Genomic DNA, 55554 nt, shown 5'->3' with positions numbered 1-55554 from the left:
TGGTCAGTTTACGCACGGCGTGCAAGAGTTCGAAAAGCGTTTCGGAACCATCGACGTTGCGGAAATGCGCAAGCAGTTCGGCCGATACAGAGGCTGCGGCCTGCGACAGATGCGATCGGGCGGCGCGGCGCCACATCAGCGTCGCCTCAATGAAGACATCAACGACATCGCCCAAAAGACCGACGGACTGGAACAGCGCCTTCAGCGCGTGCGGCCGTCCGGTCGCCAGAATGGCGCGCACCTTGCGGTCATCGAGACCTGAGAGATTGACCATCGCCGCCGTGAAAAACTCCAGCCTGCCCGAACAGACGGCATGGATGAGAAGCGCCGGTGTCAGTTCCAGCCTTTGCCGCAGATGCTCCACCAGCGCCGGCAACTCAGGCGACGAAACATTGGCGGCGATGAGGATGGTGGCGGAATCTTCCGCTTCGCGGAAAATACTGTCGGCGCGGTTGCGCGCGATCAGGGCATGAACAAGCGCCGAACCTGCCAGGGCCTCGCTGACGCGCGCCATCAGAAGATGGCGGGTATCGGCGGGCAGCACCTCTCGGCACAGCAGCAGGTCGCGAATGTCGGCGTTGCAGCCATGCCGCTCGGCAATGCGGCGCAGCGAAAACGGTGTGATGAAGGCTTCGTCGTTCTCTAGAAGGATCAACGTTTCCGGCAGATCACCGACTTCGGCAAGTGCTGCGCAGACACCGCGCGGCAGGCCCCGCCTAGCCGCGATGAAGGCGCGCGTCAGGCTTTCGCCGCGCCCGGCAAGATCGACCAGATCGGCCTCGCCGAGAACCGGCGAGCGGGCAATCACGGTGCAGGCAATCTCCGGCTGGTCTTCGGCAAGCGAAACGAGAATGGCGCGCGGCGCATCGGGGTCATCCGCCAGCGCCTCGGCAAGTGCCAACCGCACGCGCGGAGAAGGGTCGTCAAGAAGATAGGTCATCGCCATATAGGCGGCGTCACGGTTCTCCCGCGCCATGTCTGAATGCAGATAGGCACGGCCAAGCGCATTGGCGGCCTTCGCCCGCTCGGTCGATCCAGCCTTTTCAGACCAGCGAAGAAATGCCTGTACGATCACCTGAGCCTCGAAACACATTCGCAACAATGGACGACGGCATCATTGCCGCCGCCATGTATAAAACTCTAGGCGCAAATAGTTTACGTTTGGTTCACCATAAAATTTAACAGTTGCCGGCGAAGAAGTTCTACGGCGCAGTAGACGGACGCTTCAACTGAAACACGTCGCTGCCGCCGTCGCAGTAGTCCATGTAACCCATACGGGCCACCGGACGTGCCAGTCCCATATCGATGCGACCATCACGAATGATCGCATCGTTGATGTGAATAGCCATGACCTGCCCTATCACCATCCAGGAATCCGCCGGCGTGCCGTCGATGTCCTTCAGCTGGATGATCTCGGTCACGCGGCATTCCAGAACGGCCAGCGCCTCCCCCACGAAAGGCGCATCCACCACCCGCCCGTCAACGGCAGTCAGACCGGCAAGCCGGAACTCGTCGACATCATAGTTCACCGGCGCAGAAGACGCGTTCATCCGGTCGACGAGGTGGCGGCTGACGAGGTTGGCGGTGAAGACACCGGTCTCCTCGACATTGCGAAGGCTGTCCTTGCGCCCGCTGGAGGAAAACATCACCAGCTTCGGCCGGTCCGAAATCGCGTTGAAAAACGAATAGGGCGACAGGTTGAAAGAGCCGTCCCGGCCTTTAGAGCCAATCCAGCCGATCGGCCGGGGCGCGACGATAGCCTTAAACGGATCATGCGGCAGGCCGTGCTGGTTGGTGTCGGTGGTGTAGAACATCAGACGTCCCCAACCCAGGTTACCACATCCGCAAGCTCCGGCCGTGGCCGCTCCACAAGCGGGAATGTCGTTGAGCCGATATGAATATATCCGGCGACCTTCTCGTCTGCGGCAATCCCCAGTTCCGACAGGAAGGCCGGGTCGAAGGCAAGCCATTCCGTCAGCCAGTTCGCCGCAAAACCATTGGCGTTGGCGGCGAAGATGAGATTGAGGCACACCGCACCGGCGGACATGATTTGTTCCCATTCCGGAATCTTGAAATGCGGCTTGGCGGTGCTGATGACGGCGATGACGACGGGAGCGCGCGTGAAGCGGGTGCGCTCCGCGTCCTGCTGCTGCAGGTCCAGTTCCGGGTTCTTCTCAAGCGCGATCCGGAGCGCTTCTTCCCCCAGACGCACGCGGTCTTCGCCGCGATAAACGATGAAGCGCCACGGCGCCAGTTTGCCATGGTCAGGCACGCGCACGGCAAGGCGCAGGATTTCCTCGATTTCCGCTTTCGATGGACCCGGCTCAGCAAGTTGCAGGGCGGGGGTGGAGCGGCGAACCTTGAGATAGTCGAGGAGCTTGATGTCACTTGTCATGATCAAAATTCTTCCATTGTGCTGTCATCGCGAAATTATGGGCCTTGAAATAGCCACGGCATTGGTTTTGAAGTGATGCGGGAAAATCAAGAAGTCAATCGGTATCGAAAATGTCGGCAATCAAAATCGCGGCACGTCTGGCCATTGCGTTCGCCGCGATCGGCGTTTTATCACAGGCAGCCTTTTCGCAAGACGCTTTCAAGGACTTCAAGCAGCTTGGCGGCACGCCTAAAATGCCGAAACTCAATGCTTTCACCGCTCCTACCGCCCCGAATGCCCCCGCAAGCACCGCCCGCGATATCGACATGGAAGCGAAACTGACGAGTGAAGGCGAAGCGGTGAAGGAAGGCCTTTCCTGGCGCGTCTTCAGCCCCATTCCGGGCGCTGACGGCAAGTTGCCGATGCTGGCAAGCTCCGAGGGTGGTTCGGCGCAGTTCCATCTGGTACCCGGCGAATACTTCGTCAACGTTGCCTTCGGGCGCGCAGGTGTTACCAAGAAACTCAATGTTCCGAGCTCCGGTAATGTCCAGAAACAGGTGCTGATTCTCGACGCTGGCGGTTTCGTTCTGAATGCGATCGCGGGTTCCGACAAACAGATCTCCGCTAACCAGCTCAAATTTTCCGTCTATTCCTCCGACGCCCGACCGGATGGCGAGCGCGGCCTTGTCATGGCCGACATCAAGCCCAACACCGTCGTTCGCCTCAATGCCGGCACCTATCACGTCGTTTCCGAATACGGCAACGTCAATGCGGTGGTGCGCGCCGATATTCAGGTGGAGGCAGGCAAGCTGACCGAAGCGACCCTGCAGCATCAGGCGGCACAGATCACGCTCAAGCTCGTCTCCGAACAGGGCGGCGAAGCCATTGCCGATACGGCCTGGTCGGTGCTGAACGGCGGCGGCGACGTTGTGAACGAAAGCGTCAGCGCGTTTTCGACCATGGTTCTGGCGGAAGGCGAATATACCGCCATGGCCCGCAACAAGGACAAGGTCTACCAGCGCAACTTCAAGGTCACGTCCGGCCGGGACGCCGATGTGGAAGTGCTGATGAAGGATCAGGCGCCGGAAGACATGACCGGCGATTTCGAATAGGCCTCACTACCCTCAGCCAGTAACGAAAACGGCCCCCGAAGGGGCCGTTGTTTTTTGTCACGCAACCTGCTTCTTCGCCGCAAGCTTGCGCTTCACATCCGGCGGCGTCGCCTCTTCCACGAGGCTTGTAATCGCGTCTTCGAGAGACATCGGCGTCTGGTTCTGGGAACCGAGACGGCGGATGTTGACAGTGCGCTCTTCCGCTTCCTTGCGTCCGCAGACGATGATGACCGGCACCTTGGTCACCGAGTGCTCGCGGACCTTGTAGTTGATCTTCTCGTTGCGGAAGTCGGTTTCGACAGCCATGCCCGCCTCGCGCAGTGCTTCGGCAACCTCGCGGCCATAATCGTCCGCATCCGAGGTGATCGTCGCGACCACGACCTGAAGCGGCGCGAACCACAATGGCATGTGACCGGCAAAGTTCTCGATCAGGATACCAAGGAAGCGCTCCATCGAGCCGCAGATGGCGCGATGGATCATCACCGGCTGCGTCTTTTCGGAGTTCTGGTCGATATAGAAGGCGCCGAAACGTTCCGGCAGGTTGAAGTCCACCTGCGTCGTGCCGCACTGCCATTCACGACCGATGGCATCCTTCAGCGTATATTCGAACTTTGGCCCGTAGAAAGCGCCCTCGCCCGGCAGAATGCCGGTCTTGATGCGTCCGCCGGACTGTTCCTCGATGGTCTTCAGAACCTCCATCATGACGCTTTCGGCACGGTCCCAGAGATCGTCGGAACCGACACGCTTTTCCGGACGGGTCGAAAGCTTGACGACGATCTCGCTGAAACCGAAATCCTCATAGACCGAGAGGATCAGGTCGTTGATGCGCAGGCATTCCGCCGCCATCTGCTCTTCCGTGCAGAAGACATGCGCATCGTCCTGCGTGAAGCCGCGAACGCGCATCAGGCCATGCAGTGCACCTGAAGCCTCGTAGCGATGGACATTGCCAAATTCAGCAAGGCGAACGGGCATTTCGCGGTAAGACTTCAAGCCATGCTTGAAGATCTGCACGTGGCCGGGGCAGTTCATCGGCTTCAAGGCAAAGACGCGCTGGTCCGCATCCTCGTCATCGGGATGGGTAAAGGCATGGGCGGATTTCACCGCGAACATGTTTTCCTGATACCAGCCCCAGTGACCGGAGGTTTCCCACAACGACTTGTCCAGCACCTGCGGCGCGTTGACTTCCTGATAGGTATTGGCAAGTCGACGGCGCATATAGGCCGTCAGCGTCTGGAACATGCGCCAGCCCTTGCCGTGCCAGAAGACCACGCCCGGACCTTCTTCCTGGAAATGGAAAAGGTCCATTTCCCGGCCAAGACGGCGGTGGTCACGCTTTTCGGCTTCGGCCAGAATGTGCAGGTAATTGTCCAGCTCTTCCTGGGTCGCCCAGGCGGTGCCGTAGATGCGCGACAGCATCGCATTGTTGCTGTCACCACGCCAATAGGCGCCGGCTACCTTCATCAGCTTGAAGGCCGTACCGACCTGACCCGTGGACGCCATATGCGGCCCGCGGCAAAGATCGAACCAGTCGCCCTGATAATATATCTTCAGGTCCTGACCTTCGGGAATGGCATCGACCAGCTCGACCTTGTAGTTTTCGCCCTTTGCGGCAAACACTTCCTTGGCCTTCTCGCGCGACCAGACTTCGCGGGTAAACGGCTTGTTACGCTGGATGATCTCCTTCATCCGTTTTTCGATCTTCGGCAGATCTTCGGGCGTGAAAGGTTCGTTCTTGGCGAAGTCGTAATAGAAGCCATTCTCGATGACAGGGCCGATCGTCACCTGCGTGCCGGGCCACAACTCCTGCACGGCCTCGGCCATGACGTGGGCGGCATCGTGGCGGATGAGTTCCAGCGCGCGGCTGTCTTCACGCGTGACGATTTCTATCTTGCCATCGGTGATTGCCTCGGACAAATCGCGCACGGCGCCATCAAGCGCAATGGCGACAGCCTTCTTCGCAAGCGATTTGGAGATGGATTCGGCGACCTCGCGGCCGGTCGTGCCGGCGGGATAGCTACGTACGGAACCATCGGGAAATGTAAGGGAAACGGTTTGTGACATCGTCGAATGCTCCTGATCCAGTCCCGCCAACGAATGCGGGTGGTGTTGGAATAAAAATAACGCCCTCTTTCGCAGATGGGCAGGCAGGCTGATAAAGAATTTTCCGGTTCCAGTCAAAGGTGAACGGCGGCTCAGCGAAGCATTTCGGCAATTCCATTGACGGTGTTGGCGTTGCGGGTCGTGCCGATGCCGAGCTTCTTCGTGGTCAGCGCAGAGAGAAGCCGGCTTTCGCTTGGCTTGCCGCAAAAGTCGATCCACAGGTCACCGCCGACAATGGCGATCTTTTCCTTCTTGCAATACTTCTCCAAGAGTCCAAGATAATCCCCGGCAAGCGGCTTGCGCATCAACCTTACGCAGACATCCGGTGGATTGCCATCCGGAAACGGGTTTGTGGCAGTCAGGGCAAGCCAATCAGGCGCTGAGCGAACGAGAATATCGACGTGTTTGCCGAACCGTTTTTCAAAGGCGCGCTCCAACGCCTCCTCGATTTCGCAGACAGGCGCCTCCGGTGCACGGAAGACCAGATTTCCGGTCGCGACCAGCGTCCTGCATTCCTCAAAGCCCAGCTCCTGCGCCATTTCACGCAGATCGGCCATGATGAGCCGCTTGCCCGCCCCGAGCACGATGCTGTGCAGAAGAGCGACATAGGTCATCGATGCAGCATCCAGTAGCGCCAGGGCGTCCACCAGTGCTTGTCAGCGGCCAGCGTTTCCGGCACGGGGTCCAGCTCGCTGGTGCCGCCCGGACCGCAACGCGCGACGCGAAACAGCGTCATCCACCCGCCCGGCCAAAGTCCGTGGCGGGCGATCGCCTCATAGCCATATTCGGAACAGGTAGGAATGTGGCGGCAGGAATTGCCGACGAAACCCGACAAAGTCAGCTGATAGAGCCGGATGAAGCCAACACCGAAAAGACGGCCTGGGGTCTTCGCAAAGACTCCCCCCCAGTTGCGGGATCGCCCGACCTTCTCCCCCGTCTTCTGATGTCCGCAGTCCGGTTCACCGCACATCGCCTAACCCGCAGCGTTCAGAACCGGCCGGGCTTCGATCTGGTCGAGAGCATCGACCACTGCTTCGAAGGTCAGCATGGTCGAGGCGTGGCGTGCCTTGAAATCCCGGACGGGTGAAAGCACCCGCATATCCTCGAAACGGCCTGTTGGCCCCTCGCCGCCCTGTTTCAGCATGGCAAGCATGTCTTCCCGCGCCTGCCGGATCTCACCGCTGGAGGCGCCGACGACATGATGTGCCATGATCGAGGCGGATGCCTGGCCGAGCGCGCACGCGCGAACCTCATGTGAAAAAGCGGTGACGATGCCGCCTTCCACCTTCAGATAGACCTTGAGTTTGGAGCCGCACAGCCGCGAGTGTTTTTCAGCGCTGGCATCTGCATCATCAAGCACGCCGGTCAGCGGGATATTTCCGGCAAATTCCAGAATTCGGTTGTTGTAGATATCGTCCATCATCAGGTATCCGGCGTTCAAGAATGCCCAAAAACGGGACAGGATATATTTTTCAAACACAGCGTTTGTCGCAGTGGAGCTTTCCTGCCCTTCATTCCCATTATATGCTAACGAGCTTTCTGGACATCAAGCCGATATGAAATTAACGGCTCCGATACCGAAATATCAGCATCGGCCTTGCCAAAATGCTGTAAAACAACCAGATAGCAGCAACGGTGGACGAAGTCCCCGCTACGAAAAACAAAGTTCAGGTGCGGCCTTGACCCGCATCGGGAGAGACGGAATGGATGCGATCGTGAAGAATTTCCCCGGCGCTGGCGCAAAACCCGATGTGGCAGAGGCTCGCCCAAGCCAGACGGAAGCGGAAGAAGCAGTGCGCGTTCTTCTGCGCTGGGCAGGAGAAAATCCCGCCCGCGAAGGACTCCTGGACACGCCGAAGCGCGTTGCCAAGGCCTATCGCGAACTTTTCGCCGGTTACGAGCTGAACGTCCAGGACGTTCTCGGCACGACCTTCGAGGAAGTTGGCGGTTATGACGATGTGGTGCTGGTGCGCGACATCCCCTTCTTCTCCCATTGCGAACACCACATGGTTCCGATCGTCGGCAAGGCGCATGTCGCCTATCTTCCGGCTGGGCGCGTGCTCGGCCTGTCGAAGATCGCCCGCGTCGTCGAAATCTTTGGCCGCCGCCTGCAGACGCAGGAAAACATGACCGCGCAGATCGCAAGATCCATCGAGGAGACTCTGAAGCCGCGCGGCGTGGCCGTCATGATCGACGCCGAACACATGTGCATGTCCATGCGCGGCGTAAACAAGCAGGGGTCCACGACCCTCACCACCAGCTTCACCGGCACCTTCAAGAACGACCCGGCCGAGCAGGTGCGCTTCATGACCATGGTGCGGAACCGCTAACGGTTCCGCTTTTTCCCCGGGGTAGCAATGTCCATTTCGTTTCCGTCCGCGCCTGCGGACAAGGAAGTGCTTGAAAATTCAGGTCTCTTCTCACCGAAATTCGATGCCCACGGCCTTGTCACCGCCGTGGTCACCGATGCGCGTGATGGTGAATTGCTGATGGTCGCCCATATGAATGCGCAAGCCCTGTCGCTGACGCTGGAAACGGGCATCGCCCACTATTACAGCCGCTCGCGCGACAAGATCTGGAAAAAGGGCGAAACCTCCGGCAACCTGCAGACGGTGAAGGAATTCCGCACCGATTGCGATCAGGACGCCGTATGGCTGAAGGTCTCCGTCGCCGGTCATGACGCAACCTGCCATACCGGCCGCCGCTCCTGCTTCTACCGCACGGTCGAGTTGGCCGATGGCAATGCCGTCACCAGAATCACCGACGATACCCGTCATTTCGACCCGGCGACTACCTATTCTGGCACGTGAACGGCCACCTTCCATCCGCCGCACCAATTTGCTACCAATAATTCAGGATTCGGGGAGGAACAGACCGGGTCCTGGGAGCAGGCAGGGAGTGTACGGTCATGTTGGGCTGGGGAAGCAATCGTCACAATGCTCTTGCGGCTGGCAACACCGAAACAATCGTCAACGAGGTCGTTGATACGCGCCGGATTGCGCTTGCGCTCGGCGGTGGTGCTGCGCGCGGCTGGGCCCATATCGGCGTCCTGCGGGCACTAGACGAAGCCGGTGTAAAAATCGGCATGATTGCCGGAACCTCGATAGGCGCGCTGGTCGGCGGTTGTTATCTCGCCGGAAAGCTCGACGAGCTGGAGGAATTTGCCCGTTCGCTGACAATGCGGCGCATTGCCGGCCTGCTCGATCTGACGATTGGCGGCGGCGGTCTCTTCGGCGGCATGCGGCTGACCAAGCGCATGCAGGAGCATCTCGAAGGCTTGCGCGTCGAAAACCTCGAGCACCCTTTCATCGCCGTCGCCACGGAATTGCGCACCGGCCACGAGGTCTGGATTCACCAGGGCGACCTCGTCACCGCACTGCGCTCATCCTATGCGTTGCCCGGCATTTTCGAGCCCGTGCAATGCAACGGCCGCACCCTGATCGACGGCGCTCTCGTCAACCCCGTGCCGGTTTCGGTCTGCAGGGCCTATGAGCAGGCGCTCGTCGTCGCCGTCAATCTCAATTACGATCTGTTCGGCCGCTCTGCCGTGGTCAAACATTCCTCTTCGCCCCCTAATGGCGCAGCACCTTCACTGGAAGGTCCGCCGCGCCCCGGCCTGCCGGGCGTCATGGTGCAGGCCTTCAATATCATTCAGGACCGGATTTCGCGCTCGCGTCTGGCGGGCGACCCGCCCGACCTCATGCTGCATCCCCGTATCAACGATATCGGCCTGTCGGAATTCCATCGCGCCAGCGAAGCCATCGACAGGGGATACGAGGAAACACGCGCCCGCGTTCCCGAGCTAGAGCGCATGCAGCAGGCGTTCCGACGCTAACGTACACTACAAATATTCGTGCTGAGCATTCCAGCTTGCGGTAGCCGCAGCCTCCTAGGCCGTCATTCCTGCGCGTGTCACAGGAATGACGTAGTCGTTTCGAAATGACTATTGCGGACGCGCCGGAAACGAAACCTCATCCGGCGATATAGGCCTTGATATGTTCGGCTTCCGCCTCGATCTCGCCGATCCGCGCCTTTACCACGTCACCGATGGAGATGATGCCGGCAAGACGACCGTCGTCCTCAACCGGAATATGGCGGAACCGCCCTCCGGTCATGATTTCCATCAATTCGTCGGTGGTGGAATTGTGATGACAGCGGATGACGTTCTTCGTCATGGCCACCGAAACGGATTGCAGAAGGGAGGCCGCGCCCTCGCCTGCCACGACCTTCACCAGATCGCGTTCCGTGAAAATACCGAGAACGACGCCGTCGGCATCGGTCACGACGAGTGCACCGATCTTGTGCGCATTCAGCGTTGCTGCCGCCTCGCCGATGCTTACGCTCGGTCCCACAGTCACGACATTCCGGCCCTTGCGGTCGAGAAGATCTTTTACGAATGTTGCCATGCCTTCCTCCTCCTGTCAGCAATCTGCAACGCGGCGAAGTCTCTCCGCGGTTGCAAATCATGGAACATGGTGCGCTGAGGCCTATGCGAATGCAATCCCGGATGGGACCTGCACAAGCAAATTTGCGCCACGGCCGACAAGGAGCGTGATCGCCCTAAAGCGGCTGTTCCAGACTTCCACTGGAAAGGTTCCCGCGGATCGGGCGATCAAACAGGCCGAAGAACAGGAAGCCGAGCAGAAAGCCGAAGACATGCGCATCCCAGGCGACTTCACCGCCGACATCGCCAAACAGCGGCACGCCGACCGCGATCAGGACATTGCCGAAAAGCCACATCAGCGTGAAGATCAGCACGGTCCTGTTCGAAAGCGCCGCGACAATGCTCTGCCTCGGCATCAGATGGCCGAAAGAGGCGCTGTAGCCGCCGCGTGACGGGAAAGCGAAACGGCATGCGGCTCCCATCAGGGCCGAAACGACACCGGATGCTCCGATCAGAACCGTCACATCGCCCCAGTTCAGCGCCGCGTGGCCAAAAGCTGAAACGGCGGCGGATATGCACCATAACAGTACGAAGCGAAGCGTTCCGATCCGGCGCAGAACCGGCGCACCAAAGGCCATCAACCACAATCCGTTAAAAAGAATATGCTCGATGCCGCCGTGCAAAAAAGAATATGTCACTGGCGTCCAGAGCCATTCCAGCCCCTGCTGGGATAATGGCACCGCGTAACGCAGCGGAATGAAGCCGAAGGTGAAGATGAACCAGCCGTTGCCATCCTCCGAAAGAAGATAGGCCGGAACCACAAAAGCCAAGAGCAGCGCCGCCAATATGCCGACCAGAAGCGGCGGCAGGTTGAAGACGGGATTATGTGCGTCCTCTTTCAGTTCCTGACTTTCCGAAACCGGCGGCTGTTCGCCGTCGCCGTTGGACATGATTCCATCCCTGTTTTTGTGGAAATTTGCGTCTCCCGAGCAATATAGGAAGCCCGGGCGAAAAAAAAGCCGTCCTGCCGTTCGAGCCACGACGCAAAAACCGCAATCGGTTCAAGCGCCTGTACCCAAAGGGCAGTCCGGCCTGCACGCCCGCCGTAGAATTACGGGCGAAAGCATCAATTGTGCTGACTGGGAGCATGTCCCCGACATGGCCGCAGCGATGCCACGAGCTTGGTCGTCGCGCAATCTCAACCATTTGTTAACCTTAACAAAATCGGTTGGCATGAAATTCGCTACACCACAAGTAACAGACGTTCGGATGGACATGATGTCTCAAAAACGAACATGGAGAACGATGCTATGAAGAGCATGGCCGGACTGGAGATATATGCCTATTGGGACACGCTGCGCGGCAATAAACCTGCGCCCCGCCGAGAAGACTTCGATCCCGCAAAGCTGAAACATCATCTCGGCGACATCTTCATCCTGACGGACAAGGGAGAAAGGACGCCATTCTTCCGCCTTGCAGGCACGCACCTGTGCGACCTGTTCGGCAGGGAATTGCGCGACAGCCCGTTCTCGGATCTGTGGCCGGCGGCAGGTGCCACCTTCCCCTGCCGTGTCGCACGCGGCATCCTGCAACATCAATTGCCCGTGGTGTTCGATATCGAAGCGGAGGACGACCATGGCGCGGCGCCGCTTGCTTTCGAAATGCTGCTCTTGCCACTAAGTTCGGATAATGACACAGCCCCGAGATTGCTCGGAGCGCTGCTGCCGGAACGGCCCCGTCACGAATTCGCAGCACCGATCAGTTGCCTCGTCATGAAAAGCAGCCGCCTGCTACGCATGGATATCGCGCCGACAACGTATTCTACGAATGCGCGAACCGCTGTGATGCCGCATGCGGTAACCCGCTGACTGCCGCATCCCACCCCGCATGGTGAGGGTGGATCGCGTATGATCGCGCCGGAATTTCGTACGAAATACGTCAAAGCTGTAACGATTTTGACGATTGCAAAAATTGTAAGGGTTAAACAATACAGTCTGTTAACCCGGGCGGCGTAGAGATTTGTCATCATCACTGGTTACAATTGCGCTGCCATGTTCTCATCACGTTCGGTCAACACTGCCCAAACCCTGCGTCCGGTTGAAGAGGTTCACTTCGACGATCCCGTCCGTGTGTCCTTCACCGGCCGCCTCATGTTGCCCGATCACCAGGAATATGATTGCACCGCAACCGAGATGACCGCCGAAAGAGCGCTGTTCGCCTGCTCGGGCATTGCGCGCAACGGTGATCGCGTCATCTCCTATCTCCAGCATATCGGTCGCATCGAAGGAACGGTTACGGCGCTTACCGCGTCAGGCTTCGTCATTGCCATCAATGCGCCCGAACGCAAGCGGGAAAAGCTGGCCGCCCAGCTCGCATGGATCGCCAAACGCCAGCTGCTCGGCCTGCCGGAAGACCGCCGCCACGACCGCCTGACACCACGCAACACCCGGGCACATCTGATGCTGGAAGACGGCGTGCTTCTCGCCTGCCGGCTGATCGACCTTTCCTTGTCGGGCGCAGCCATCGAGATCGAAAACCGGCCTCCACTCGGCACCAGGGTCCAGCTTGGCAAGAACATGAGCGGCAAGATCGTACGCCACTTCATGGAAGGCGTTGCGGTCGAATTCGACCGGGTCCAGTCGTCCGACGCCCTGATCGAATTTCTCTAGATCATCTTTCAATAATACCGTGGAGCGGTATGTCTGTGCGGCAAGTGCGGCATTAGCCAGATCTTGTCACGGCTATCGCTTTCCGGCGCTCCAGCCGTGAGCCGGAATACAGCCAGCCCAGGTCTGTTGGCCGAAAAAGCTTTACCCGTCACGCAGGCGCACATCGATCCGATTCCGGCTCAAGGCCGGAATGATGGGAGCAGACTGCTTTCGTCTACAAAAATGCCGCTCGTGCATTTGCGCTGACAGTTTAAAATACTGCTTTCCCGCATTGTGGATTCCGTTGAAGCTGACTTCCGTGCTATCCGGTCAGAGTGCCCGGCGCGCTCCATTTAGCGTTAGTTCTCGCGCAAAACCGCACTGTAAAATCCCGCTCCAGGCATTTTTTCCAAGAAAAAAACAGTTTTCTTGAAGTTTTTTTCGCTGCCTTTTTGCCCTGTCCCGACTTGAAACACCAATCCCAAAACGGGAAATCCGCGTCTTCGATACGCTCCGCGGCCTGTCTACCCAGCATCGCAAAAATATCTCTGTGCCGAAAATCGCTTTCAATACAGCGGCCTAAATGGCTACCAAAAACCTAAGGTCGAGATGCGTAAAATTGCAATAAAATTTGCTTCAAAAACGCGTAAAAACTAACTCGAATACAGTTCAAAACAAGCGCTAATTTGCTGAAATATAAGCTCAAATTGACACGCGCATCTTTCCGCGGGGTCAAAATATACATGCGAGTGTCTCCTCAACACGGGGAGACAAGCAATGAACAAAAACAACCGTTTCGGTTTCTTTCTGATCGCATTCATCGTCAGCGCCATCGCCCATCAGGCCAGCGCTTCGCCATCCGCCGCCATGCGCGTGATCGGCAAGGCCAACCCGCCGATCGGCCACTACGAGTTCTGCCAGACCTATCAGAGCGAATGCCAGCCGACATCGCTGGACAACGGCCCGATGAAACTGACCGAAGAGCGCTGGAAGACGATGCTCGACGTCAACTATACCGCCAACACCACGATCACGCCGATGACCGACATGGAAATCTACGGCGTCGAAGAGCGCTGGGCCTACCCCACCACGGTCGGCGATTGCGAAGATTTCGTGCTTCTGAAGCGCAAGATGCTGATGAACAAGGGCTTCTCCGCCAACAACCTGCTGATCACGGTTGTTCTGCAGCCGAATGGCGAAGGCCATGCAGTTCTGACCGTTCGCACCGATCGCGGTGATTTCGTCCTCGACAACATGCGCAACAAGGTCATGAACTGGTCGGAGACCGAATATACCTACCTGAAGCGTCAGGACACCGCCAATCCTGGACGCTGGGTGAAAATACAGGATGGCCGCGCCACCACTGCGGTTGGCGGCATCAACTGAAGCCACCCAAACCCAAGCAAATACCGTCTCCCCAAATGAAAAAGCCGGCTCCGCGAAGGAAGCCGGCTTTTTCATTTCAATCACATTCATTGACGATCAGAGCAGACCTAGTTCGGCTAGTTCCCGCTTGAGGTCGGAGGGCATCTCCTCGCCGCCGAAATCACCGCCGCCGAGATCGCGTGGGGCCTCGTTGTCCTTGAGGTAGCGCCAGCCCTGAAACGGCCGCTTCGGCGCAGGCGACGTCTCGATCACCTCGGGGCCGAGAATGAGATCGCAGCGGGTAATGCCGTCGTCGCCCTTGAAGGAACGTATGTCGAGAAGTTTCTGCCGTGCCTGCACCTGGCCTTTGATGACCCAATAGAGCGAACCGCCTTCCAGCAATTCGTCAAGCCGTTTCGGGATCATCCGCGTGGTGTGGACGCTGTGCGGCTCAAGGCCAGCGGCGATCGCGGTCAGCGAGCGATGCGCGACCCAGTCTCTCAAATCCTGGAGTGAATCCGCGCCGACGCAAAGTTTTATAAGATGTAGAGGCATATGCTTATCAATGCCTTTTTGCGTCGGGCGTCAAGCATGTGGACCATGCCTGACGCCCTGCCCGCTCAGCATTCCACAACGTTGACGGCAAGACCGCCGGTGGAAGTTTCCTTGTACTTGTCGCTCATGTCGTTGCCGGTCTGGCGCATGGTTTCGATACAGGCATCGAGCGGTACGAAATGCTGGCCGTCACCCTTCAACGCCAGGGAAGCCGCCGTTACCGCCTTCACCGCACCCAGCGCATTGCGCTCGATGCAGGGCACCTGCACCAGACCGGCGATCGGGTCGCAGGTCATACCGAGGTGATGCTCGAGCGCGATTTCCGCGGCATTCTCCACCTGTTCGGGCGAACCGCCCATGACGGCGGCAAGGCCTGCGGCCGCCATGGCGGCAGCGGACCCAACCTCGCCCTGACAGCCGACCTCGGCACCTGAAATAGATGCATTATGCTTGATGATGCCGCCGATCGCGGCCGCCGTCAGCAGGAAATCGCGAACATCGTCAACGGTCGCATCCTCGTGGAAATGCCGGAAATACCGGACTGTCGCCGGAACGACGCCCGCAGCGCCGTTGGTCGGCGCTGTCACCACGCGCCCGCCCGCAGCATTTTCCTCGTTCACGGCCATGGCATAGACGCTCAACCAGTCATTCGCCATGACAGGATTGAGCCGGTTGCTGCGCCATTCCTCATTCAGCTTCTCGTAGATGGAGCGGGCACGGCGGCGCACCTTCAGGCCACCCGGCATGATGCCGTCCACCTTCAGCCCGCGCTCGATGCAGCCGTTCATCGCCTCCCAGATCTGGTCGAGGCGCTCGTTCAGCTCGTCGCGGGAGATCACCGTTTCTTCGTTTGCGCGCTTCATCTGGGCGATGGTGCGGCCGGAGCGGCCCGCCATCTCAAGCATTTCCCGCGCCGTGGCGAACGGATAAGGCACACGCGGACCATTATCGATGGTCTTGCCGCGCTGCTTGATCGCCTCCAGTTCCGTATCGGTCACGACGAAACCGCCGCCGACGGAATAATAGATGCGCTTGAGAAGCAGCCTGCCCTGATTGTCGAAGGCGGAAAATGTCATGCCGTTGGCATGGCCGGGCAGCGGGTTCTTCTTGTCGAAGACCAGATCCTCGGCTGGGTTGAACTCATAGGAGGGGTGGCCGGGTGGCGACACGGTACCGGCCTTTTCAACCTTTTCGATGATCGGGTCCATGGCGTCGGGGTCGACGAGATCCGGCCGCTCGCCCGTCAGGCCGAGGATGACCGCACGGCCGGTGCCGTGGCCAATGCCGGTAAAGGCAAGCGAACCGTGCAGGCTGACCTTCAGGCGCGACACGGAAGCACCCGCCGGACGCGGCCATTCATCACCGAGGATAAGCGCAAGAAAGCGGTTCGCCGCCGTCATCGGCCCCATCGTATGCGAGCTGGAAGGACCGATACCGATCTTGAAGACGTCGAAGACCGAAAGAAACATGAGGCTTACCTTGAATAAGAATGGATTCCACCGCCATCATATCCAAAGCCGCGACGGATCGCCACAAAAGAGCGGCACCGGCTTTTGCAGCTGCGACATACAGGCCGCAGAAACGAAAACAGCACGGTTTCCAGAGGAAACCGCGCCGTTTCAAAACCCGTCATTCATGAGAAGTGCTTATGGGCTGCCAAAAATGTACGTCAATGCGAGAAATGCGGCAAAGCCTGCAAGCGCGCGCAAGGTGACGGCCCAACAGGATTTCTGAGCGGTTTCTTCCATGATTACTCCAGCTATTCACTCTCCGGGCGATCTTCAAGACCGGGCCCGTTGGGGGAAGCATTTATTAAAATCCGGCGCAGAACGCAAATGCAAAAAGCGGCTAAATGAAGGCGTTTTTGACGGGCTGCCATTCGTCAGTTGCATAGGTGTGTGAAAAAACAAGGCTTTAGATCGGGGCTTTCGGGTTACCCCTTTTTGCCGTTCGCCTCAATTTGAACCAAAGTGTAACTGGTTTATGAAGGTTTCGCACAAACGCCTGTTGAAGCCAGCGGCAATCGGCATTCCAGAGTTGAATTTCAGTGTCCGGACTGTTGTGCCTTGAAAGCCTTTCGGCTGTGCCTTATCGACAGAAAACGGCAACGGGATTCGTCATTACATGCAGCAGGCATCATCTTTTCCGGACCGCGAGACGGTCGCATCGAAACTTGCCTCGCTTGCAAGCGAGGACAAGGCGTGGGTGCTGCTTTTGATGGAAAACGTGTTGCAGGATGAAAACCTGCTGGCCGGCCTCAATCTCTATCTCGATCAACAGGCCAACGCCCGCTTCCTCAACAGTCTGAAACTTGAGACATCAGGCGAATGGCTGGGCTGTAACGCCCCTGCCCGCCTGCAGATACGCATCACGGAAGCGGCCAAGGCCAGCCAGCATCCTGCCTATCTGGCCTTCCGCAAGGGACTGACGGCATCGGCAGGGCTCGAAAAGGCCTACCCCAAGGCGCCGATCTGACTTAGTCAGGCACTCTGTCGACGACAGCGATAATTGGCCCCATGGGAAACAGGGAATCGCGCCTTTTCATCGCGGGAATGTCGACACTCGAAATCGTCCCGTCGAGATACAGCGCGTTTGGCGCATCCAGCACATCCTTGAACAACGTCGCGAAGTCGTAAAAACGCACGGTGTTTTCCGAAATCGCGAAATGCACCATGCCGTCGCGCGACACGCCGACGCCGTTGCGGCGTTTCAGGCTGTCGCTATCGGGCAGAAATCGCGGATGCAGCTTTCCATCGATCACCAGCATCGGGCCGGACTGGGTGGCAAAATCCGGCTTCAAGCCGGCAGAGACATAGCCCTGCGTTTCCAGAACGCCCGCCATTGCACCCGTTAGATAAAACACGCCATTCGGCAGAAGATGGAAATTGCCCCACCCGCCGCCGGTAATAATCGGCGAACGTTCGACGCCATTTTCGACAAAAAGGCCAACGGGAGAATAGTCGGAATGATACATGCCGCCATTCATGGCGAAAACGCTGAACATGTGCTGCCGCCACAGGGCGGAGGAGAGATCGGAGAAGGAGCGATATCCCTCACCCGAAACATGATCGCGGTCGTAAATCCGAATCATGCTTTTCGCCGGATCGAAACTGCAGACGATGTAGCGTCCGCCCGCATGCTCCATGGTTTTGCAGAAATCCGCCTGTCCGCCCGCCTCAGCCGAAAACGGCAAAAGCAATGGCAGCAGCAAGCCGATCAGTCTTTTCGTCACCAGTCTTTTCATCAACGCCCGCTCATGCCCTCTCGCCCCATCTTAATACGGCGCGATTCTTACTTCATGAACTGTGACGGTGAAATCAGGTCAAAGAAAAGGCGTCCCCTTCATTCAGGGCGACGCCAGACCTTGGAGGGGAGAGACTTAGCGACGCGCGGCGCGGTCTACGCTACGACCTGCGTCCTGCGTGGCGTCCACTGCATTTGCCGTATCCCGGCCAACGCCGCGAATGGTATTACCGCAGGAACTCAAGGTCACGACTGTCAACAAAGCCACGAAAACTGTCGAAAGAATACGTGTGATCATTTGAAATAACTCCCCTATGACTTGCCGTCCAAAGGCAAGCGCCGATGTGATATGCGTCACAATAACGTGAGCATTGGAAATCGGTTCCACCGGCGTTTGAAAAAATCCCGTCGGTGAAAATTAACATGGTTTTGAACTTCGCGAGGGAAACTCGGGCGCAGGGATCATGATCGGGAAAATCGTGTGGGTGACATGACTGAGATAAACAATCGGCTACTGGTGATGACGGCAGGGGGGCTGAACCCCAATGTCATGATCAATGCGCTGGCCGCCCGGTTTCCGGATATCCATGTCATTGTGGAGCAGGCGGAAAGCAAATCGGCCATTCTGAAAAGACGGGCGCGGCGGCTCGGCTGGGTGACAGCCGCAGGCCAGATAGCGACGATGATCGCCTCCCGGCTCGGCAAACGCTTCACTGTTCGGCGCACCAATGAGATCATTGCCGAACATGGCCTCTCTGCCGATCTCGGCCAGGCAGTTCCTGTTACACATGTTGCCTCCCTGAACGACGAAGAGTGCCACAAGGCCATCAACACCTTGCAACCGGCGGCGATCTTCACCATTTCCTGCCGCCTTCTGACACCGGCAACCCTTCAAGCTCTGCGCTGCCCGGTCATCAATTTCCACGCCGGCATCAATCCCGCCTATCGCGGCCAGATGGGCGGTTATTGGGCGCTGGTGGAAAAGGACCGGGGTAATTTCGGCGCGACCGTGCATCTGGTCGACAAGGGCGTGGATACCGGCGCAACCCTTTACGAAAAGCGGCTGAAGCCCTCGCCTTCCGATACCATTGCCACCTACCCCCTGCTTCTGACCGCCGCCTCGGTCGATATTGCGGTCAGCGCTATCGAGGACGCCCTTTCCGGCAGCCTTGCGCCGCAACCGCCCTTGCCTGGCAAATCGGTGCTGCGGTTTCCGCCGACGATCTGGACATGGCTGTGGAACGGCCTCACCAAACGTGTCTGGTGAGGCCAACCACCCATTGCCGCCAGCCAAACAGATGAAATCAAGCTTCGTCGCAGATGCAGGGCTGTCTTGCCGCAACAGGCAAAGACGTGGGCAAAAAAGCGGTGCATGATAAGGAAAAGGACCAAATTCAAATTGCACGATATCTCGACCTCTCCCGCCATTGCCGCCTCCATTGAAGCCTCACCCGCACAGGTGCTCGGCCCGGCAAGTCTTGCCGGTCTCTTTCCACAGGGCGTGCGTGTTTATCTGACAGACACCGGACAGGCCTCGCAGGACAGGCTGGTCGACGCTGCAAAACACCTTCGCGATCTCGGCTACACACCAGTGCCGCATCTCGCGGCACGGCGCATATCGTCTGGCGTGGAATTCGAGGAGCAGGTGAAGCGGCTGGCAGGCGAAGCGGGTGTGTCGGATGTGCTGGTAGTCGGCGGTGGCGTCGCCACGCCGGCTGGTCCCTTCACATCCAGCATGGATATGCTGTCGACCGGCATCTTCGATCGCTGCGGGATCAATCAGATTGCAATCGCCGGCCATCCCGAAGGCAGCCCCGATTTCAGCGAAGAGACGGCGACGGCCGCCTTGAAGTTGAAGTATGATTTTGCCGAAAGAAGCGATGCGGCAATGCGCATCGTCACCCAGTTCGGCTTCGACCCCGCGCGCTTCATCGCCTGGGCGGAAGGACTTGCCGCCTCCGGCATCGACTTGCCGGTGCATATCGGCGTCTCCGGTCCGGCCAGGATCACGACGCTGCTGAAATATGCAGCACTCTGCGGCGTCGGCAATTCCATCGCCTATCTGAAAAAGAACGCGCTCTCCCTGACGACGCTGGCCAAGGGCCATTCACCGGAAAGCGTGGTCGGCCCTATCGAACGGCACTGGCAGGCAAATCCGGCAGGGCCGATCCGGCAAATCCACGTTTTCCCATTTGGTGGGCTACAGAATTCGGCAGACTGGCTGGCCGGTCGTGGAAGCTGGCAAACCGGCGATGCAGACTTTTCCACAAAACGGGGCACGGTAGCGATCTAGGCCCACCTTTGCCTATGGCGCGACGGACGCTCGCCGTCGCGCATTCCCGTTGATAAAGATCTACCTCAGGCCGCCTTGGCGACCTCGACAAAGGCGTTGCGGATGCTTTCCGCGACCGCAAGGATGGGGCGCGAGGGTCTTTCGCCCGTGATCAGGCGAATATCGAAATAACCAAGTTCCGGCAGGCCTTCCTTGTCGCTCAGAATGACCATGTCGTTCTGCACATAGGAGCGCGGCAGGGGCGCGATGGCGAGATCGGCGGCAATTGCTGCGCGCTGCGCCATGGTATGGCCGCTGAGATAGGCCACGCGGAAATTGCGACCCCGCTTTTCAAGCGAGTTGATCGCTTCCGAACGCCAGATGCAGCCCTCTTCCCAGATCGATATAGGCAGCGGATCGCGCAGATAGGCCGTACCGCATTTTGCCCCGGCCCAGACGAGACGTTCGCGCATCAGCACCTCGCCCGTATCCCGCAGCGGATGCGACGCACAGTTGACCAGTGCCAGATCCAGCCGCCGTTCATCCATGCGCTTGTAGAGATTGGAACTGGAATCGATCGTGACATCGATCATGATGCCGGGGAAAACCTCGGCAAAACGCTTGAGGATACCCGGGAGCAAACCGCGCTCGCCAATATCTTCCGGCGCACCGAGCCTGACGACGCCAGACAGTTCAGGCATGACGAAACGCGACACGGCCTCGTTAGACAGCGCGATCATGCGGCGCGCATAGGTAAGAAGCGTTTCGCCATGCGCCGTCAAAGTCACCGAGCGGGCATCGCGCAGGAACAACGTCGTCTTCAGCTGTTCCTCCAGCTTCTTTATCTGCATGGAAACGGCGGACGGCGTTCTGAACACCACCTCTGCAGCGGTGGAGAAGTTCCCGGTCTCGGCAATCGCGACGAAGGTTCTCAGAATGTCGTTATCAAGCAGCGGCAGCGGTTGGCGGAAAGTTACGGTCATGGCACGAACCTTCAAATATTTTGATTTATAGATGGATATCATTTCGTTTGATTGAATGTCAACACAGGCGCACCATCCGGGGCATCGAATGACAGGGCAACTAACGCCTTGTCGGAATGAAGCGCTAGCCCATCACGGATAAACAGAAAGTCCGGCAGGCGGCGAGCGCGAGTCATTCCTAAAACTGATGAATGACATAAAATTCATTCTCTTGTTTGATGAGATATGTAAGCGCATACCGAAGTCGTAAACAGGATCGTGGTTCACGAAAGGATCAAGACATGGCCATGATACATTATCACCCCGCAGCGACCCGTTCGTCGCAACGCCCCTCGACCGGTAGCTGGCTCCAGCGCCTGTCCGGCCAGATTTCCGCTCTTCATACGTCATGGAAGCGCGCAAGAATGCTCCGCGCGCTGGAAGGTTTGCCGCCTGAAACATTGAAGGACATTGGATGGCCGACAACCGACAGCAACCGCATCAGGGTCATCCGCAAATGATGCGCAACCCCATGGCTCGCAACCGTCTCAGGACTTGCGAGCCATCCCCGTCAATCCCGAGACGCCCCGGTAGAGGCGTAAAATGACCTGCCTGTTTTACATGCGACACGACGCCCTTTAAAAAGGCTTGTCGCAAATTTTGCATATTTCAAAAGCTATTTTTTGACAGCCCGGATTTCACGGCGTATTTTTCGTTAAAGATGTCGGAAACAGGACATCCAGAAGACCGATTCCAAGGGAGGAATTGCGTATTCGCAACGGAGCACGGGCAAATGAGCAGGAACTCCCAGAAGAAACGCTCAATCGTCTTTTTTCTCATTCCGCAATTTACCATGCTGCCGTTCGCCGCAGCGGTTGAAACGCTTCGCATCGCCAATCGCATGCTGGGGTATCAGGCTTACGAATGGCGCCTCGCCTCGCTCGACGGCCAGAAGGTCATGTCATCAAGCGGCATCTGTCTTGAGGTCGACACCTGTCTTGCCGATGAGCGACGATATGTCAGCGGCGAAAACCGCGTTGAAATGGCGATCATCTGTTCGGGCATCGATGTCGACCAGCACATCAACAAATCCGTCAATGCCTGGCTGCGTGAAGCCTATAATCGCGGCATCGCCATCGGCAGCCTCTGTACCGCCGCGCATATCCTCGCGCAGGCCGGTCTCTTGAACGGCAAACGCTGTGCGATCCACTGGGAGAATCTGCCTGGTTTTTCCGAAGCCTTCCCGCAGGTGGAAGTCTATGCCGATCTCTTCGAGGTCGACAGCAACATTTATACCTGCGCCGGCGGCACCGCATCGCTCGATATGATGCTGAGCCTGATCGGTCAGGATTTCGGCGAAAATCTTGTCAACCGCGTCTGCGAGCAGCAATTGACGGACCGGGTGCGCAGCCCCAACGACCGCCAGCGCCTGCCGCTGCGTGCGCGCCTCGGCGTTCAGAATAGCAAGGTCCTGTCGATCATCGAATTGATGGAAGGCAATCTGTCCGAGCCGCTGTCGCTGCTCGACATCGCCGATGCGGCCGATCTGTCGCGCCGACAGGTGGAGCGTCTCTTCCGGCAGGAAATGGGCCGCTCACCCGCCCGCTACTATCTTGAAATTCGCCTGGACCGCGCCCGCCACCTGCTGGTGCAATCGGCCATGCCGGTGGTCGAGGTTGCCGTTGCCTGCGGTTTCGTCTCCGCTTCGCATTTCTCCAAGTGTTATCGCGAAATCTACAATCGCACGCCGCAACAGGAACGGGCGGAACGCAAGTTGCTGATCAGCGCTTCGCGGATGGCAACCGCGAGCCAGGGCAAAGCCGCGCACTGACGCGGCTTTAAACTTCGAGCGCGAAAAAGCCCTCACCTCAGGGATGAAAACCTCCCCTCCGTCATGCCGGACTAGATCCGGCATCCAGCCACGACGCGTCTGCGCAGCGAAAGGTATCTCCTGCGATCAAGTCCGGTGACGGAGTGGACACCAGCTCAAGGTCACGCAAACGGCCGCACCGCGTGGGCGAGATCTTCTGCCGTCATACCTGCACCAGCCCTGCTGCCCGCCACGCCATGTAGCCAGACACCGGCAGCGGCGGCCTCAAAGGCAGGCGTTCCCTGCGCAAGCAATGCGCCAATGATGCCAGCCAGCACATCGCCTGACCCCGCCGTCGCAAGGCTCGACGGCGCATTGGTATTGACCAGCGCGCGGCCGTCCGGCGCGGCGATGACCGTATCCGCCCCCTTGTAGACCAGCACTGCGCCGCTGCGCGCCGATGCGGTCTGCGCCTTCTCGATCTTGCTCAGTGACGTGTCAGCGGCGAGATCGGGAAAGAGCCGAGCAAACTCGCCCTCATGCGGCGTCAATACGAATTTCCCCGCGCCTGAAATCATCCGGTCGAACAGGGTTTCCGGGCTGTCCTTGAAAGCGGTGATCGCGTCGGCATCCAGCACCACCACCTTGTCCCCGAGCAGGGACACGAATTGCCGCGCCTTTTCGAGATCGCCGAAACCGGGACCGAGGACGAAAGCGCCGTGGCGTTTGTCGTCCAGCCAGTGGCGCAGATCGTCCGCATCATCCAGACCGGAGCTCATCACCGCCGTCAATGTCACCGAAAGCACGTCGAGCGCCTGCTTCGGCGCGGCAATGGTGACGATGCCCGCCCCCGCCTTCAGCGCTGCAATTGCCGTCATGCGGCTTGCTCCCGTCGCATGTGGCGGTCCGGAAAAGACGGTCAGATGCCCACGGCGGAATTTATGCGTTTCCATTTCGGAGCGGGGCAAGGCGTCGCGCCAGACAAGTGGATCGTTTTCCGCAACCGATCCCGCATGAGCGGCGAGAATACGGGAGGGGATACCGATATCGAACACCTCAAGCGTCCCGCACAGTTCCCGCCCCGGCATCAACAGATGGCCGGGTTTTCGCGCCATGAAGGTTACGGTCCGCACCGCCTTGAACGATGCGCCCAGAGGCACGCCCCTCCTGCCGCAAAGACCAGACGGCAGATCGACGGCGAGAACCGGCACGGCTGCCTGCGTCACCGCATCGATCACGCGCCGAAGCTCCGACGGAATCTCGCGGGACAATCCGGCACCGAACACCGCGTCAATCACCACGTCTCCAGCCATGGGTACATAGTCGCCAAGCGGCAGGGCTGTGACGCCGCTAACCTCGAAAGCCGTGCGGGCATCGCCTTTCATGGCCGTGACTTGGCCAAGATGATGAACCGCAACTGTCGCCCCGCTTTGCACAAGCGAGCGTGCCGCAACGTAACCATCACCGCCATTATTGCCGCCTCCGCAGAGCACGACGAAACGCAGCGCGTCCGGATAGTGGCGAAGGGCCGAAGCAGCGACCGCCTGCCCTGCCCGCTCCATAAGATCGTATAGGGGAATGCCGGATTGGCCTGAGGCCGCATCGATGCGGGCCATCACAGCAGGGTCGATAAGAGAGAGATTCAATAGGGATTTCATGGAGCGATCATCCCTTCAAAACGCCGGAAAGGCAATCGATACAAAAATAAGCAAATGGCTGCGGCGAAATAATAATCAAATGCATAAAATATAAACAAATCAACAAAACGCCGTCAGTGCATTCCAAAATATTCAACATAACTAAAATAAGGAAAACCGACAGAATTGATGACGGATTTTTCGCGTTTTGGCGAGAAATTGGCTGGAAAACCACAAAAAGCGAATGCATTTTGTGTCAGAAAGCCGGGCAAGCGAAGTTTTTTCTTCAAGCCCGCTTCCGATCTGGCACAATACGTGCATTCTTGTGGCAGAGCGGGAATAACCTGCTTTAACGGGAGAAGCGGAGAGATATTTTCTCATGAAAAAGATCGAAGCGATCATTAAGCCTTTCAAGCTCGATGAAGTGAAGGAAGCCCTTCAGGAAGTCGGACTTCAGGGAATCACGGTCACGGAAGCAAAAGGCTTTGGTCGTCAGAAGGGCCACACGGAACTCTACCGCGGAGCAGAGTACGTTGTGGACTTTTTGCCGAAAGTGAAAGTCGAAGTCGTACTGGCGGACGAAAATGCGGAAGCCGTCATTGAGGCTATCCGCAATGCGGCACAGACCGGACGTATCGGCGACGGAAAGATTTTCGTTTCCAACGTCGAGGAAGTCATCCGAATCCGTACCGGTGAAACAGGCGTGGACGCCATATAATCGGAACCAGGTCCTGAGCCGGGGAGGCTCAGGTTTTTCACCTCGTCACCACCACACTCAAGGAAAACGTTTAAATGACGACCGCAAACGATATCTTGAAGCAGATCAAGGATAACGACATCAAGTTCGTGGACCTGCGCTTTACCGACCCCAAGGGCAAGCTGCAGCATGTCACCATGGATGTTGTCTGCGTAGACGAAGACATGTTCGCCGATGGCGTCATGTTCGACGGCTCCTCGATCGCCGGCTGGAAGGCCATCAACGAATCCGACATGGTGCTGATGCCCGATCCGGCAACTGCCCATACCGATCCGTTCTTCGCCCAGTCGACCCTCGTCATCCTTTGCGACATTCTCGACCCGGTTTCCGGCGAAGCCTATAACCGCGACCCGCGCGGCACCGCCAAGAAGGCCGAAGCCTACCTCAAGGCCTCCGGTATCGGCGACACCATCTTCGTTGGCCCCGAGCCAGAATTCTTCGTCTTTGACGACGTGAAGTACAAGGCAGACCCTTACAACACCGGCTTCAAGCTGGATTCATCGGAACTGCCGTCCAACGACGACACGGATTACGAAACCGGCAACCTTGGCCACCGTCCGCGCGTCAAGGGCGGTTACTTCCCGGTTCCGCCGATCGACAGCCTGCAGGACATGCGTTCCGAAATGCTGACGGTTCTCGCTGAAATGGGCGTCGTCGTCGAAAAGCACCACCACGAAGTCGCCTCCGCGCAGCACGAGCTGGGCGTGAAGTTCGACACCATGGTATCCAGCGCCGACAAGATGCAGATCTACAAGTACGTCGTGCACCAGGTCGCCAATGCCTATGGCAAAACGGCAACCTTCATGCCGAAGCCGATCTTCGGCGACAACGGCTCGGGCATGCACGTGCACCAGTCGATCTGGAAGGGCGGCAAGCCGACCTTTGCTGGCGACGAATATGCCGGCCTGTCTGAAAACTGCCTGTACTACATCGGCGGCATCATCAAGCATGCCAAGGCCATCAACGCCTTTACCAACCCCACCACCAACTCCTACAAGCGTCTGGTACCGGGTTATGAAGCTCCGGTTCTGCTGGCCTATTCCGCCCGCAACCGCTCCGCATCGTGCCGCATTCCCTTTGGCTCCAACCCGAAGGCAAAGCGCGTCGAAGTCCGCTTCCCGGACCCGACCCAGAACCCCTATCTCGGTTTTGCGGCCATGCTGATGGCCGGCCTCGACGGCATCAAGAACAAGATCCATCCCGGCAAGCCGATGGACAAGGACCTTTACGACCTTCCTGCCAAGGAACTGAAAAAGATCCCGACCGTCTGCGGCTCGCTGCGCGAAGCGCTGGAAAGCCTCGACAAGGATCGCAAGTTCCTGACCGCCGGCGGCGTGTTCGACGACGACCAGATCGACTCGTTCATCGAGCTGAAGATGCAGGAAGTCATGCGCTTCGAAATGACCCCGCATCCGGTCGAATTCGACATGTACTACTCTGCCTGACCGGCATTTGGGACGCCTTTAGAGGCGTCCCTTCCCGCTCGGCGGTTTTCCCCTGGAAAGCCGCCGTTTTCTTTTGATGCCCAGCCATGTCGCGAACAATGTCGATCAAGCCAGCCTCTCAGCAAACGCGCCTCACTGACTGGCTCATCTTTCTGGCGGTACCGTTCTTTTTCTCCAGCAACATCATTTTCGGCCGCGGCGTCATCGGAGAGGTCTCGCCCTTCATTGCCGCCTTCATTCGCTGGATCGGATCGAGCCTCATCATCGCTCCGTTCATGATCGCCGACTGGCGGAACTGCCTCGCCTTCGTGCGCCAGAAAACGCTGCTCTGGCTCGTTCTTGGCATTCTCGGCATGGGCGTCTGCGGCGGCGTGGTCTATTGGGGCCTCACAATGACGACGGCTGCCAACGGTACGTTGCTCTACACGACTTCGTCGCTATTCATCATCCTGTTCCAGCGCATCTTTCAGGGCCGCCCGATCCGCAGGCTCGAAGTGGCGGGCATGATCATCGCTTTTGCGGGCGTGGCGGCAATCGTGCTCAAGGGCGATATGTCCGCTCTCTGGCAGATGAAATTCAACATTGGCGATTTTGCCATTCTGACGGCAGCGATTGCCTTTGCGGTCTATTCGCTACTATTGCGCGATCCCGCGGCGCGGCAGATGGCCTCGTTCAGCCTTTTCGGCCTCATCGCCTTCTCCGGCGCGCTGGTCCTGCTCCCGCCGGCAGCGGTCGAACTGGCGCATGGTGGCTTGCTGCCGGCCACGGCCATCGCCTGGGCCAAGATCGGCGGCATCATCCTGTTCGCCTCACTGCTTGCCTTTTATTGCTTCACCCATACGGTCCGCGTTTTCGGCCCCGCCACGGCAGGCATCACGCTTTACATGATGCCACCCGTCTCGATTGTCATGGCCACGCTTTTTCTTGGTGAAACGTTTGAAACATATCACGCCATCGGCATCGTGCTGGTTACCGGCGGCGTCGTCATCGCCACCGCACCGATCGGCCGCAGGGTCGCTTAAGAGCATCACGGGAAAAAGGGCCGGATACCGCTAGCCCTTGATATTTCCCATTCCGCACCCAACTATTAGTGGGAAAGGAAGTTCATACCATGAAACAAAGAGACGCAAAATTTACGCTTGGCGAGATCGTCCGCCACAAGGTGTTTCCGTTCCGCGGTGTGGTGATTGACGTGGATCCGGAATATGCCAATACGGAAGAGTGGTGGAACGCCATCCCCGCCGATATTCGCCCGGAGCGCGACCAGCCCTTCTACCATCTTCTGGCGGAAAACGATGAGACGGAATATGTCGCTTACGTTTCCGAACAGAACCTCGTCCACGATGAAAACGAGGCGCCGCTCCGCAACCGCAATATCGAGCGGATGTTCGACAAGGCGCCCAACGGCGAGTGGCGGCCGAAGATGTCGCTGGCGCATTAGCGCACGCCCGATTTGACAACAATCATAAGGGCGCTGTGCGCTTTTAATGAAAATACGTCGGATCAAAACCGCGCATAAAAAAACCGGCCTGAAAACAGGCCGGCTTTTTCGTGTTCTCGTAAAGAGATCAGGGCTTCGGCGCGCCCTTTGCGGCGTCCTGAGCAGCTTCCAGCTTCTTGCGAGCCTCTTCGGCCTTTTTCTGCATGCCTTCCTGAAGGCTGCGCTGGCTTTCTGCGAGCTGCGACTGGGTGATAGCCGCGCCGTCATAAGCGCCGGTAAAGCCGGTAAGCGCGATCTTGATGGGGTTCGGCGCGCGGCGGAAGTTGATCGAGGTGAAGACGATCTCGTTGCCCTTCTTCAGCGACGCGATCATGGCGTCCGTCAGCGGAACTTCGGCCGTGCACTTGTCGGGAAGGCAAACAGCGTAATCGAGCTTCTGACCCTTGCCACCGTCGATCTGCATCATCACACCCGGGGGAATGAGGCGCGCGGTCGGAACGGAAACCTGGAGCAGCTTGCGGTTGACCTTGCCCTCGACAGTGATGAGGCCGACGGCAGTGATCATCTGGCCGTTCTGGGCAAGAACCACGTTCTGCACGACGCAGACATCGTTGTCTTCCTGCTTGGAGCAGGTCTTGAACCAGCCAAGCGGCGGAGCGCCAGCGCCCTGATTGGCGGGAGCATCCTGTGCCTGCGAGATGGCCGGAGCGGAAACCGCGCCCAGGGAAAGAACGAGAGCGGACAGAGCTGTCCGGGTGAATGTGTTTGCCTTTTGCATCATAAGAGTTCCGTCTCCTGAATGTCTGCCAGAACAGAACCGCGGGTCCTGCTCGCCGATGGCGGTATCCTTCTGCCCGTTCAACTGTCGTTTAAATGAGGCAAATGCGTGACCCGTCTCTTCCGGCCACCCTGTTACATGCCGTTCGCGGCGATATCCAGCACTTCTTTAACTTTTTCTTGAGGCAACCCAAGATTTCCCACCCTCGCATGGGTCCAGCCATGGGCTTGTGCTACATATTCGCCAGAATCATAACAAAAAACCAATCATGACGATAACCGACGACGACGACAAAACGGACCGACAGTTGAGACAGGATAGTGACATGCGCAAGCTTGCGGCCCTCATCCCCGCATTGTTTCTTTGGGGAACGGCCCTGCTTTCTCCGGAAATTGCCTTGGCGCAGCCGCTTCACGGCATTTCCATGCACGGCACGCCGGAACTTCCCGCCGACTTCCGGCACTTCCCTTATGTCAATCCGGACGTGAAAAAAGGTGGTCGCATATCCTACGGTGTCGTCGGCACCTTTGACAGCCTCAACCCCTTTGTTCTCAAGGGAATGCGCACAACGGCGCGCGGCGTCTGGGACCCTGAATTCGGCAATCTCCTTTACGAGCCGCTGATGCAGCGCTCGAGCGACGAGCCTTTCAGCCTTTACGGCCTGCTTGCGGAAACCGTGGAGTGGGACGAGGAACGCACCTTCACCCAGTTCAACATCAATCCCAAGGCCAAGTGGTCGGATGGCGAGCCGGTGACGCCTGACGATGTTATCTTCACATTCAATCTCCTGAAGGAAAAAGGCCGTCCGCCGTTCAACAGCCGTCTAGACGGCGTGGCGAAGCTGGAAAAGATCGGCGAACACGGCGTCCGCTTCACCTTCAACGACAAGGCGAACCGCGAAACGCCGCTCATTCTCGCCTCTTCCACCCCCATTTTGCCGAAACACGCGATCGATCCGGAAAAATTCGAACAGGCGGGCCTCGGCGCTGTCGTCGGCTCGGGTCCATACCGAATCAAGACATTGCGACCGGGTGAACGAATCATCTGGGAGCGAAACCCGGACTATTGGGGCAAGGATATCCCGAGCAAGGTCGGCTTCGAGAATTACGACGAGATCAGCATCACCTATTTCCTTCAGGTCACCACCATGTTCGAGGCCTTCAAGAAAGGCGATATCGACATCTATCCCGAAGGCGACGCCATCAACGGCACCTCCGATACGTCCCATTGGGGCCAGGCCTACAACTTCCCCGCCGTTCATCGCGGCGATATCGTCAAGGATGTGTTCCAGCCGCGCCTGCCATCGGGCATGTTCGGCCTTGTCTTTAATACCCGCCGCGCGGTCTTTGCAGACGAAAAGGTGCGCGAGGGCCTGTCCTATGCGCTCGATTTCGAGTGGATGAACAAGAACATTCTCGGCGGCGCCTTCAAGCGTACGCAAAGCTACTGGCAGAACTCAGCGCTCGGCGCCTATGGCAATGCCGCAGATGAGCGCGAACTTGCGCTGCTTGGCGATGCGGCCAAGAGCATGCCGCCGGAACTTCTGGCGGGAACCTACGCCATGCCCACCACCGACGGGACCGGCGCGGACCGCAAGGTCCTGAAGCTCGCCGTCGATAAGCTGAAAGAGGCCGGATACAGCATCAAGAACGGCAGGATGTCCGATGCCAATGGCCGCCAGCTCGCATTCGAAATCATGACGCAGAACCCGGCGCAGGAACGCATAGCGCTTGCCTATCAACGTTCGCTGAATCTGATCGGCGTCGCCATGGGCATCCGCTCCGTTGACGATGGCCAATATCAGGCACGCTCCAACAGCTTCGATTACGACATGATCATCCGGTCCCTGCCCTCATCGCTCTCGCCCGGCGCCGAGCAGCTCAACCGCTGGAGTTCATTGTCGCGGGATGCGCAGGGCAGCTTCAACTATGCGGGTGCGGCCAGCCCCGACATCGACCGCATGATCGAGGCCCTGTTGCAGGCCCGATCCACGGAGGATTTTCAGGCGGCAGTGCGTGGTTATGATCGTCTTCTCGTCGCAGGCCACTATGTCATTCCGCTCTACTACATCGGCGCGCAATGGATAGCCCGCTGGAAATATATCGACCGCCCGGATATGACCCCGATATCAGGCAATCAGAAACAGACTTGGTGGGATGCGCGGGCGCAATAACCCGCCCCTGCCCGGTCCAAGACAACGGAAGATAAAGCCATGGAACGCATCGTTATCGACGTCGTATCGGATATGGTCTGCCCCTGGTGCTATCTGGGCAAGGCAAGGCTCGATCTTGCCATTGCCGAGGTGCAGGACGAAATCAGCGTCGACGTGAACTGGCGACCTTACCGGCTCAACCCGGATTACCCGCCTGAAGGCGTTGACCAGAAGGCCGCGCTTGAGGAAAAGCTCGGCAAGGAGCGTCTCGAGCAGTCCCATGCCTCGCTGGTGGAACTCGGAAAACAGGTCGGCATCCACTACGATTTCGATGCAATCAAGATTGGCCCGAACACGCTCGACGCACATCGCCTGTCGCTCTGGGCCCATGCTGAAGGCCGTGACGTTCAGGAGAGGATCGTCACCGCTTTGTTCAAGGCGAATTTCGAGGAAGGCCGCAATATCGGCGATCACGCCGTGCTGACCGATATCGCCGAAAAGGCGGGCATGGACGCCAAGGTGGTAACACGGCTTCTGGCGTCGGATGCGGACAAGGACACGGTGATTGCCGAAATTGACGCGGCGCAGCAAATGGGTGTTTCCGGCGTACCGTTCTTTATCGTTGACCAGAAGTACGCCATCAGCGGTGCACAAACGCCTGATGTATTGATTGCTGCACTGCGGGATATTGCAAAAATCAAGGCGGACGAGCATAAGTCGATGAACTGACGGTCGAACACCGGCAGCTTGCCGTAATCGATAAACTGTTGGTGTTTTCCCGTGTCCGACCAGACCCTGAAAGGCATTCTGCTTGCCTTTGCCGCCTTCGCTGCCTACGCTTGGAGCGACGCGAGCGTTAAACTCATAGAAGGCCAGATTTCGCCGATCGAATCGGCCTTCTTCGGCGCCCTGTTCGGCCTCATCGCCCTGCCCTTCATCCGCAAGCGCAATGATCGCTGGGTGGATGTGGTGAAGACGACCAACCGGCCTTTATGGATCATCCGATTTTTTGCCGCCGGTACCGGTGCCGTCGGCAGCGTCACCGCTTTCACCCATCTTTCCATGGCCGAAGCCTTTGCGCTGATCTTCCTGCTTCCCTCGTTCGTCACCATCATGTCGGTGGTGTTTTTGAAGGAACAGGTGGGCATCCGCCGCTGGTCTGCGGTCATCATCGGTTTCCTCGGGGTGCTGGTCATCCTGCGGCCGGGTTTCCGTGAACTCGGCATCGGCCATATCGGCGCCATCATCGGCGGCTTCAGCGGCGCGCTCAGCATCGTCATCTTCCGCGCCATGGGTCCGTCGGAAAAGAACGTCTCGCTGTATGGGGCCGGCGTCCTGGGCTGTCTTACCATCAGCGGCATCGCCATGGTGCCGACCTTCATCATGCCGGGCGGCGAACAATGGTTGCTGCTGGCGGGATATGGACTGTTAGGGGCACTTGGCAACGTGCTTGTCATGTATGCTGCCCAATATGCACCCGCCGCCATGATCGGCCCAACGCAATATAGCCAGATGCTCTGGGCCATCCTGTTCGGTTACCTGATTTTCGGCGACCGTATTGATGGCTGGATGTTAATGGGCATCGCCCTGATCGTCGGCTCCGGCTTGCTGACGCTGATCCGCGAGAAGCAGCGAAAAGTGCCGCTTCCCGCCTCCATCGCCGCAACCGACCAGAATGTGGCCGTCGGGATCACGCCGGAAGACGAGCGCTAAAGTCGAAAATGCATGAGAACCAGCGACGCATGTTTGCGTCGCTGGCATGGCATTCGATCAATCACAAACCCTGACCCGATACATGTCGCCCCAGGCGTTCTGTCGCCAGGCCACGTGGCAGCGAGGATAAACCGGCTGGTAAACAACAGGCGGTCCATAAGCTGGCGCGGCGTAGACGGGTGGACCATAGGCCGGTGCATAATAAGCGGGGCCATAAGCGTAACCGGGATGCCTTGCCCCGGCGATGAGCGCTCCGCCAATGATCGTTCCTGCTATCCCGGCGGCAAGGCCGCGGCCGAAATTATTGCGCGCTTCCGCCTGACTGGTGGTGGCAATTGTGGTGCCCGCAATTGTCAAAGCAACCAGACCAGCGGTGGCAAACCTGTTGATGTTGGTCCACATCGTCCTGCTCCTTCAAGACCCGGCGGCTTTACGATCCGCCGCACCGGGTATGAAGGAAAGATTACGCCCGCGAAGACTACCGATATATGTCCGTCTCGTTACATCGCGGTAATTTTCGCTGAAGGCAGTGAGTGGAGTTTTCGAGGAATTGGCTAATGGAAATGAGCCGAAGATGGGTGTGGTTTACCCCCCTCTGCCCTGCCGGGCATCTCCCCGACAGGTGGGAAATCGATATGCGGCAAGGTTTTGCTATATCAACGTTAGAGAATGAAGTGGTGACAGCGCGTCTTGCCGATCTCCCTCATTGTGGGGGAGATGCCCGGCAGGGCAGAGGGGGGTAAGCCACACCCACCGACACCCCCAAAGGCTTTAAATCTACGACCGAGCCAGCTCCGCCAATTGCGTCATGACCATCGCCGCACCCGCCAGCCTCTTTTCCGGCGTCGGCAGATCGCGGTTCAGGAACAGGCTGTGGTCCGGGCGGATTTTCGCCATCGAGCCCTGCTTGCCAATGTAACCGACAAGCGCTGCCGGATTGGGGAATTCCTTGTTGCGGAACTGCACAACCACGCCTTTCGGCCCGGCATCCACCTTCTCGACATTGGCCGTGCGGCAGAGCGACTTGATGTAGACGATCTTGAGCAGATGCTGCACTTCCTTCGGCAGCGGGCCGAAACGGTCGATCATTTCTGCGCCGAAACCGTCGATCTCGCCTATATCCGCAAGCTCGCCGAGACGGCGGTAGAGACCCATGCGCAGATGCAGATCGGGGACATAATCTTCCGGAATCATGACCGAGGTGCCGACCGAGATTTGCGGCGACCAGCCGCTGTCGCGCACCTCTTCGTCACCCTTCACTTCGGCCACGGCCTCTTCCAGCATCTGCTGGTAAAGCTCGAAACCGACTTCCTTGATGTGGCCGGACTGTTCTTCGCCAAGCAGATTGCCCGCGCCGCGAATATCGAGATCGTGGCTGGCAAGCTGGAAACCGGCGCCGAGTGTGTCGAGCGATTGCAGCACTTTCAGCCGCCGCTCCGCCATCGTCGTCAACACCTTGTTGACCGGCAGGGTGAACAGCGCGAAGGCGCGGACCTTGGAACGACCAACACGGCCACGCAGCTGGTAAAGCTGGGCGAGACCGAACATATCGGCACGATGCACGATCAGCGTATTGGCGGTCGGCACGTCGAGGCCGGATTCGACGATGGTGGTCGAAAGCAGCACATCGTATTTGCCGTCATAGAAGGCGTTCATGATGTCTTCGAGTTCACCCGCCGCCATCTGGCCATGCGCCACCGCCACTTTCAGTTCCGGCACATCCGACTGCAGGAATGCATGGATATCAGCGAGATCGGCAAGGCGGGGGCAGACATAGAAGCTCTGGCCACCGCGATAATGCTCGCGCATCAGCGTTTCACGGATTACCAGCGGATCGAAGGGCGAAATGAAGGTGCGAACCGCCATGCGGTCCACCGGCGGCGTGGTGATGAGCGACAGCTCGCGCACGCCGGTCATGGCCAGCTGCAAGGTGCGCGGAATGGGTGTTGCCGACAGCGTCAGCACATGCACATCGCTTTTCAGCTCCTTCAGCCGCTCCTTGTGCTTCACACCGAAATGCTGCTCCTCATCGATGATCAGCAGGCCGAGATTGGCGAAGCTGATGCCCGCACCGAGCAGCGCATGGGTGCCGACGACAATGTCGGTCTTTCCATCAGCCACTTCCTTCTTGGTGAGCGCAAGCTCCTTCGAACCCACAAGGCGCGAGGCCTGCTGCACCCGGATCGGCAGACCGCGAAACCGTTCGGAAAAGGTACGGAAATGCTGTCGCGCCAGAAGCGTGGTCGGCACCACCACCGCCACCTGAACGCCATTCATGGCGGCAAGGAAAGCGGCGCGCAAGGCCACTTCGGTCTTGCCGAAACCGACATCGCCGCAGATCAGGCGATCCATCGGCCGCCCGGCACCGAGATCGTCGCGAACAGCGTCGATGGCGTTCAGCTGGTCCTCGGTCTCGTCATAGGGGAAACGGGCGGCAAACTCGTCGTAAAGCCCGTCCGGTGCGATAAGCGCCGGCGCGTGGCGCACCAGACGCGCGGCTGCAATGCGGATAAGCTCGTCGGCCATATCGAGCAGGCGCTTCTTGAGCTTGGCCTTGCGCATCTGCCATGCGCCGCCACCGAGCTTGTCGAGCGTGGCTTCCGCGGCATCAGAACCATAACGCGAGAGAAGATCGATGTTTTCGACCGGTAGGAAGAGCTTGGCGTCGTCGGCATAATGCAGTTCCAGACAGGCGCGCGGCGCGCCCGCTGCCTCGATGGTCTGGAGACCGACGAAGCGACCGATGCCGTGTTCGGCGTGAACCACGAGCGAGCCTTCGTCCAGCCCCGCCACTTCCGCGATGAAATCCGCGCCGCGCTTGCGGCGCTTGGAACGGCGCACCATGCGGTCGCCAAGAATATCCTGCTCGCCGATGATAGCAAGCGTTCCGGTCTCAAACCCGGCTTCGAGGCTCAGCACCGCCGAAGCCGCCTCACCCTTGCCGAGTTTCTCCACCTCTTTCAGCGATGTCACCGGCTTGATCTTTTCAAGCCCATGTTCGTTCAAGACCTGCAACAGCCGGTCGAGCGAACCTTCCGACCAGCCGGTGATCAACACCTTCCAGCCCTTGGCCCGGCGCTCGGCAATGTGCTTTACCGCCAGATCGAAAACATTGACCCGCTCTTCGCTGTCGCCTTCCGTCGGTGGACGTGCCCAGCGCGGACCAACATGGGCATCAAGCGTCGCGACCGGGCGACCTTCGCTATCGTGTTCGTTGAAGGGCGTCAGCCGCACCGCATTGACGCTTGCAAGCGCCGCCTCGAAGCTCTTGCCGTCGAGATAGATTTGCCCAGGCGATACCGGCTTGTAAGGCGCGCCCTGCGTCGAGCCCTTGGTCTCGCCGGAAGCCCGCCGCGCCTCGTAATAATCGAGGACCAGCTTGGAGCGTTCCTTCGCCGCCTCTCGCGCCGTATGGTCGGTGACGATACGGAAACCGCTGAGATAATCGAAGGCGGTTTCCAGCTCCTCGTAAAACAGCGGCAGCCAGTGCTCCATACCGGCATAACGGCGACCTTCGGAGACAGCCTGATAAAGCGCATCGTCGCGCGTCGCCGCACCGAATAGCGACAGGTAATTCTTTCGGAACCGGCCGATCGTATCCGGCGTCAGCGTCACTTCGCTCATCGGATTGAGATCAAGCGAGCGCGCCTGTGCGATGGTGCGCTGGCTGGCCGGATCGAAGGTGCGGATGCTTTCCAGCGTATCGCCGAAGAAATCGAGCCGCACCGGCTCTTCGGTGCCCGGCACGAAGACATCGAGAATGCCGCCGCGCACGGCGAATTCACCCACTTCACGCACCGTCGCCACCCGGTCGAAACCGTTGCGCTCCAGCCGCGCGGCGATGTCCTCCATGCGGATCTGGTTGCCGGGCTTGGCCGAAAAGCCCAGGCTCTCGATAACGTCGCGCGGCGCCATCTTCTGCAGCATGGCGTTGACGGTGACGAGAACGATGGCCGGATGCGGTTTCTTGGCGTGATTGATGAGGCCGGCAAGTGCCGCGAGCCGGCGCGCCGAGGTGTCCGCACTCGGTGACACGCGGTCATAAGGCAGACAATCCCAGGCCGGCAGCGTCAACACCGGAATATCCGGCGCGACAAAACCAAGAATCTGTTCGAGATCGGCGACCCGCTGGCCGTCCGACATCACGTAAGCCACCGATGTTCCCGCCCGCGCCATATCGGCGAGCAGCAGGGCTTCCATGCCGGAGGGCACGTTTCCGATGGTCAGCGGCGTATCGGCCGACGCCACCAGCTTTGCATCGAATCCGGCTATCATGTTTCAGGCCTTCAGGGTTTCGGCTGTGACGAGATCGAAATCGGGACGGTAAGAGGCGATCTTCTCGAACAACGGGGTCTGGAATTTTTCCGGCACCGGCAGGGCACCCGTCACCATCTTGACGAGGTCGTTATCCTCTTCCGCCATGATGATTTCCAGCTCGTCAAGCTGATCGTCGGAAAGCCCGGCAATATTGTCTTCCGCAAATTGCCCGAGCACCAGATCCATCTCGCGAATGCCCCGGTGCCAGCAGCGGTAAAGTATCCGCCTGCGCCTCGGATCGAGGTCGGCGCTCGTGCGCACCAGTCCAGTCATCGCATTCACCTTTCGGTTGGCTATTCAACAGGATGTTGATTGCGCCCTCCTATAGAACAGGAGGCGAACGCTTGGAACCGGTTTTTATCGAAATAATGCCACGGCGGCTAAAATCTGCCGGTGATAAACAGCCTTTGTCGGGCGCCACGTCTTGCATAACGCGTCCCCTTCCCCGATTTTGCTGAGCATGCGTCCCGCCATTCTCGATCCGCTATTTGCTTCCGTCTCCACCCTTGCCGGTGTGGGGCCGAAGCTTGCCGACCTTCTGGCCAAACTGCTGAGCCGGGAAAATGCCGACGACACCCGCGTGATCGATCTTCTGTTCCACGCACCATCAAACGTCATCGACCGGCGCAACCGCCCGGGCATCGCGCTTGCCGCTCCCGGCGCCATTGTCACCATCCAGGGACGTGTCGACCGGCATCAGCCAGCTCCACCAGGCAATCGTTCCGCGCCCTACCGTGTTTTCCTGCATGACGAGACCGGGGAACTGGCGCTGACCTTCTTCCGCGCCAAGGGAGACTGGCTTTCCAAGGCCTTGCCCGTCGATGAAGAGGTTCTCGTCAGCGGCAAGGTGGACTGGTTCAACGGCCGCGCCTCCATGGTGCATCCGGATTTCATGGTGAAGCTTTCCGAATCCGAGAACCTGCCGCTGGTCGAAGCCGTTTATCCAATGACAGCCGGGCTGTCTCCGAAGGTGCTGCGGCGGGCAATTGAAGGCGGACTTTCGAAACTGCCGGTCTTTCCCGAATGGATCGACGAAACGCTGAAGACCCGGCAGGGGTTCGGCGACGTGGCATCGAGCTTCCGTGAGTTGCACGATCCGCGCGACAGCGCCGATATCGATCCTCAGGCCCCGGCACGCAGACGGCTCGCCTACGACGAATTTCTGGCCGGGCAGCTGTCACTGGCGCTGGTGCGGCAAAGACTGCGCAAGGTCGCGGGCCAGCCGATCCGCGCCAAGGGGGACATTGCTGCAAAAATCCTGTCGCAACTCCCCTTCTCCCTGACGCCGAGCCAGAATGCCTCGGTGAAAGATATCCTGACCGATATGGCCAGCGAGGACCGTATGTTGCGGCTGTTGCAGGGCGATGTCGGCGCGGGCAAGACGCTGGTGGCGCTGATGGCTATGGCAACCGCCGTCGAGGCCGGCGGACAGGCGGTGTTGATGGCCCCGACCGAAATTCTTGCCCGGCAGCATTTCGCCACCATCTCCAAACTCGCCAATGCCGCGGGCATCACGGTTGAGGTGCTGACCGGCCGCACCAAGGGCAAGGAGCGTCGCGAGATCGAAGAACGCGTGGCCTCCGGTGAGGCACAGATCGTCATCGGCACCCACGCGCTGTTCCAGGACAGCGTGAGTTACAAGAACCTCGTGCTGGCCGTGGTGGATGAGCAGCACCGTTTCGGCGTACACCAGCGCCTGCGTCTCACCGCCAAGGGCATCACGCCGCATATGCTTGTTATGACCGCCACGCCCATTCCGCGCACGCTGGTGCTGGCCGCCTTCGGCGACATGGATGTATCAAAACTCACCGAAAAACCGGCTGGCCGAAAACCCATCCAGACCGTGACAATCCCCACAGAGCGCATCGGCGACATCGTCGAGCGGCTGCGCGCCGCGCTGAAGGAGGGCAAGAAGGCCTACTGGATCTGCCCGCTGGTGGAGGAGACGGAAGAGTCCGACCTGATGTCGGCGGAAGAACGACATGCGGTTCTCTCGCAGATGCTCGGTGTCAATATCGGTCTCATCCATGGGCGCATGAGCGGCCCGGAGAAGGACGCCGCCATGCTGGCTTTCAAGAACGGCGAAACCCGGCTGCTGGTGGCAACGACAGTGGTGGAAGTGGGTGTCGACGTTCCGGACGCCACGATCATGGTCATCGAACATGCCGAACGTTTCGGCCTGGCTCAGCTTCACCAGCTGCGTGGCCGGGTTGGACGCGGTGACGAGGCCTCCACCTGCATCCTGCTCTACAAGGGGCCGCTCAGCGAAAACGGCCGCGCCCGACTTTCCATCCTGCGCGACAGCGAGGACGGCTTCCTGATTGCGGAAGAGGATTTGAAGCTGCGCGGCGAAGGCGAACTCCTCGGCACCCGCCAGTCCGGCACCCCGGGCTTCCGCATCGCCAGCCTCGAAGCCCATGCCGACCTCCTGGAAATCGCCCGCAAGGACGCCGCCTATGTCATCGAGCGCGACCCCGAACTGACCGGCCCGCGCGGCGAAAGCCTGCGCACCCTGCTCTATCTGCACCGCCGCGACGAAGCTATCCGCTTCCTGCACGCCGGCTGAAAGTGAACCGCCATGAACATGATCGACCCACGCCGCCCACCGCCCGCCTTCAGAAAGGGCTACGCGCTCTGCTCACCGCAAAACATCCTGCAACCCGACACCTTCGCCAAAAGCCCGAAGAAAGCGATCGGCAAGGCCTTCAAAAAGCCCGGCCGCAAGAAGGCATGGACCGAGGCACTGGAACAGGGCTGGAGCGTGCGGCTGGTCTACATGCGGCTTTTCGTCCCCGTGTTCCATGCGACCACGACGGGAACAGAGGTGGATGATCTCGATGACGAGGATTGATTTGGTCCATTCAATAGACTAATCTAAAGCGAGATTTAACGCTTAAGGTTAGCCATGCAGATATCCGTAACTGATGCAAAAGGCCAACTGACAGAATTGGTACGACGCGCCGAGGCCGGGGACGAAATCATTCTCACCCGGCATGGTCATGCAGCAGTGCGGCTGGTTCCAGTGGTTATTGTGGCGGATAAAAAATCCCGCAGGGCCGTGCTTGATAAAGTGCGCGCGGCCGTCGCGACCAAGAGCGACGATGGCCCGGATGCCGCGCATAGTCAGGATTTCCTTTATGACGAGCACGGCCTTCCAAAATGATGGTCATCGATACATCTGCTCTGCTTGCAATCCTGCTTGATGAACCCACAGCAGATGCATGTGCCATGGCTCTCGATACGGATGAACCATTGCTGATATCCGCCGGTACGCTTGCCGAAGCTGTGATCGTCGCGCAAAGACGTGGCCGCAGCCGGGAACTCGAGATGCTGATCGAAGGGCTGAGCGTCGAAATCAAGCCCGTTACTGCTAAATCAATCCGTGGCATTTCGGAAGCCTATCGCATCTGGGGAAAGGGTATCCACCCCGCCGGGCTGAATTTCGGAGACTGCTTTGCCTATGAGCTGGCAAAAGCTGAAGGCTGCTCTTTGCTTTATGTCGGCAACGACTTTTCGCAAACAGATATCAGCGGCCTCCTGTAACGCTCAAACCGGCGCAATAATTTTCGGCGGCGTGAAATCCGGAGCCACCAGTCCACCTGAAATCAGCAGTTTCGCCGCGTCTTCCGGTGTCATGTCCAGCATCACGATCTTGTCCTTCGGCACGAACAGCAGGAAACCCGCCGTCGGCACCGGAGTCGGTGGCAGGAAGACGGCAACCATCTCCTGGCCCATCTCGTTGAAGCGATGGGCAAGCTCTCCCTTGACCTCCGAGGATACGAATACCATCGCCCAGGTGCCGGGTGACGGAAACTCGATCAGGCCGACCTTCTTGAAAGAGTTCGAATGCTCTTTCAGGACGGATTCGAACAGCTGCTTGATGCTCTTGTAGATCGGCCGCACCAGCGGCATGCGGTTGAGAACGGATTCGCCGACGCCGACGATCCATTTGCCAATGAGGTTGTTGCCGAGAAAGCCGATGAGCGTGATGCCGATGACGGCGATCAGCAGGCCGAAGCCGGGGATCGCCACATCGAAATATTGCTCGGGATCGTAACGGGCGGGAATATAGGGCTTAACCCAGCTATCCGCCCATTGCAGGAAGCTCCATACGAGCCACATGGTGATGGTGACAGGCGCAAGGATGAGGACGCCCGTGAGGAAGCTGTTGCGCAGACGGGCTGCGAATGAAATTTTGACTGGAATATCGGTCATTTACCGTTCGGAATTAAGCGTTGTCGCTATCGAAACCCGGATGAAAACCGACAATGCCGGATGGAGTTCCGCCATGCAAGCGAAGAACTGTGAAATATTCGTCAGGAATCCCCTTGCCGCTCAGGCCCTCAACATGGCGAAAACCGAAGCGGCCGTAATAGTCCGGATCGCCAGCGACAACTGCGCCAGAAGCACTCAGACGGTCCAGCGCGGCAAGCCCTTCCCGAACCAGCCCTGAGCCGACACCCTGCCTTTGCCGGTCCGGCGCCACCGATAAGGGCGCAAGACAGAACCAGCCGGTCTCGCCGCCCGACAGTGTTACCGGTGAAAAACCGATATGGCCGATGATGCCTTCGCTGTCCTCGGCAACCAGAGAAACAGTCAGCGCACCGGCCTTGCGAAGCCGTTCGATGATCACATGTTCCGTCTTGTCGCTGTAGTCGACGTTACGGAAGGCATCTTCCGTAACGCGAGCAATCGCCTCTTCATCACCTTGCCGCTCCGGCCGGATGATCATTCCACCGTCACCGATTTCGCCAGATTGCGTGGCTGGTCCACATCCGTGCCCATGAAGACGGCGGTGTGATAGGCCAGCAGCTGGATCGGCAGCGAGAAGACCATCGGCGCGATCAGCTCGTCGACATTGGGCAGCGTGATCGTCGCCATGGTGTCGAGCTTGGAGGCAGCGGCACCCTTCTCGTCGGTGATGAAGATGATGCGGCCACCGCGCGCGGCCACTTCCTGCATGTTCGAAACGGTCTTTTCAAAGAAGCGGTCATGCGGTGCGATGACGATGACAGGCATGTTTTCGTCGATCAGTGCGATTGGCCCATGCTTCAGCTCGCCGGCTGCATATCCTTCGGCATGGATATATGAAATTTCCTTGAGCTTCAGGGCGCCCTCCAGCGCCAGCGGGAAGCTGGTGCCGCGGCCGAGATAAAGTACATCCTTGAAGCGCGACAGATCGCGCGACAGCGCCTCGATCTGCGGCTGGACGAGGTTCAGCACCTTGCTCATGATGCGCGGCATCTCGATAAGCTGCTGCACAAGCTCCTTTTCCTCGCCCGGCTTAAGCGTACCGCGCGCCTTGCCCGCGGCAACCGCGAGCGAAGCGAGCACGGCAAGCTGGCAGGTGAAGGCTTTGGTGGAGGCCACGCCGATTTCCGGGCCGGCGAGGATCGGAAAGATCGCATCCGATTCGCGCGCCATGGTCGATTCGCGTGTATTGACCACCGCGCCGATCTTCAGTCCCTCTTGCTGGCAGTAACGCAAGGCCGCCAGCGTATCGGCGGTTTCGCCCGATTGCGAAATGAACAGCGCGGCCTGCGTGGGAACGAGCGGGATCTCACGGTAACGGAATTCCGATGCGACATCGATTTCCACCGGCAGGCGCGCGTAACGTTCGAACCAGTATTTGCCGATCAGGCCGGAAAGATAGGCCGTGCCGCAGGCAGAAATGGCAAGGCCGGAAAGCCTGGCGAAATCGATCGCCTTATCGGCATCCTTCACGGTTTTGGAGGCGAAATCCACATAGTGGCTGAGCGCATGGGAAATGACTTCCGGCTGCTCATAGATTTCCTTTTCCATGAAATGGCGGTGGTTGCCCTTGTCGACCACGAAAGCCGTCGCCTGCGAAATCTGGCGCTCGCGTTTCACCGGCTTGCCGGAGAAATCGATGATTTCCGCACCGTCACGGGTCACAATGGCGCAGTCGCCATCCACCAGATAGGTGATCTCATTGGTGAAAGGCGAAAGCGCGATTGCGTCGGACCCCAGGAACATCTCGCCCCTGCCGTAACCGACGGCAAGCGGCGGGCCGGAGCGCGCCGAAAGCAGCGTATTGGGATCATCCTGAAACATCACCACCAACGCATAGGCACCGGTCACGTGGTTCAGCATCTTCAGCATCGCCTCGCGATGGCCAAGCCCTTCGCGGGTGTATTTTGCCAGAAGCTGCGCCACCACTTCGGTGTCGGTCTGGGTGGTGAAGGTTGCACCCTCGGCGCTCAGTTCCTCGCGCAGTTCAGAGAAGTTTTCGATGATGCCGTTATGAACGACGGCAACGCCTTCGACGAAATGCGGGTGGGCGTTGGTTTCGTTCGGCACGCCATGCGTCGCCCAGCGCGTATGCGCGATGCCGACGACACCTGGCAGCGGCTTTTCAGAGACCAGCTTTTCCAGATTGAACAGCTTGCCTTCCGCCCGGCGACGGTCCATCGCGCCATTGTCGATGGTGGCGACACCCGCCGAATCGTAACCGCGATATTCGAGGCGCTTCAGCGCATCGACAAGCCGTTCAGCAACGGGCTGCGTTCCGACAATTCCGACAATTCCGCACATATATTTCTCCAGACGGCGATCTCTTCACCGAAACTTCCAGAGTATTTCCGCCTTTCCCTGAAATGCGAAAATACACCACCTTTTTGTTCTGATGCATTTCCGGACGTAAAACCGCTGCGCACCTTTACTGGAAATGCTTTAACCGTTTCTCTGAAATCGGCAATTATCCCGCCGGTCACTTTCAGTATCGCTCGGTAACGTCATCTAAGAGGATTTTTTCTTCGCTTCCTTCAGCGCTTTCGCCCGCTCGCGCAAGGCGACCGCCCTGCCCGGTTTCACCTCCTGGCGCGCGCGCCCGAAAGCCAGCGCATCGGCAGGCACGTCATCGGTAATCACGCTGCCGGAGGCGATATAGGCCCGCTCTCCAATGGAGACGGGAGCAACCAGAGACGAATTCGAGCCGATGAAGCTGTTGGCTCCGATCCGCGTTTCGGACTTGTTGTAACCGTCATAATTGCAGGTGATGGCACCCGCGCCGATATTGCTGCCTGCACCCACGAAAGCATCGCCGATATAGGTCAAATGGTTGACCTTTGCGCCCTCGCCGATCTCGGCCTTCTTGACCTCACAGAAATTGCCGACCTTGGCATTGGCATGCAGGTTTGCACCCGGACGCAACCGCGCAAAGGGACCGACAACCGCACCCTGGGCCAGATAGGCCCCTTCCAGATGCGAAAATGCATGAATGATCGCACCCGGCTCGATCGTCACGCCGGGACCGAAAACGACGTTGGGCTCGATCAGGACATCCTGACCGATCTTCGTATCGAAGGAAAGGAATACTGTCTCAGGCGCGATCATCGAAACACCGTCGACCATCAATTCGTGACGGCGGCGCTCCTGCCAGAGCCTCTCGATGAAGGCGAGTTCAGCGCGGTTGTTGCAGCCGGTCAATTCCTTTTCCGGCGCATCGATGGCAATGGCGCGGCGGCCGAGAGAACGGGCGATCTCGACGATATCAGTCAGATAATATTCGCCCTTAACATTGCTGTTGCCAATCCGATCCAGCAGATCCAGCGCATTGCGGCCGTTGATGGCCATCAATCCGCTGTTGCACCAGGTGACCTTGCGTTCCTCGTCGGTGGCATCCTTTTCCTCGCGGATCGCGACCAGCTCGCCATTCTCGACCAGAAGCCGCCCGTAACCCGTGGGACGGTCGGTATGGAACCCGATAACGGCGACATCGGCACCGTCGGCAATCGCCTCGCGCGCCCTGTCGAGCGTGGCTGAGGTGATGAGCGGCACATCGCCATAAGCGACGATGACATCGTCAAAACCGCGTTCGATCGCCTCGCGTGCGGCAAGAACCGCATGACCGGTGCCCTTGCGTTCCTTTTGCAGGAAAGCCTCGACCTGCAGGCCCTTGAGACTTGCCGCAGCAGCGACATTGTCGGCATCGCGCCCGACCACCAGCGCCACCGCGCCGACGCCCGCTCCAGCAACAGCCTCCACCACATGCCCGATCATCGGGCGTCCAGCGACCGGATGAAGCACCTTGGACTTCGAAGACTTCATGCGCGTGCTGTCGCCCGCTGCGAGAATAACGGCTAGAGAGCTGCGCTCCATAAGACCTCCAACACCCCGTCACCGGCCACAGGCGGCCCGGACAGGGGCAATGTTTGACTTTACGCCGGCCAGCATTGCGGACGAGCGTATGGGTGATTTCTTTCCGGCACTGCTATAACGGCGCCCCACTTAAGAAACCATGCAAATCTCCACCAAATTTCCACGCCGATTTTCATCAAACGTGATCAGCGGCAGGCTGGCATGATCTATGGGCGGGAGTTACGGGCCGTGAATTCGAGTATCTGCTGACGGCCGTTTTCAATCAGCCTTTCCATCTCGCGCCGGGCTGCCCCCTCATCACGCAGGCGAAACGCTTCAACGAGTCGCAGGTGAGAGGCAGACACGTCGGAAATCTCGTTGGGATCGGCTTCCGGGTTGCTCATCCGGAAAATGCCCGCCAGCGCCGCCTTTATCAGCGAGCCGACGGTGCGCATGAACGGGTTGCCGGACATTTCGGTGATGAGAACGTGGAAATTCATATCCGCAAGCGCGCGCTTTTCCTTGGAATAAGCCGTGTTGCCCATCTCATTGGCGTAAGCGACAAGCCTTGCGATATCGGCGTCTTTTGCCCTGGCGGCAGCAAGACCCGCGCCATAGGGTTCGAACGCCTGGCGGATATCGTAGAGATGCAGCAGGAATTCCTCGCTGACACCTGCCTCGAAGTGCCAGAGCAGCACCTCGCTGTCGAACATGTTCCAGCTTTCGCGCTCCGTCACACGGGTACCGATGCGCGCCTTGGGGGAGATCATGCCCTTGGCGGTGAGCGTCTTCATCGCCTCGCGAAGCACCGTTCGAGAGACTTTCAGCCGCTCCATCAGCTCGGCATCGCCCGGCAGGATGTCACCCGTCTTGAAAACTCCGGACACGATATCGAGACCGAGCTTGTGAACGACCTGAGCATGATTTGTCCGCAACTTTCGAAAACCGATCGCCGCATCGAGCATTCCGCGCTGCAAATTCCATGTCCTTCCGTTCGGTTGAAGATGTAAAAATCGCGCCTGACTTGTGTAATCCAGGAAAGCAGCCCGATTTTCAACGCAGAATACAGTGAAAAACATCAACGCGCGTGAAAAGCAAAGCCAAACTTCGTTCGAACAATAAAACACATCAAAATAACAAAGACCGCGCATGAATTGCATGCGCGGTCCCGTTAGCAGCTAGTACCTGCGTGTCACATTATTGCGGCAGCTTGTCGTCCACGCCGGCAACGTAGAAGTTGAGGCCGAGCAGAACGCCGTCTTCAGCCTTCTCACCCGCCTTCAGCCATTCCGAACCGTCCTGCTTCTTCACCGGACCGGTAAAGGGGTGCAACTCGCCCGACTTGATCTTGGCTTCGGTTTCCTCAGCCATCTTCTTCACGTCATCAGGCATGTTGGTGTAAGGCGCCATGGTCAGGATGCCGTCCTTCAGGCCGTCCCAGATGGATTCGGACTTCCACGTGCCGTCAAGCAGGGCCTGCGTGCGCTTGATGTAATAAGCGCCCCAGGTATCCTTGATCGCGGTCAGCTGTGTCTCCGGACCGGCCTTGATCATATCGGAAGCCTGACCGAAGGCCTTGATGCCGCGCTCGGCTGCAACCTGCATCGGAGCAGTCGTATCGGTGTGCTGTGTCAGGATATCGACGCCCTGGTCGATAAGCGCCTTGGCGGCATCGGCTTCCTTGCCGGGGTCGAACCAGGTGTTGGCCCAGACGACCTTGACCTTGAACTCAGGATTGACGGACTGCGCGCCAAGAACGAAAGCGTCGATGCCCATCACCACTTCCGGGATCGGGAAGGAAGCGATGTAGCCGGCAACACCCTTCTTCGACATCTTTGCGGCGATCTGGCCCTGAATGTAGCGGCCTTCATAGAAACGCGAATTGTAGGTCGCGACGTTTTCGGCGGTCTTGAAGCCGGTGGCGTGCTCGAACTTCACCTTGGGGAACTTCTGGGCAACCTTAACGGTCGCATCCATGAAGCCGAAGGAAGTGGTGAAGACCAGCTCACAGCCGGAACGTGCCATGCGCTCGATGGCGCGTTCGGCATCCGGGCCTTCCGGAACGCTTTCGAGGAACGGCGTTTCGATCTTGTCGCCGAAATGCTTCTGCAGCTCTTCGCGACCGATTTCATGCGCCTGCGTCCAGCCGCCATCGGTGCGGCTGCCGACATAGATGAAGCAGACCTTCTTTGCGTCGGCGGCCTCAGCCGAAGAAACGACGCCTCCAAGAGCCGCTATGGAAGCAGCAAGTGCGATGACCAGTTTTTTCATTTTTACCCCTGTTTGGTTTGGAGACTGGAAGTTTTTCTCACCGGTCCGGCACGAAGGATTTGCCCAGTGATGCCGGCGTGTTGATCAAGGTCGTGCGGCGATTATGCGAGATGATGACCAGCACGACAATAGTTGCGATATAGGGCAGCGCCGAAAGCAGTTGCGACGGCACGCCAATGCCGAATGCCTGGGCGTGCAACTGCCCGATGGTGACAGCGCCGAACAGATAACCGCCTGCCAGCACCCGCCATGGACGCCAGGACGCGAAGACGACGAGCGCCAGTGCGATCCAGCCACGCCCGGCCGACATGTTTTCCACCCATTGCGGCGTATAGACCAGCGAAAGCTGCGCGCCGGCAAGCCCCGCGCACGCACCGCCGAACATGACAGCCAGATAGCGTGTGCGGATGACGTTGATGCCAAGCGCATGGGCAGAACCGTGATTGTCGCCGATGGCGCGGATCTTGAGACCCGTGCGGCTCTTGAACAAAAACCAGCTTATGCCGGCAACGAGCGCGATGGACATGTAGAAGATCAGGTCTTGTCGGAACAGCAAGGGGCCGATGAAGGGTATCTCCGACAGCACCGGAAAGACGATGGGCTGCAGCTTGACGCCCGGCAGGCCAACGAAGCTTTCGCCCAGCATGCCGGAAACGCCAAGACCGAGAATGGTCAGCGCAAGGCCAGTCGCCACCTGGTTGGTAACGAGCGTCAGCGTCAGGAAACCGAAGAGCAGCGAGAAAACCGCGCCCGACGCGATACCGGCCAGAATGCCAAGATAGGGCGAACCGGTCATATGCGCGGCAGCGAAAGCGCAGACCGCACCCATGATCATCATGCCCTCGACGCCGAGATTAAGGACGCCGGAGCGTTCCGCCACCAGCTCGCCCGAGGCGGCAAGGACGAGCGGTGTGGCGGCAGTGATGACCGTGAGAAGGATGGCCTGAAGCATATCCATCATGCCGCTCCTTGGCTGTTATGCGCCTTGCCGGTGAAGACGACCCTGATGCGGTAGAAGATCAACGTATCGCAGGAGAGTACGAAGAACAGCATCAGCCCCTGAAACACACGCGTCACCTTGTCAGACACACCGATGGAAAGCTGCGCCGCCTCACCACCAAGATAGGTCAGTGCAAGCACCAGCCCGGAGAGGATGATACCGAGCGGATTGAGGCGGCCTAGAAAGGCGACGATGATGGCGGTGAAGCCGTAACCCGGAGAAATGCTGGGCTGAAGATGGCCGATGGAGCCGGAGGCTTCCGAAATGCCCGCAAGCCCGGCAAGCGCGCCGGAAAGCAGCATCGAAAACCAGACCATGCGGCTCGATGAGAAACCGGCAAAACGCCCTGCCCGCGCCGATTGGCCAAGAACCGTGACCTCGAAGCCTTTCAGCATGTAACGCATCATGAACCACAGCGCGATGGCCGCTACGATGGCAAACACGAAACCCCAATGCGCCCGGCCCGATGCCAGCATTTCCGGCAGCACTGCGCTCTCGTTGAAGGGTTTCGTCTGCGGGAAGTTATAGCCGCCCGGATCGCGCCAGATGCCGCGCGTCAGCCAGTCGAGAAAAAGCTGCGCGACATAGACCAGCATCAGGCTGACGAGGATTTCGTTGGTGTTGAACTTCGTCTTCAACAGCGCCGGAATACCGGCATAGAGTGCGCCACCGATGGCGCCCATAACCAGCATCAACGGCAGGATGAGTGGCGAATGCCAGTCCGGATAAAGCACCGGCAGGATGGAACCGGTGATCGCGCCGATGGTGAATTGTCCTTCCGCGCCGATGTTCCAGTTGTTGGAGCGATAACAGATAGACAGGCCAACCGCGATCAGGATCAGCGGTGCGGCCTTGATCGCCAGCTCATGCAGCGACCAGACCTCCAGCAGTGGCTCGATGAAAAAGGCGTAAAGCGCATCAAGCGGATTTTTACCGAGTATGGCGAACATGATGGCGCCGACGAGCAGCGTCAGCACCAGTGCCAGAAGCGGCGAGAGAAGGGTAAATAGCTTCGAGATCCCTGCCCGTTTTTCAAGCTCAATGCGCATGCTGGGCGGCTCCTGACTGTGTGTGGACGCCGCCCATCAGCAGGCCGATCTTTTCAAGCGTCATGTCTTCCACCGGATAGGCCTGCGAAAGCTGCCCATCGGAAATGACTGCGATATTGGTGGCGACCTCGAAGATTTCATCGAGGTCCTGGCTGATGACGATGACGGCAGAGCCGGCTTTGGCGAGATCGACAAGCGCCTGCCGGATACGGCTCGCCGCCCCCGCATCCACACCCCATGTCGGCTGGTTGACAACAAGCACGGCCGGTTGACGATCGAGTTCGCGTCCGACGATGAATTTTTGCAGATTGCCGCCCGACAGCGATCCCGCCAGCGGATCGGCCCCGCTTTTGCGCACATCCATGGTTTCCGATATGCGCCGCGCCGCCGCCTTGATAGCTGAGCCCCTGACGATGCGCAGGAAACCGCCCGTCAGAAACGCCTTGCGGTCGGAGCGCGCCCGCGCCAGCAGAAGATTGTCGGAAAGGCTCATGCCGGGAACGGCGGCATGGCCATGGCGCTCCTCGGGTACGAAACCGGCGCCCATCAGCCGCCGGCCATTGATGCCGATGCGGCCGGCCGGCTTGCCGCGGAGATGGATCGCATCATTATTATAGACGGGATATTCGCCCGAAAGCGCATCGAACAACTCGCCCTGCCCGTTTCCGGCGACCCCGGCAATCGCCAGCACTTCGCCGGCGCGCACAGTCATGGAAACCGCTTTCAACGCCACGGCAAAGGGCGTGCGTGGCGCAACGGAAAGCCCCATGACTTCGATCTGCGGTTGACCGAGGGCATCGCCCGTCGGTCGCGAAACGCTTGCGACATCGCTACCCACCATCATGCGCGCCAGAGATGCCGGTGTTTCCTTGCGCGGATCGCAGGCGCCCGTAACCTTGCCATGGCGCAGAACGGTAGCGCGGTCGCAGATACGCTGCACCTCTTCCAGCCGGTGGCTGATATAAAGCACCGAACGGCCTTCAGCCTTCAGCTTCGCCAGCGTCTCGAACAGCTTGTCCGCCTCCTGCGGTGTCAAAACCGAAGTCGGCTCGTCGAGAATGATAAGGCGCGGGTTCTGCAACAGGGCGCGCACGATCTCGATACGCTGGCGCTCGCCAACCGAAAGATCTGCGACATGCGCATTGGGATCGAGAGGCAGGCCATAGGCGCGCGAAAGCTGTTCCGCTTCCTTGGCGATTTCCTTCAATGAAATTTTCGGGTCCAGCGACAGGGCGATGTTTTCAGCAACCGTCAACGCCTCAAACAGGGAGAAATGCTGGAAGACCATGCCGATGCCGAGCCTGCGGGCCTCGCTTGGCGAACCTATGGAAACCGGCTGACCCTGCCAGACGATATCACCCTCGCTCGGCGAGAGCACGCCGAACAGCATCTTGACGAGCGTGGACTTGCCCGCGCCGTTTTCACCCAGAAGCGCGTGGATTTCGCCCGGCGCTATATCGAGGTCGATGCCGTTGCATGCGGCGAAATTGCCGAACAGCTTGGTCAGCTTGCGAACGGACAGGAGAGGCACGGCCTCCGGCGCCATAGTTCCAGTCACGAATTCCCTCTCTACACCGGCTACCCATGCTTTCTTCGAAGCATTTCAGCAACCGTGGTCATTGTTCCCAATCAGGCTACAACACGTATGCAATGCTGCGCGATCATGATTTATTGATAACTGTTTTGCTGCTGCGCACAACTGAAAAAGACGTTGCTTAAATGCAATTTGCACAAGCAATAAACGGCTTTACGCTTTTCTTATTTCGCGCCGAGCGCGGGGAAAAACTGCAATATTCCGCCGATGCAATAGAGATAAAGCCCGCTCGCTACAAAGCCGATCACCGCCCAGGTCGGCGTTTCGAAATGCATCAGCAACGCATAACCGCCAAGCGCACACCAGACGAATACGATTGCCAGATTAAGCGGCCGCAATCGCTTCACGCGCACCGGATGCAGGAAATTGATCGGCAGGAATGTCAGGAACACCGAGACGGTAACGACAGTCATGGCTGTTGTGGCGCTGGCATCCATGACGAATAGCGTGAACACCACCATGTTCCACACCACCGGAAAGCCGGAGAAGAAATATTCGTCCGTCTTCATGCCCATGTCGGCGTAATAGATGGCGCTCGACACCACGATCATGCCAGCCGCAACGAAGGATAGCGGCTCGCCGATCATGCCGCTCTGGTAAAGCGCAAAGGCGGGCAAGAGCACATAGGTGACATAGTCGATGATATTGTCGAGCGTATCGCCGGACCAGTTGGGCAGAACTTCCTTCACCCGAACCTTGCGGGCGATGGGCCCGTCAATGCCATCCACCAGCAGCGCAAGCCCCAGCCACCAGAACATGTCGACAAAGCGGTGTTCGGAAGCGGCGACGACGCCAAGAAAAGCCAGAAATGACCCGGATGCCGTCAAAATATGAACGGAAAAGGCGCGGATTTCCGCGTAGGGAACACGCTTGTAGTTGAAAATTTTCATGGTCAGCGTCTGCGCCCCGCTTTTCATCCGCCCTGTTCATTCCGGTATGCGGCCATTCACCACGCTTTGCAACCGGCTGATCTGGCTTATCCTAGGACTAATATAGCGGTACAACCAACGAATGTTTACGCCGGGATGTTCCGGGGTCAAAGTGGATTTACCCGCGCAAAGCCTTTATGATGCCTTGGAAATAACAACGGATCAGGACCATGAGACACTTCGATATCGCCATCACTGGTGCGGGACTTGCGGGCCAGATTGCGGCCATAGCGCTTGCGCGGGCGGGCCGCCACGTGGCGCTTGTTGCGCCCTCCAGCGAAAAGAAGGACCGGCGCACGACGGCGCTGATGGACCAGTCGATCCGCTTCATGGACCGCCTTGGCCTCTGGTCGCGCATAGCCCCTACCGCAGCCCGTCTTTCCACCATGCAGATTATTGACGGCACCGACCGCCTGCTGCGCGCGCCCACCGTGCAGTTCCGCTCCTCTGAAATCGGGCTGGATGCATTCGGCTGGAATATTCCCAATGAGGCGCTGCTTGGCGTGCTTAGCGAAGCGGTCGAACAGGAACACAATATTACCCGCTTCGAAACCACCGCCGAGACGATTGATATCGGCAACGACCGTGTATCGGTAACACTTGGCGATGGTGAAGCGCTCTCCGCAGATTTTCTGATCGGCGCGGATGGCAGGAAGTCGATGGTGCGGGATGCAGCCGCAATCGGCGTCAAATCCTGGTCCTATCCGCAGACGGCCATCGTTTTGAACTTCAGCCATAGCCGGCCGCACGGCAATGTCTCGACAGAATTCCATACGCCCACGGGCCCTTTCACACAGGTTCCCCTGCCCGGCGACCGCTCCAGCCTCGTCTGGGTTGTCACTCCAGCGCAAGCGGAAGAGCTGACGGCACTGCCGCTTGAAGCGCTCAGCCTCAGGGTGGAGGAGCGCATGCAATCCATGCTCGGCGCCGTTGCGGTGGAAGACAGCGTGCAGGCATGGCCACTGTCTTCCATGACCGCGCATCGCTTCGGCAAGGGCCGCGTCGCCCTGATCGGCGAGGCTGCACATGGTTTCCCGCCCATCGGCGCACAGGGTCTGAACCTCAGCCTGCGCGACATCATTGCCCTCACCGAACTGCTCGGCGCCGTCTCCGACCGCCCGATTGCGGCGGATGTCGGCAGCAGCTTCGACCGCAAGCGGCGGGCGGATGTCTACACCCGCACCCTCAGCGTCGATCTCCTCAACCGGTCGCTGCTTTCCGATCTACTGCCGGTGCAGATGGCGCGTGCGGCTGGTCTGCATGTGCTATCCGGCATCGGCACGCTCAGAAGCATGGTCATGCGCGAAGGCATCGAGCCGGGGCGCGGGCTGAAGGCCCTGCCCTCGCTGCTGTTCGGCAGCTTCAAAAAGGCTGGATGAAATAAACCACGCCCGTCAGCGTGAAGACCGAAAGCACCGTCGAGATCAGGATCGTCGCCGACGCCCTCTCCTGCCAGACGTGATATTGCTGGCCGATGACGAAGACATTTGTCGCGGTCGGCAAGCCCGCAAGCAGCACGGCGGAATAGATCCATACCGGTTCGAACCGCCCGAGCGACGAGAGCACAAGATAAGCGGCAAGCGGATGCAGGATAAGCTTTGCCGGGACGATATAGCTGATTTCGACCGGCACCCGCTTCATTGGCCGCAACGCCAGCGTGACACCCATGGCAAACAGAGCGCATGGTGCTGCCGATTGCGCCAGATAATCCACCAGCCGCTGCACCGCCTCCGGCGGCTGCCATGAAAGCGAAGCGGCCAGAAAACCGGCGATTACCGACACGATGAACGGGTGAGTAATGACCTTGCGCGCCACATCCAGCGCAAGCCTTGCTGTAGAGCGCTTGTCACCGCCCGCAACCGCCATCATCGCCGGTGCGACGATGAAATGGGCGGCGTTTTCGAGACAGACGATCAGCGCGACGGGCACTGCCGCTTTTTCACCGAGCGCCAGAAGCGCAAGCCCCGGACCCATATAACCAATATTGCCGTAGCTTGCCGCGAAACTCTGGATCGTCGTTTCGGCGAGATTGTTCTTTCTCACGAAACGGCCGATCAGGAACACAGCCAAGAAAATGCCGTAGGTGCAGGCAAGACTGGCGGCAACGAAATCCATGCGCGTCAGTTCTTCCACCGGCGTTTTCGACACCAGCTTGAAAAAAAGCGCCGGAAGCGCCGCATAAATGATGAAGGTGTTCAGCCAGCCCATCGCCTCGACCGGCTGTTTCGTTATGCGCGCCGCGCCGTAGCCGATGAAGATCAGGCCGAAAAACGGCAAAAGCAATCCGACGATATCGGCCACAGTTTTTCCCCCGCATATGAAATACGCGGGGAGGCTTAGCCGATTTTCATCAGGATCGGAAAGGTCTCCTGGAACCAGATCGCCACATTGGTGATGAAACCGGTCATGAAAGCGAGGCCGGTGAGCACCAGCAACACACCCATCAGCTTTTCCACAAGACCGAGATGGCGGCGGAAACGGACGAGGAAACGCATGAAGGAACCGGAAAAGGCGGCAGCAATCCAGAACGGCACCGCAAGGCCAAGCGAATAGACCGCAAGCAGCATTGCGCCATCTCCAACCGTGTCACGCGAGGCGGCAATGCCGAGGATCGCGCCGAGGACAGGACCGATGCAGGGCGTCCAGCCGAAGGCAAAGGCAAGGCCCATGACATAGGCGCCGGAAAGCGTGGCCGGTTTGCCCGCCCCCTGAAACCGCGCCTCACGCGAAAACAGGCCAATGCGGAAAACACCGAGAAAGTTAAGGCCCATCAGGATGATGATGAAACCGCCAATCTTGGCGAGAATATCGAGGTTCTGGCGCAACAGCGTGCCGATCGTCGAAGCACCGGCACCCAGCGCCACGAAGACCGTGGCAAAACCGAGCGTGAAGAAGAAAGCCGAAAACAGCACGGCCCTGCGGATTTCAGGCCGCGGCGCGGTATTCTCCGTCCTGAACTGCTCCACCGAAACACCGGCCATATAGCAGAGGTAAGGCGGCACCAACGGCAGGACGCAGGGCGACAGAAATGAAAGGGCACCGGCCAGAAGCGCGCTGAACAGGGAAATATCGGCAATCGACAAGAAAGAACTCCGCATTGACGCATGTCTCCCAAAAGCGGGAATCGGTTTTGGGATAACGTCACGCGCAAAAAGATAAGCAAGGCACGTCGCGATTCCCGAGATTCGCCGCGTTTCACGCTCTCATTTTGGCGCATGCCATTGCCGCAAAACGATTTCACCCGTTTGCCAGACATGTCTGAAGCCGCTTTTATCCCCAGCCACCCCCTCTCTCCAATCACCTTTTCGGGGGTGCGACAAAAAAAACCGGATTGATTGTAGAAAGCGCTTTTTTTGGGTTGACCGAACGGATCGCTCTACCTATGTTCCGCGCACTTCCGAAGGGCATCCCAGCCCCGACACGGGAGAGCGTAGCTCAGCCGGTAGAGCAACTGACTTTTAATCAGTAGGTCCAGGGTTCGAATCCCTGCGCTCTCACCACCTAACCACCTAAAATCATTGATAAAACCGGCACATTAGTGATCGC

57 protein-coding genes and 1 tRNA gene (1 of these 58 only partly in view) are annotated in these 55554 nt (G+C 58.8%); 26 read left to right on the top strand and 32 right to left on the bottom strand.

Annotated features, from left to right (window positions below):
- The 3 genes from F617_RS0117335 to F617_RS0117325 all read right to left on the bottom strand — a co-directional run.
- A protein-coding gene (locus F617_RS0117335) for a DUF2336 domain-containing protein (protein ID WP_019566138.1) crosses the window boundary here: on the bottom strand, nt 1-1093 show its 5' portion. Its footprint begins 62 nt before the window's first position; 1093 of the gene's 1155 nt are visible here — the first part of the coding sequence; it begins with the start codon at nt 1091-1093; the stop codon falls past the left edge of the window.
- Nucleotides 1094-1202: 109 nt separating this feature from the next.
- Nucleotides 1203-1814: a flavin reductase family protein gene (locus F617_RS0117330; RefSeq protein ID WP_019566137.1), complete on the bottom strand. Its 612-nt coding sequence runs from the start codon at nt 1812-1814 to the stop codon at nt 1203-1205.
- Entirely contained in the window at nt 1814-2395 is a 582-nt protein-coding gene (locus tag F617_RS0117325; RefSeq protein WP_019566136.1) for a nitroreductase, read from the bottom strand. The genes F617_RS0117330 and F617_RS0117325 overlap by 1 nt, the downstream gene beginning before the upstream one ends.
- A gap of 110 nt (nt 2396-2505) precedes the next feature.
- Here F617_RS0117325 and F617_RS0117320 point away from each other — a divergent pair, with 110 nt between their 5' ends.
- Nucleotides 2506-3486 carry a hypothetical protein gene (locus F617_RS0117320; protein WP_003515664.1) on the top strand — a complete coding sequence of 327 codons (981 nt, stop codon included), beginning with the start codon at nt 2506-2508 and terminating at the stop codon, nt 3484-3486.
- Nucleotides 3487-3543: 57 nt separating this feature from the next.
- Here the strand turns inward: F617_RS0117320 and thrS are convergent, their stop codons facing one another.
- From thrS to F617_RS0117300, 4 genes are all read right to left on the bottom strand, one after another.
- The gene (gene thrS, locus F617_RS0117315) at nt 3544-5547 is read right to left on the bottom strand and encodes a threonine--tRNA ligase (RefSeq protein WP_019566135.1); all 2004 of its coding nucleotides are present in this window, start codon (nt 5545-5547) and stop codon (nt 3544-3546) included.
- A gap of 131 nt (nt 5548-5678) precedes the next feature.
- A complete protein-coding gene (locus tag F617_RS0117310) occupies nt 5679-6200 on the bottom strand; it encodes a DUF1697 domain-containing protein (protein WP_019566134.1) in 522 nt (173 codons plus the stop codon).
- A complete protein-coding gene (gene yidD, locus F617_RS0117305; protein WP_019566133.1) occupies nt 6197-6556 on the bottom strand; it encodes a membrane protein insertion efficiency factor YidD in 360 nt (119 codons plus the stop codon). The genes F617_RS0117310 and yidD overlap by 4 nt, the downstream gene beginning before the upstream one ends.
- Nucleotides 6557-6559: 3 nt before the next feature.
- Nucleotides 6560-7006 carry an iron-sulfur cluster assembly scaffold protein gene (locus F617_RS0117300; RefSeq protein WP_025593674.1) on the bottom strand — a complete coding sequence of 149 codons (447 nt, stop codon included), beginning with the start codon at nt 7004-7006 and terminating at the stop codon, nt 6560-6562.
- A 283-nt stretch (nt 7007-7289) separates the two neighbouring features.
- On the opposite strand from F617_RS0117300, the gene folE reads away from it, so the two are divergent.
- From folE to F617_RS0117285, 3 genes are all read left to right on the top strand, one after another.
- A complete protein-coding gene (gene folE, locus F617_RS0117295) occupies nt 7290-7916 on the top strand; it encodes a GTP cyclohydrolase I FolE (protein ID WP_003515674.1) in 627 nt (208 codons plus the stop codon).
- A gap of 27 nt (nt 7917-7943) precedes the next feature.
- Nucleotides 7944-8396 carry a phosphoribosyl-AMP cyclohydrolase gene (hisI, locus tag F617_RS0117290; RefSeq protein WP_013636306.1) on the top strand — a complete coding sequence of 151 codons (453 nt, stop codon included), beginning with the start codon at nt 7944-7946 and terminating at the stop codon, nt 8394-8396.
- Between the two features lie 98 nt (nt 8397-8494).
- Complete coding sequence (locus F617_RS0117285; protein WP_003515679.1) at nt 8495-9421, top strand: patatin-like phospholipase family protein; 927 nt, start codon at nt 8495-8497, stop codon at nt 9419-9421.
- Nucleotides 9422-9557: 136 nt separating this feature from the next.
- Here F617_RS0117285 and F617_RS0117280 read toward each other — a convergent pair whose 3' ends face one another.
- Together F617_RS0117280 and F617_RS0117275 are read right to left on the bottom strand one after the other, a co-directional pair.
- Nucleotides 9558-9992, bottom strand: coding sequence for a CBS domain-containing protein (locus F617_RS0117280; RefSeq protein WP_003515681.1), 435 nt, complete (start codon nt 9990-9992; stop codon nt 9558-9560).
- Nucleotides 9993-10146: 154 nt separating this feature from the next.
- The gene (locus tag F617_RS0117275) at nt 10147-10920 is read right to left on the bottom strand and encodes a rhomboid family intramembrane serine protease (protein ID WP_019566131.1); all 774 of its coding nucleotides are present in this window, start codon (nt 10918-10920) and stop codon (nt 10147-10149) included.
- Between the two features lie 360 nt (nt 10921-11280).
- Here F617_RS0117275 and F617_RS0117270 point away from each other — a divergent pair, with 360 nt between their 5' ends.
- The 3 genes from F617_RS0117270 to F617_RS0117260 all read left to right on the top strand — a co-directional run bounded on the left by F617_RS0117270 (nt 11281) and on the right by F617_RS0117260 (nt 14004).
- Nucleotides 11281-11838 (top strand): PAS domain-containing protein, encoded by a 558-nt coding sequence (locus tag F617_RS0117270; RefSeq protein ID WP_026330913.1) that lies wholly within the window; start codon nt 11281-11283, stop codon nt 11836-11838.
- Between the two features lie 183 nt (nt 11839-12021).
- Nucleotides 12022-12639 (top strand): PilZ domain-containing protein, encoded by a 618-nt coding sequence (locus tag F617_RS0117265; RefSeq protein WP_019566129.1) that lies wholly within the window; start codon nt 12022-12024, stop codon nt 12637-12639.
- Between the two features lie 756 nt (nt 12640-13395).
- Nucleotides 13396-14004, top strand: a complete 609-nt coding sequence (locus tag F617_RS0117260) for a transglutaminase-like cysteine peptidase (protein WP_019566128.1) — start codon at nt 13396-13398, stop codon at nt 14002-14004.
- Between the two features lie 96 nt (nt 14005-14100).
- Here the strand turns inward: F617_RS0117260 and F617_RS0117255 are convergent, their stop codons facing one another.
- Complete coding sequence (locus tag F617_RS0117255; protein WP_013636312.1) at nt 14101-14538, bottom strand: DUF1489 family protein; 438 nt, start codon at nt 14536-14538, stop codon at nt 14101-14103.
- 65 nt (nt 14539-14603) lie between these two features.
- Nucleotides 14604-16007, bottom strand: coding sequence for an L-serine ammonia-lyase (locus F617_RS0117250; RefSeq protein ID WP_013636313.1), 1404 nt, complete (start codon nt 16005-16007; stop codon nt 14604-14606).
- Here F617_RS0117250 and F617_RS28735 point away from each other — a divergent pair.
- Together F617_RS28735 and F617_RS0117240 are read left to right on the top strand one after the other, a co-directional pair.
- A complete protein-coding gene (locus F617_RS28735; protein WP_019566127.1) occupies nt 16006-16272 on the top strand; it encodes a hypothetical protein in 267 nt (88 codons plus the stop codon). The genes F617_RS0117250 and F617_RS28735 overlap by 2 nt on opposite strands.
- A gap of 390 nt (nt 16273-16662) precedes the next feature.
- On the top strand, nt 16663-17013 hold the full coding sequence (locus F617_RS0117240; RefSeq protein ID WP_003515702.1) for a hypothetical protein: 351 nt from the start codon (nt 16663-16665) through the stop codon (nt 17011-17013).
- Between the two features lies 1 nt (nt 17014).
- On the opposite strand, the gene F617_RS0117235 is transcribed toward F617_RS0117240, so the two are convergent.
- The gene (locus F617_RS0117235) at nt 17015-17782 is read right to left on the bottom strand and encodes a phosphodiester glycosidase family protein (protein WP_034502309.1); all 768 of its coding nucleotides are present in this window, start codon (nt 17780-17782) and stop codon (nt 17015-17017) included.
- A gap of 135 nt (nt 17783-17917) precedes the next feature.
- Nucleotides 17918-18079, bottom strand: coding sequence for an entericidin A/B family lipoprotein (locus F617_RS0117230; protein ID WP_003515706.1), 162 nt, complete (start codon nt 18077-18079; stop codon nt 17918-17920).
- A gap of 192 nt (nt 18080-18271) precedes the next feature.
- Between F617_RS0117230 and F617_RS0117225 the strand changes: the two genes are divergently transcribed.
- Together F617_RS0117225 and F617_RS0117220 are read left to right on the top strand one after the other, a co-directional pair.
- The gene (locus tag F617_RS0117225; RefSeq protein WP_019566125.1) at nt 18272-19048 is read left to right on the top strand and encodes a formyl transferase; all 777 of its coding nucleotides are present in this window, start codon (nt 18272-18274) and stop codon (nt 19046-19048) included.
- 105 nt (nt 19049-19153) lie between these two features.
- A complete protein-coding gene (locus F617_RS0117220; protein ID WP_019566124.1) occupies nt 19154-20074 on the top strand; it encodes a methylenetetrahydrofolate reductase in 921 nt (306 codons plus the stop codon).
- A 65-nt stretch (nt 20075-20139) separates the two neighbouring features.
- Here F617_RS0117220 and F617_RS0117215 read toward each other — a convergent pair whose 3' ends face one another.
- Nucleotides 20140-21078, bottom strand: coding sequence for a LysR family transcriptional regulator (locus F617_RS0117215; RefSeq protein WP_003515711.1), 939 nt, complete (start codon nt 21076-21078; stop codon nt 20140-20142).
- Nucleotides 21079-21317: 239 nt separating this feature from the next.
- Between F617_RS0117215 and F617_RS0117210 the strand changes: the two genes are divergently transcribed.
- The gene (locus F617_RS0117210; protein ID WP_019566123.1) at nt 21318-21536 is read left to right on the top strand and encodes a hypothetical protein; all 219 of its coding nucleotides are present in this window, start codon (nt 21318-21320) and stop codon (nt 21534-21536) included.
- 272 nt (nt 21537-21808) lie between these two features.
- Nucleotides 21809-22846: a GlxA family transcriptional regulator gene (locus tag F617_RS29170; RefSeq protein WP_003515714.1), complete on the top strand. Its 1038-nt coding sequence runs from the start codon at nt 21809-21811 to the stop codon at nt 22844-22846.
- A 161-nt stretch (nt 22847-23007) separates the two neighbouring features.
- Here F617_RS29170 and F617_RS0117200 read toward each other — a convergent pair whose 3' ends face one another.
- A complete protein-coding gene (locus F617_RS0117200) occupies nt 23008-24483 on the bottom strand; it encodes a bifunctional ADP-dependent NAD(P)H-hydrate dehydratase/NAD(P)H-hydrate epimerase (RefSeq protein ID WP_026330912.1) in 1476 nt (491 codons plus the stop codon).
- Between the two features lie 113 nt (nt 24484-24596).
- Complete coding sequence (locus tag F617_RS28730; protein ID WP_019566121.1) at nt 24597-24752, bottom strand: hypothetical protein; 156 nt, start codon at nt 24750-24752, stop codon at nt 24597-24599.
- A gap of 89 nt (nt 24753-24841) precedes the next feature.
- On the opposite strand from F617_RS28730, the gene F617_RS0117190 reads away from it, so the two are divergent.
- From F617_RS0117190 to hspQ, 4 genes are all read left to right on the top strand, one after another.
- Nucleotides 24842-25180, top strand: coding sequence for a P-II family nitrogen regulator (locus tag F617_RS0117190; RefSeq protein WP_003515720.1), 339 nt, complete (start codon nt 24842-24844; stop codon nt 25178-25180).
- Nucleotides 25181-25254: 74 nt separating this feature from the next.
- The gene (glnA, locus tag F617_RS0117185; RefSeq protein ID WP_003515722.1) at nt 25255-26664 is read left to right on the top strand and encodes a type I glutamate--ammonia ligase; all 1410 of its coding nucleotides are present in this window, start codon (nt 25255-25257) and stop codon (nt 26662-26664) included.
- A 98-nt stretch (nt 26665-26762) separates the two neighbouring features.
- Nucleotides 26763-27686, top strand: coding sequence for a DMT family transporter (locus tag F617_RS0117180; protein WP_026330911.1), 924 nt, complete (start codon nt 26763-26765; stop codon nt 27684-27686).
- 89 nt (nt 27687-27775) lie between these two features.
- Nucleotides 27776-28105: a heat shock protein HspQ gene (gene hspQ / locus F617_RS0117175; protein ID WP_003515726.1), complete on the top strand. Its 330-nt coding sequence runs from the start codon at nt 27776-27778 to the stop codon at nt 28103-28105.
- Between the two features lie 127 nt (nt 28106-28232).
- Here the strand turns inward: hspQ and F617_RS0117170 are convergent, their stop codons facing one another.
- Entirely contained in the window at nt 28233-28886 is a 654-nt protein-coding gene (locus F617_RS0117170) for an invasion associated locus B family protein (protein ID WP_013636323.1), read from the bottom strand.
- 322 nt (nt 28887-29208) lie between these two features.
- On the opposite strand from F617_RS0117170, the gene F617_RS0117165 reads away from it, so the two are divergent.
- The 3 genes from F617_RS0117165 to F617_RS0117155 are packed head-to-tail and all read left to right on the top strand — an operon-like array spanning nt 29209 to nt 32748.
- The gene (locus tag F617_RS0117165) at nt 29209-31056 is read left to right on the top strand and encodes an extracellular solute-binding protein (RefSeq protein WP_019566119.1); all 1848 of its coding nucleotides are present in this window, start codon (nt 29209-29211) and stop codon (nt 31054-31056) included.
- Nucleotides 31057-31095: 39 nt separating this feature from the next.
- Complete coding sequence (locus F617_RS0117160; protein WP_019566118.1) at nt 31096-31764, top strand: DsbA family oxidoreductase; 669 nt, start codon at nt 31096-31098, stop codon at nt 31762-31764.
- A gap of 51 nt (nt 31765-31815) precedes the next feature.
- Nucleotides 31816-32748, top strand: coding sequence for a DMT family transporter (locus tag F617_RS0117155; protein ID WP_003515734.1), 933 nt, complete (start codon nt 31816-31818; stop codon nt 32746-32748).
- A gap of 57 nt (nt 32749-32805) precedes the next feature.
- On the opposite strand, the gene F617_RS0117150 is transcribed toward F617_RS0117155, so the two are convergent.
- The 3 genes from F617_RS0117150 to F617_RS0117140 form a co-directional block, all read right to left on the bottom strand.
- Nucleotides 32806-33150 carry a hypothetical protein gene (locus tag F617_RS0117150; protein WP_013636325.1) on the bottom strand — a complete coding sequence of 115 codons (345 nt, stop codon included), beginning with the start codon at nt 33148-33150 and terminating at the stop codon, nt 32806-32808.
- A gap of 375 nt (nt 33151-33525) precedes the next feature.
- Nucleotides 33526-37023 carry a transcription-repair coupling factor gene (gene mfd / locus F617_RS0117145; protein ID WP_019566117.1) on the bottom strand — a complete coding sequence of 1166 codons (3498 nt, stop codon included), beginning with the start codon at nt 37021-37023 and terminating at the stop codon, nt 33526-33528.
- 3 nt (nt 37024-37026) lie between these two features.
- Entirely contained in the window at nt 37027-37338 is a 312-nt protein-coding gene (locus F617_RS0117140; protein WP_003515739.1) for a succinate dehydrogenase assembly factor 2, read from the bottom strand.
- Nucleotides 37339-37525: 187 nt separating this feature from the next.
- Here F617_RS0117140 and recG point away from each other — a divergent pair, with 187 nt between their 5' ends.
- From recG to F617_RS0117120, 4 genes are read left to right on the top strand one after another with little or no spacing between them, the layout of a single operon-like run.
- Nucleotides 37526-39631: an ATP-dependent DNA helicase RecG gene (recG, locus tag F617_RS0117135; protein ID WP_003515741.1), complete on the top strand. Its 2106-nt coding sequence runs from the start codon at nt 37526-37528 to the stop codon at nt 39629-39631.
- A gap of 12 nt (nt 39632-39643) precedes the next feature.
- Nucleotides 39644-39916 carry a hypothetical protein gene (locus F617_RS0117130; RefSeq protein WP_019566116.1) on the top strand — a complete coding sequence of 91 codons (273 nt, stop codon included), beginning with the start codon at nt 39644-39646 and terminating at the stop codon, nt 39914-39916.
- Between the two features lie 54 nt (nt 39917-39970).
- Nucleotides 39971-40228, top strand: coding sequence for a type II toxin-antitoxin system Phd/YefM family antitoxin (locus F617_RS0117125; protein WP_019566115.1), 258 nt, complete (start codon nt 39971-39973; stop codon nt 40226-40228).
- A complete protein-coding gene (locus F617_RS0117120) occupies nt 40225-40608 on the top strand; it encodes a type II toxin-antitoxin system VapC family toxin (RefSeq protein WP_019566114.1) in 384 nt (127 codons plus the stop codon). Before F617_RS0117125 ends, F617_RS0117120 begins: the two co-directional genes overlap by 4 nt.
- A 3-nt stretch (nt 40609-40611) precedes the next feature.
- Here the strand turns inward: F617_RS0117120 and F617_RS0117115 are convergent, their stop codons facing one another.
- The 10 genes from F617_RS0117115 to pcsA all read right to left on the bottom strand — a co-directional run bounded on the left by F617_RS0117115 (nt 40612) and on the right by pcsA (nt 51969).
- Nucleotides 40612-41280 (bottom strand): DUF502 domain-containing protein, encoded by a 669-nt coding sequence (locus F617_RS0117115; protein ID WP_019566113.1) that lies wholly within the window; start codon nt 41278-41280, stop codon nt 40612-40614.
- Between the two features lie 13 nt (nt 41281-41293).
- A complete protein-coding gene (locus F617_RS0117110; RefSeq protein ID WP_003515751.1) occupies nt 41294-41797 on the bottom strand; it encodes a GNAT family N-acetyltransferase in 504 nt (167 codons plus the stop codon).
- The gene (glmS, locus tag F617_RS0117105) at nt 41794-43620 is read right to left on the bottom strand and encodes a glutamine--fructose-6-phosphate transaminase (isomerizing) (RefSeq protein WP_019566112.1); all 1827 of its coding nucleotides are present in this window, start codon (nt 43618-43620) and stop codon (nt 41794-41796) included. The genes F617_RS0117110 and glmS overlap by 4 nt, the downstream gene beginning before the upstream one ends.
- A gap of 204 nt (nt 43621-43824) precedes the next feature.
- The gene (glmU, locus tag F617_RS0117100; protein WP_019566111.1) at nt 43825-45186 is read right to left on the bottom strand and encodes a bifunctional UDP-N-acetylglucosamine diphosphorylase/glucosamine-1-phosphate N-acetyltransferase GlmU; all 1362 of its coding nucleotides are present in this window, start codon (nt 45184-45186) and stop codon (nt 43825-43827) included.
- Between the two features lie 206 nt (nt 45187-45392).
- The gene (locus F617_RS0117095) at nt 45393-46130 is read right to left on the bottom strand and encodes a FadR/GntR family transcriptional regulator (RefSeq protein ID WP_003515757.1); all 738 of its coding nucleotides are present in this window, start codon (nt 46128-46130) and stop codon (nt 45393-45395) included.
- Between the two features lie 232 nt (nt 46131-46362).
- Nucleotides 46363-47436: a BMP family ABC transporter substrate-binding protein gene (locus F617_RS0117090; RefSeq protein WP_003515759.1), complete on the bottom strand. Its 1074-nt coding sequence runs from the start codon at nt 47434-47436 to the stop codon at nt 46363-46365.
- Nucleotides 47437-47473: 37 nt separating this feature from the next.
- A complete protein-coding gene (locus F617_RS0117085) occupies nt 47474-48394 on the bottom strand; it encodes an ABC transporter permease (protein WP_019566110.1) in 921 nt (306 codons plus the stop codon).
- Nucleotides 48394-49485 carry an ABC transporter permease gene (locus tag F617_RS0117080; RefSeq protein WP_013636336.1) on the bottom strand — a complete coding sequence of 364 codons (1092 nt, stop codon included), beginning with the start codon at nt 49483-49485 and terminating at the stop codon, nt 48394-48396. The genes F617_RS0117085 and F617_RS0117080 overlap by 1 nt, the downstream gene beginning before the upstream one ends.
- Nucleotides 49475-51031 carry an ABC transporter ATP-binding protein gene (locus F617_RS0117075; RefSeq protein WP_019566109.1) on the bottom strand — a complete coding sequence of 519 codons (1557 nt, stop codon included), beginning with the start codon at nt 51029-51031 and terminating at the stop codon, nt 49475-49477. The genes F617_RS0117080 and F617_RS0117075 overlap by 11 nt, the downstream gene beginning before the upstream one ends.
- 212 nt (nt 51032-51243) lie before the next feature.
- The gene (pcsA, locus tag F617_RS0117070) at nt 51244-51969 is read right to left on the bottom strand and encodes a phosphatidylcholine synthase (RefSeq protein WP_025593712.1); all 726 of its coding nucleotides are present in this window, start codon (nt 51967-51969) and stop codon (nt 51244-51246) included.
- A 209-nt stretch (nt 51970-52178) separates the two neighbouring features.
- Between pcsA and F617_RS0117065 the strand changes: the two genes are divergently transcribed.
- Nucleotides 52179-53387 carry a UbiH/UbiF family hydroxylase gene (locus F617_RS0117065; RefSeq protein ID WP_019566107.1) on the top strand — a complete coding sequence of 403 codons (1209 nt, stop codon included), beginning with the start codon at nt 52179-52181 and terminating at the stop codon, nt 53385-53387.
- Here the strand turns inward: F617_RS0117065 and F617_RS0117060 are convergent.
- On the bottom strand, nt 53371-54309 hold the full coding sequence (locus F617_RS0117060) for an AEC family transporter (RefSeq protein WP_019566106.1): 939 nt from the start codon (nt 54307-54309) through the stop codon (nt 53371-53373). The two genes, F617_RS0117065 and F617_RS0117060, sit on opposite strands and share 17 nt — an antisense overlap.
- 35 nt (nt 54310-54344) lie before the next feature.
- Complete coding sequence (locus F617_RS0117055) at nt 54345-55091, bottom strand: cytochrome c biogenesis CcdA family protein (protein WP_026330910.1); 747 nt, start codon at nt 55089-55091, stop codon at nt 54345-54347.
- 341 nt (nt 55092-55432) lie between these two features.
- On the opposite strand from F617_RS0117055, the gene F617_RS0117050 reads away from it, so the two are divergent.
- A tRNA-Lys gene (locus F617_RS0117050) sits at nt 55433-55508 on the top strand.
- The last annotated feature ends 46 nt before the right edge of the window (nt 55509-55554 follow it).

Source organism: Agrobacterium sp. 10MFCol1.1 (assembly GCF_000381165.1).
Taxonomy (GTDB): Bacteria; Pseudomonadota; Alphaproteobacteria; order Rhizobiales; family Rhizobiaceae; genus Agrobacterium; species Agrobacterium tumefaciens.
This window is presented reverse-complemented; position numbering and strand designations above follow the sequence as displayed.

Coding starts and splice junctions, on each gene's coding strand:
- F617_RS0117220 (WP_019566124.1), top strand. CDS start 19,154: ATGATAAGGAAAAGGACCAAATTCAAATTGCACGATATCTCGACCTCT.
- glnA (WP_003515722.1), top strand. CDS start 25,255: ATGACGACCGCAAACGATATCTTGAAGCAGATCAAGGATAACGACATC.
- F617_RS0117240 (WP_003515702.1), top strand. CDS start 16,663: ATGCAGCAGGCATCATCTTTTCCGGACCGCGAGACGGTCGCATCGAAA.
- F617_RS0117265 (WP_019566129.1), top strand. CDS start 12,022: ATGTTCTCATCACGTTCGGTCAACACTGCCCAAACCCTGCGTCCGGTT.
- F617_RS0117120 (WP_019566114.1), top strand. CDS start 40,225: ATGATGGTCATCGATACATCTGCTCTGCTTGCAATCCTGCTTGATGAA.
- F617_RS0117330 (WP_019566137.1), bottom strand. CDS start 1,814: ATGTTCTACACCACCGACACCAACCAGCACGGCCTGCCGCATGATCCG.
- F617_RS0117150 (WP_013636325.1), bottom strand. CDS start 33,150: ATGTGGACCAACATCAACAGGTTTGCCACCGCTGGTCTGGTTGCTTTG.
- F617_RS0117125 (WP_019566115.1), top strand. CDS start 39,971: ATGCAGATATCCGTAACTGATGCAAAAGGCCAACTGACAGAATTGGTA.
- F617_RS0117280 (WP_003515681.1), bottom strand. CDS start 9,992: ATGGCAACATTCGTAAAAGATCTTCTCGACCGCAAGGGCCGGAATGTC.
- F617_RS0117260 (WP_019566128.1), top strand. CDS start 13,396: ATGAACAAAAACAACCGTTTCGGTTTCTTTCTGATCGCATTCATCGTC.
- hisI (WP_013636306.1), top strand. CDS start 7,944: ATGTCCATTTCGTTTCCGTCCGCGCCTGCGGACAAGGAAGTGCTTGAA.
- F617_RS0117310 (WP_019566134.1), bottom strand. CDS start 6,200: ATGACCTATGTCGCTCTTCTGCACAGCATCGTGCTCGGGGCGGGCAAG.
- F617_RS0117075 (WP_019566109.1), bottom strand. CDS start 51,031: ATGGCGCCGGAGGCCGTGCCTCTCCTGTCCGTTCGCAAGCTGACCAAG.
- F617_RS29170 (WP_003515714.1), top strand. CDS start 21,809: ATGAGCAGGAACTCCCAGAAGAAACGCTCAATCGTCTTTTTTCTCATT.
- pcsA (WP_025593712.1), bottom strand. CDS start 51,969: ATGAAAATTTTCAACTACAAGCGTGTTCCCTACGCGGAAATCCGCGCC.
- F617_RS0117210 (WP_019566123.1), top strand. CDS start 21,318: ATGGCCATGATACATTATCACCCCGCAGCGACCCGTTCGTCGCAACGC.
- F617_RS0117250 (WP_013636313.1), bottom strand. CDS start 16,007: ATGTTTCTTTCGGTCTTCGACGTCTTCAAGATCGGTATCGGTCCTTCC.
- F617_RS0117065 (WP_019566107.1), top strand. CDS start 52,179: ATGAGACACTTCGATATCGCCATCACTGGTGCGGGACTTGCGGGCCAG.
- hspQ (WP_003515726.1), top strand. CDS start 27,776: ATGAAACAAAGAGACGCAAAATTTACGCTTGGCGAGATCGTCCGCCAC.
- F617_RS0117085 (WP_019566110.1), bottom strand. CDS start 48,394: ATGGATATGCTTCAGGCCATCCTTCTCACGGTCATCACTGCCGCCACA.
- F617_RS0117285 (WP_003515679.1), top strand. CDS start 8,495: ATGTTGGGCTGGGGAAGCAATCGTCACAATGCTCTTGCGGCTGGCAAC.
- F617_RS0117190 (WP_003515720.1), top strand. CDS start 24,842: ATGAAAAAGATCGAAGCGATCATTAAGCCTTTCAAGCTCGATGAAGTG.
- F617_RS0117255 (WP_013636312.1), bottom strand. CDS start 14,538: ATGCCTCTACATCTTATAAAACTTTGCGTCGGCGCGGATTCACTCCAG.
- yidD (WP_019566133.1), bottom strand. CDS start 6,556: ATGTGCGGTGAACCGGACTGCGGACATCAGAAGACGGGGGAGAAGGTC.
- F617_RS0117115 (WP_019566113.1), bottom strand. CDS start 41,280: ATGACCGATATTCCAGTCAAAATTTCATTCGCAGCCCGTCTGCGCAAC.
- F617_RS0117320 (WP_003515664.1), top strand. CDS start 2,506: ATGTCGGCAATCAAAATCGCGGCACGTCTGGCCATTGCGTTCGCCGCG.
- F617_RS0117170 (WP_013636323.1), bottom strand. CDS start 28,886: ATGATGCAAAAGGCAAACACATTCACCCGGACAGCTCTGTCCGCTCTC.
- F617_RS0117160 (WP_019566118.1), top strand. CDS start 31,096: ATGGAACGCATCGTTATCGACGTCGTATCGGATATGGTCTGCCCCTGG.
- F617_RS0117130 (WP_019566116.1), top strand. CDS start 39,644: ATGAACATGATCGACCCACGCCGCCCACCGCCCGCCTTCAGAAAGGGC.
- mfd (WP_019566117.1), bottom strand. CDS start 37,023: ATGATAGCCGGATTCGATGCAAAGCTGGTGGCGTCGGCCGATACGCCG.
- F617_RS0117200 (WP_026330912.1), bottom strand. CDS start 24,483: ATGAAATCCCTATTGAATCTCTCTCTTATCGACCCTGCTGTGATGGCC.
- F617_RS0117080 (WP_013636336.1), bottom strand. CDS start 49,485: ATGCGCATTGAGCTTGAAAAACGGGCAGGGATCTCGAAGCTATTTACC.
- glmS (WP_019566112.1), bottom strand. CDS start 43,620: ATGTGCGGAATTGTCGGAATTGTCGGAACGCAGCCCGTTGCTGAACGG.
- F617_RS0117165 (WP_019566119.1), top strand. CDS start 29,209: ATGCGCAAGCTTGCGGCCCTCATCCCCGCATTGTTTCTTTGGGGAACG.
- F617_RS0117140 (WP_003515739.1), bottom strand. CDS start 37,338: ATGACTGGACTGGTGCGCACGAGCGCCGACCTCGATCCGAGGCGCAGG.
- F617_RS0117215 (WP_003515711.1), bottom strand. CDS start 21,078: ATGATATCCATCTATAAATCAAAATATTTGAAGGTTCGTGCCATGACC.
- F617_RS0117090 (WP_003515759.1), bottom strand. CDS start 47,436: ATGAAAAAACTGGTCATCGCACTTGCTGCTTCCATAGCGGCTCTTGGA.
- recG (WP_003515741.1), top strand. CDS start 37,526: ATGCGTCCCGCCATTCTCGATCCGCTATTTGCTTCCGTCTCCACCCTT.
- F617_RS0117235 (WP_034502309.1), bottom strand. CDS start 17,782: ATGAAAAGACTGGTGACGAAAAGACTGATCGGCTTGCTGCTGCCATTG.
- F617_RS0117180 (WP_026330911.1), top strand. CDS start 26,763: ATGTCGATCAAGCCAGCCTCTCAGCAAACGCGCCTCACTGACTGGCTC.
- F617_RS0117270 (WP_026330913.1), top strand. CDS start 11,281: ATGAAGAGCATGGCCGGACTGGAGATATATGCCTATTGGGACACGCTG.
- glmU (WP_019566111.1), bottom strand. CDS start 45,186: ATGGAGCGCAGCTCTCTAGCCGTTATTCTCGCAGCGGGCGACAGCACG.
- F617_RS0117110 (WP_003515751.1), bottom strand. CDS start 41,797: ATGATCATCCGGCCGGAGCGGCAAGGTGATGAAGAGGCGATTGCTCGC.
- thrS (WP_019566135.1), bottom strand. CDS start 5,547: ATGTCACAAACCGTTTCCCTTACATTTCCCGATGGTTCCGTACGTAGC.
- F617_RS0117225 (WP_019566125.1), top strand. CDS start 18,272: ATGACTGAGATAAACAATCGGCTACTGGTGATGACGGCAGGGGGGCTG.
- F617_RS0117275 (WP_019566131.1), bottom strand. CDS start 10,920: ATGTCCAACGGCGACGGCGAACAGCCGCCGGTTTCGGAAAGTCAGGAA.
- F617_RS0117230 (WP_003515706.1), bottom strand. CDS start 18,079: ATGATCACACGTATTCTTTCGACAGTTTTCGTGGCTTTGTTGACAGTC.
- F617_RS28735 (WP_019566127.1), top strand. CDS start 16,006: ATGAGGCTTACCTTGAATAAGAATGGATTCCACCGCCATCATATCCAA.
- F617_RS0117095 (WP_003515757.1), bottom strand. CDS start 46,130: ATGCTCGATGCGGCGATCGGTTTTCGAAAGTTGCGGACAAATCATGCT.
- folE (WP_003515674.1), top strand. CDS start 7,290: ATGGATGCGATCGTGAAGAATTTCCCCGGCGCTGGCGCAAAACCCGAT.
- F617_RS0117300 (WP_025593674.1), bottom strand. CDS start 7,006: ATGGACGATATCTACAACAACCGAATTCTGGAATTTGCCGGAAATATC.
- F617_RS0117325 (WP_019566136.1), bottom strand. CDS start 2,395: ATGACAAGTGACATCAAGCTCCTCGACTATCTCAAGGTTCGCCGCTCC.